The 57,671-nt window shown below is 63.3% G+C and carries 42 protein-coding genes and 7 pseudogenes (1 of these 49 running past the window's edge); 22 read left to right on the forward strand and 27 right to left on the reverse strand.

Annotated elements, in window-relative coordinates:
- From LB543_RS02395 to LB543_RS02450, 8 genes and pseudogenes are all read left to right on the forward strand, one after another.
- Positions 1-999, forward strand: a pseudogene (locus LB543_RS02395) (hypothetical protein); the annotation flags it as partial.
- A 593-nt stretch (positions 1,000-1,592) separates the two neighbouring features.
- The gene (locus LB543_RS02400) at positions 1,593-2,501 is read left to right on the forward strand and encodes a DUF4347 domain-containing protein (RefSeq protein ID WP_224612875.1); all 909 of its coding nucleotides are present in this window, start codon (positions 1,593-1,595) and stop codon (positions 2,499-2,501) included.
- The gene (locus LB543_RS34030) at positions 2,491-11,022 is read left to right on the forward strand and encodes a DUF4347 domain-containing protein (RefSeq protein ID WP_318012946.1); all 8,532 of its coding nucleotides are present in this window, start codon (positions 2,491-2,493) and stop codon (positions 11,020-11,022) included. Before LB543_RS02400 ends, LB543_RS34030 begins: the two co-directional genes overlap by 11 nt.
- Positions 11,023-11,227: 205 nt before the next feature.
- On the forward strand, positions 11,228-13,525 hold the full coding sequence (locus tag LB543_RS02430; RefSeq protein WP_224612877.1) for a peptidase domain-containing ABC transporter: 2,298 nt from the start codon (positions 11,228-11,230) through the stop codon (positions 13,523-13,525).
- A gap of 83 nt (positions 13,526-13,608) precedes the next feature.
- Entirely contained in the window at positions 13,609-14,970 is a 1,362-nt protein-coding gene (locus tag LB543_RS02435; protein WP_181178798.1) for an HlyD family type I secretion periplasmic adaptor subunit, read from the forward strand.
- A 29-nt stretch (positions 14,971-14,999) separates the two neighbouring features.
- Complete coding sequence (locus tag LB543_RS02440) at positions 15,000-16,736, forward strand: tetratricopeptide repeat protein (protein ID WP_224612879.1); 1,737 nt, start codon at positions 15,000-15,002, stop codon at positions 16,734-16,736.
- Between the two features lie 294 nt (positions 16,737-17,030).
- Positions 17,031-17,443 (forward strand): annotated as a pseudogene (locus tag LB543_RS02445) (helix-turn-helix domain-containing protein); the annotation flags it as partial.
- Positions 17,444-17,510: 67 nt separating this feature from the next.
- A pseudogene (locus tag LB543_RS02450) lies at positions 17,511-17,618 on the forward strand (IS481 family transposase); the annotation flags it as partial.
- A gap of 306 nt (positions 17,619-17,924) precedes the next feature.
- On the opposite strand, the gene LB543_RS02455 reads toward LB543_RS02450, so the two are convergent.
- From LB543_RS02455 to iolE, 13 genes are all read right to left on the reverse strand, one after another.
- Complete coding sequence (locus tag LB543_RS02455; RefSeq protein ID WP_411908736.1) at positions 17,925-19,238, reverse strand: ABC transporter substrate-binding protein; 1,314 nt, start codon at positions 19,236-19,238, stop codon at positions 17,925-17,927.
- A gap of 101 nt (positions 19,239-19,339) precedes the next feature.
- Entirely contained in the window at positions 19,340-20,185 is an 846-nt protein-coding gene (locus tag LB543_RS02460; RefSeq protein WP_224596759.1) for a carbohydrate ABC transporter permease, read from the reverse strand.
- Positions 20,182-21,099, reverse strand: a complete 918-nt coding sequence (locus LB543_RS02465) for a carbohydrate ABC transporter permease (RefSeq protein ID WP_224613127.1) — start codon at positions 21,097-21,099, stop codon at positions 20,182-20,184. Before LB543_RS02465 ends, LB543_RS02460 begins: the two co-directional genes overlap by 4 nt.
- A 19-nt stretch (positions 21,100-21,118) precedes the next feature.
- Positions 21,119-22,210, reverse strand: coding sequence for an ABC transporter ATP-binding protein (locus tag LB543_RS02470; RefSeq protein WP_224612883.1), 1,092 nt, complete (start codon positions 22,208-22,210; stop codon positions 21,119-21,121).
- A gap of 48 nt (positions 22,211-22,258) precedes the next feature.
- Positions 22,259-23,770, reverse strand: coding sequence for an alpha-N-arabinofuranosidase (locus LB543_RS02475; RefSeq protein ID WP_224612885.1), 1,512 nt, complete (start codon positions 23,768-23,770; stop codon positions 22,259-22,261).
- A 183-nt stretch (positions 23,771-23,953) separates the two neighbouring features.
- A complete protein-coding gene (locus LB543_RS02480) occupies positions 23,954-24,880 on the reverse strand; it encodes an ArsR/SmtB family transcription factor (RefSeq protein ID WP_224612887.1) in 927 nt (308 codons plus the stop codon).
- Positions 24,881-25,132: 252 nt separating this feature from the next.
- Entirely contained in the window at positions 25,133-26,071 is a 939-nt protein-coding gene (locus tag LB543_RS02485) for a sugar phosphate isomerase/epimerase family protein (protein WP_224612889.1), read from the reverse strand.
- Between the two features lie 25 nt (positions 26,072-26,096).
- Positions 26,097-27,089 (reverse strand): inositol 2-dehydrogenase, encoded by a 993-nt coding sequence (gene iolG, locus LB543_RS02490; RefSeq protein WP_224612891.1) that lies wholly within the window; start codon positions 27,087-27,089, stop codon positions 26,097-26,099.
- Positions 27,090-27,183: 94 nt separating this feature from the next.
- On the reverse strand, positions 27,184-28,002 hold the full coding sequence (locus LB543_RS02495) for a carbohydrate ABC transporter permease (protein ID WP_140812981.1): 819 nt from the start codon (positions 28,000-28,002) through the stop codon (positions 27,184-27,186).
- Positions 27,999-28,907, reverse strand: a complete 909-nt coding sequence (locus LB543_RS02500) for a carbohydrate ABC transporter permease (RefSeq protein WP_224612893.1) — start codon at positions 28,905-28,907, stop codon at positions 27,999-28,001. Before LB543_RS02500 ends, LB543_RS02495 begins: the two co-directional genes overlap by 4 nt.
- Positions 28,907-30,166 (reverse strand): extracellular solute-binding protein, encoded by a 1,260-nt coding sequence (locus tag LB543_RS02505; protein ID WP_224612895.1) that lies wholly within the window; start codon positions 30,164-30,166, stop codon positions 28,907-28,909. The genes LB543_RS02500 and LB543_RS02505 overlap by 1 nt, the downstream gene beginning before the upstream one ends.
- 61 nt (positions 30,167-30,227) lie before the next feature.
- Positions 30,228-31,319: an ABC transporter ATP-binding protein gene (locus tag LB543_RS02510; RefSeq protein ID WP_224612897.1), complete on the reverse strand. Its 1,092-nt coding sequence runs from the start codon at positions 31,317-31,319 to the stop codon at positions 30,228-30,230.
- A gap of 29 nt (positions 31,320-31,348) precedes the next feature.
- Complete coding sequence (gene iolE, locus LB543_RS02515) at positions 31,349-32,257, reverse strand: myo-inosose-2 dehydratase (RefSeq protein WP_140812978.1); 909 nt, start codon at positions 32,255-32,257, stop codon at positions 31,349-31,351.
- A gap of 274 nt (positions 32,258-32,531) precedes the next feature.
- Between iolE and LB543_RS02520 the strand changes: the two genes are divergently transcribed.
- The 6 genes and pseudogenes from LB543_RS02520 (at position 32,532) to LB543_RS33840 (ending at position 35,783) form a co-directional block, all read left to right on the forward strand.
- Positions 32,532-33,974, forward strand: coding sequence for a PLP-dependent aminotransferase family protein (locus tag LB543_RS02520; protein ID WP_224612899.1), 1,443 nt, complete (start codon positions 32,532-32,534; stop codon positions 33,972-33,974).
- Positions 33,971-34,876, forward strand: coding sequence for a C45 family autoproteolytic acyltransferase/hydolase (locus LB543_RS02525; RefSeq protein WP_224612910.1), 906 nt, complete (start codon positions 33,971-33,973; stop codon positions 34,874-34,876). The genes LB543_RS02520 and LB543_RS02525 overlap by 4 nt, the downstream gene beginning before the upstream one ends.
- 162 nt (positions 34,877-35,038) lie before the next feature.
- Positions 35,039-35,098, forward strand: a pseudogene (locus tag LB543_RS34035) (hypothetical protein); the annotation flags it as partial.
- A 99-nt stretch (positions 35,099-35,197) separates the two neighbouring features.
- Complete coding sequence (locus LB543_RS02535; protein ID WP_224612912.1) at positions 35,198-35,467, forward strand: hypothetical protein; 270 nt, start codon at positions 35,198-35,200, stop codon at positions 35,465-35,467.
- A gap of 11 nt (positions 35,468-35,478) precedes the next feature.
- Positions 35,479-35,574 (forward strand): annotated as a pseudogene (locus LB543_RS02540) (RpiR family transcriptional regulator); the annotation flags it as partial.
- An 80-nt stretch (positions 35,575-35,654) separates the two neighbouring features.
- A complete protein-coding gene (locus LB543_RS33840; protein WP_263498589.1) occupies positions 35,655-35,783 on the forward strand; it encodes a hypothetical protein in 129 nt (42 codons plus the stop codon).
- A 271-nt stretch (positions 35,784-36,054) separates the two neighbouring features.
- Here the strand turns inward: LB543_RS33840 and LB543_RS02545 are convergent, their stop codons facing one another.
- On the reverse strand, positions 36,055-37,314 hold the full coding sequence (locus LB543_RS02545) for an NAD(P)/FAD-dependent oxidoreductase (RefSeq protein ID WP_224612915.1): 1,260 nt from the start codon (positions 37,312-37,314) through the stop codon (positions 36,055-36,057).
- A gap of 3 nt (positions 37,315-37,317) precedes the next feature.
- A complete protein-coding gene (locus LB543_RS02550) occupies positions 37,318-38,706 on the reverse strand; it encodes a PLP-dependent aminotransferase family protein (protein WP_140764409.1) in 1,389 nt (462 codons plus the stop codon).
- Positions 38,707-39,004: 298 nt separating this feature from the next.
- Between LB543_RS02550 and LB543_RS02555 the strand changes: the two genes are divergently transcribed.
- The 5 genes and pseudogenes from LB543_RS02555 to LB543_RS02575 form a co-directional block, all read left to right on the forward strand.
- Positions 39,005-40,189 (forward strand): ABC transporter ATP-binding protein, encoded by a 1,185-nt coding sequence (locus LB543_RS02555; RefSeq protein WP_411908734.1) that lies wholly within the window; start codon positions 39,005-39,007, stop codon positions 40,187-40,189.
- Positions 40,186-41,238 carry an ABC transporter substrate-binding protein gene (locus tag LB543_RS02560; protein WP_140812973.1) on the forward strand — a complete coding sequence of 351 codons (1,053 nt, stop codon included), beginning with the start codon at positions 40,186-40,188 and terminating at the stop codon, positions 41,236-41,238. Before LB543_RS02555 ends, LB543_RS02560 begins: the two co-directional genes overlap by 4 nt.
- Before the next feature lie 9 nt (positions 41,239-41,247).
- A complete protein-coding gene (locus LB543_RS02565) occupies positions 41,248-42,528 on the forward strand; it encodes an ABC transporter permease (RefSeq protein WP_224612917.1) in 1,281 nt (426 codons plus the stop codon).
- Positions 42,529-42,530: 2 nt separating this feature from the next.
- Complete coding sequence (locus tag LB543_RS02570; RefSeq protein WP_224612919.1) at positions 42,531-43,352, forward strand: ABC transporter permease; 822 nt, start codon at positions 42,531-42,533, stop codon at positions 43,350-43,352.
- 411 nt (positions 43,353-43,763) lie between these two features.
- A pseudogene (locus LB543_RS02575) lies at positions 43,764-44,705 on the forward strand (IS3 family transposase); the annotation flags it as partial.
- A gap of 187 nt (positions 44,706-44,892) precedes the next feature.
- Here the strand turns inward: LB543_RS02575 and LB543_RS02580 are convergent.
- From LB543_RS02580 to LB543_RS02625, 10 genes are all read right to left on the reverse strand, one after another.
- Positions 44,893-45,648 carry an SDR family NAD(P)-dependent oxidoreductase gene (locus LB543_RS02580; RefSeq protein ID WP_224612921.1) on the reverse strand — a complete coding sequence of 252 codons (756 nt, stop codon included), beginning with the start codon at positions 45,646-45,648 and terminating at the stop codon, positions 44,893-44,895.
- Positions 45,649-45,676: 28 nt separating this feature from the next.
- Positions 45,677-46,444 carry an SDR family NAD(P)-dependent oxidoreductase gene (locus LB543_RS02585; RefSeq protein ID WP_140812969.1) on the reverse strand — a complete coding sequence of 256 codons (768 nt, stop codon included), beginning with the start codon at positions 46,442-46,444 and terminating at the stop codon, positions 45,677-45,679.
- An 11-nt stretch (positions 46,445-46,455) separates the two neighbouring features.
- The gene (locus tag LB543_RS02590; protein ID WP_224612932.1) at positions 46,456-47,508 is read right to left on the reverse strand and encodes a proline racemase family protein; all 1,053 of its coding nucleotides are present in this window, start codon (positions 47,506-47,508) and stop codon (positions 46,456-46,458) included.
- Positions 47,505-48,980 (reverse strand): aldehyde dehydrogenase family protein, encoded by a 1,476-nt coding sequence (locus LB543_RS02595; protein WP_224612935.1) that lies wholly within the window; start codon positions 48,978-48,980, stop codon positions 47,505-47,507. Before LB543_RS02595 ends, LB543_RS02590 begins: the two co-directional genes overlap by 4 nt.
- 48 nt (positions 48,981-49,028) lie before the next feature.
- Positions 49,029-50,282, reverse strand: coding sequence for an NAD(P)/FAD-dependent oxidoreductase (locus LB543_RS02600; protein WP_224612937.1), 1,254 nt, complete (start codon positions 50,280-50,282; stop codon positions 49,029-49,031).
- A 4-nt stretch (positions 50,283-50,286) separates the two neighbouring features.
- Positions 50,287-51,162 (reverse strand): dihydrodipicolinate synthase family protein, encoded by an 876-nt coding sequence (locus tag LB543_RS02605; RefSeq protein ID WP_224612939.1) that lies wholly within the window; start codon positions 51,160-51,162, stop codon positions 50,287-50,289.
- A gap of 37 nt (positions 51,163-51,199) precedes the next feature.
- Positions 51,200-51,865 carry an amino acid ABC transporter permease gene (locus LB543_RS02610; protein WP_140764379.1) on the reverse strand — a complete coding sequence of 222 codons (666 nt, stop codon included), beginning with the start codon at positions 51,863-51,865 and terminating at the stop codon, positions 51,200-51,202.
- Positions 51,866-51,875: 10 nt separating this feature from the next.
- Positions 51,876-52,544 carry an amino acid ABC transporter permease gene (locus LB543_RS02615; protein WP_140764376.1) on the reverse strand — a complete coding sequence of 223 codons (669 nt, stop codon included), beginning with the start codon at positions 52,542-52,544 and terminating at the stop codon, positions 51,876-51,878.
- Positions 52,545-52,553: 9 nt separating this feature from the next.
- Positions 52,554-53,333, reverse strand: coding sequence for an amino acid ABC transporter ATP-binding protein (locus LB543_RS02620; protein WP_140764453.1), 780 nt, complete (start codon positions 53,331-53,333; stop codon positions 52,554-52,556).
- Positions 53,334-53,407: 74 nt separating this feature from the next.
- Complete coding sequence (locus LB543_RS02625) at positions 53,408-54,241, reverse strand: substrate-binding periplasmic protein (protein WP_140764373.1); 834 nt, start codon at positions 54,239-54,241, stop codon at positions 53,408-53,410.
- Between the two features lie 202 nt (positions 54,242-54,443).
- Between LB543_RS02625 and LB543_RS02630 the strand changes: the two genes are divergently transcribed.
- Positions 54,444-55,163: a GntR family transcriptional regulator gene (locus tag LB543_RS02630; RefSeq protein ID WP_181183058.1), complete on the forward strand. Its 720-nt coding sequence runs from the start codon at positions 54,444-54,446 to the stop codon at positions 55,161-55,163.
- Positions 55,164-55,226: 63 nt separating this feature from the next.
- On the opposite strand, the pseudogene LB543_RS34135 reads toward LB543_RS02630, so the two are convergent.
- Both LB543_RS34135 and LB543_RS02640 read right to left on the reverse strand, forming a co-directional pair.
- Positions 55,227-55,304 (reverse strand): annotated as a pseudogene (locus LB543_RS34135) (VOC family protein); the annotation flags it as partial.
- A gap of 279 nt (positions 55,305-55,583) precedes the next feature.
- Positions 55,584-56,024 (reverse strand): Lrp/AsnC family transcriptional regulator, encoded by a 441-nt coding sequence (locus LB543_RS02640; protein WP_140765945.1) that lies wholly within the window; start codon positions 56,022-56,024, stop codon positions 55,584-55,586.
- 132 nt (positions 56,025-56,156) lie between these two features.
- Between LB543_RS02640 and rocF the strand changes: the two genes are divergently transcribed.
- Both rocF and LB543_RS02650 read left to right on the forward strand, forming a co-directional pair.
- On the forward strand, positions 56,157-57,089 hold the full coding sequence (gene rocF / locus LB543_RS02645; RefSeq protein ID WP_140765943.1) for an arginase: 933 nt from the start codon (positions 56,157-56,159) through the stop codon (positions 57,087-57,089).
- Between the two features lie 2 nt (positions 57,090-57,091).
- A protein-coding gene (locus LB543_RS02650; RefSeq protein WP_224612941.1) for an ornithine cyclodeaminase crosses the window boundary here: on the forward strand, positions 57,092-57,671 show its 5' portion. It continues 479 nt past the right edge of the window; the window shows 580 of its 1,059 coding nt (coding positions 1-580); it begins with the start codon at positions 57,092-57,094; its stop codon lies beyond the right edge, outside the window.

Raw genomic sequence — 57,671 nt, forward strand, 5'->3', positions numbered from 1 at the left:
ACGGGTGATACCGGAGCGACTGGCTCTACCGGTGCCACAGGCTCGACCGGCGCAACCGGAGCGACTGGCGACACCGGGGCGACCGGAGCGACTGGTTCGACCGGTGCAACCGGCGCAACCGGCGCGACCGGCGCAACCGGAGCGACTGGCGACACCGGGGCGACCGGAGCGACTGGTGCCACTGGCGATACCGGCGCAACCGGAGCGACTGGCTCTACCGGAGCAACCGGCTCTACCGGAGCAACCGGCGCGACCGGAGCAACCGGCGCGACCGGAGCAACTGGTTCGACCGGCGCGACCGGAGCGACTGGCTCGACTGGTGCCACCGGTGCCACAGGCTCGACCGGAGCGACTGGCTCTACCGGAGCGACCGGCGCGACCGGAGCAACTGGTTCGACCGGCGCGACCGGAGCGACTGGCTCGACTGGTGCCACCGGTGCCACAGGCTCGACCGGAGCGACTGGCTCTACCGGAGCGACCGGCTCGACTGGTGCGACTGGTGCAACAGGCTCGCAAGGTCCGACAGGGCCGACCGGAGGAACCGGTTCGGGTGGTGGTGAGACTGGTCATGCCAATAACGGCCACGGTAACGGAGAACAGCCCGCGCCTGGTAATTCCGGCGACCATAACAATGCCGACAACGGCTCGCACCAGGGACAGGGCAACTCCGGCAACGGAAATGGCGGCCACAACGCCAACGTCACGGCCAGCACGCTGGGGCTGAAGGACTCGCCGCAATTCCTGCAGTCGAGTTCGACCGGCAGTGACCCCGGCGGTCATGCGTCGTTCCGCAACCTGATCGGGCTTGCGGCCACGACGGTGACGACAGACCTGCTCAATGTCCTCAAGACGATCGGCGGATCTGGCAACGACCATAACAAACCGTCTGGGGCGAGCACGGATCTCACCTCGGACCAGACCAAGCCTGGCGCCGGCTACGCCAGCAACGACCACACCGTCAAGACATCCCTGAAGGATCTCTTGAAGCCGCATGAGTGAGCGGCGAATGGACCCGGCTGGTCCAGGTCGAGAACGAGCGCGCGGGCTTCGCTGGAAGCCCGCGCGCTGATTATTCTTCCTTGTCGGCTCCGGCAGTCGCCCTGCGGCGCCTGGATCGCCGATCATGGTCAGCGCCAGCTGGCACTTCAGCAAGCTCCGCGGCCGGCCATGGCGGTAATTCGCAGCATTCGCAGCAACTGAAAGGAAGCCGGCAAGTCTTCGATTTTCAGGAACAATTTGCGCGAGTCCGACCCTCAAATATTGACCGAGGTCTGCTGCCTCGTTTTGGGCAATTTACCAATTCCCTACTTAATAGTTTACAAATCCCTAATTTTCGAATTTACTAATGTATGGGTATGGGCGGATGCCCGCGGATCGCACGGCCGGTGGCCGCAAGATCTGTGCAGGCGGGTTGGGCAGGGATCTGGGTAGCAAGGCAATTTCGCGCATGAAGAAGGTGCGTCTACAAGGCGCATCGTGACATGTCGCGTCTATGTCTGTCCTCGGCGGAAGGCAGACAGTTTCCCATTCCGGAGTTCACTCGCGAGTTGCCGTCGAAACATCGGCGGCACGGGTGATGGGAGTGGGTGGCTGTGAGTCAAGCGTCGTCGCGTGTGCCCCGTGGGGGCATTGGTGCATTCCCGCGGTTCGACGGGCCCCGGCCGCTGCCGGACGCTGCGACTGATCGCCCGAAGGCGCGGACCGATGCGCCCTCCGAACTCCTTTTTGTCGATCCCTCCGTACCCGATCTCGGCACGATCCTCGCCAACCTGAGGCCACGGGTTGAGGCGATCGTGCTCGACGCCCGGCGCCCGGCAGCGCGCCAGATAGCGCTGGCGCTCGAAGGCCGCGACGAGCTCGACGCCATGCACATCATCGCGCACGGCGCGCCGGGGCGAGTGAGCTTCGCGGCCGGCGAGTGGTCGGCGCAGACGCTGGAGGGAGACGCCGAGGATTTGGCGGCGATCGGGCGGGCGCTGGGCGAGGACAACGTACTTATGGTGTGGAGCTGTTATGCGGGCCAGGGCCAGGCCGGCCGGACCTTCGTCGGAGCGCTCGCCCGCGCTGTGGGCGTGGACGTCCGGGCCGCCACGAAGCCCGTCGGCTCTGCGGCCCTTGGCGGAAGCTGGGAGCTCGCTATTCGGGCGCGAATGCCGCCGCAACCGCCGCTGACTGGCCGAGGCTTGGAGGCTTATGCCGGGCTGTTGGCCGGCGTTCATCGGATCGTTTCTGGTGATGTGCCTTACGATGCGGCAGAAAACGTCACCTATGTCGTCGTTAGTTCAACAGACAAGCGCGTCGTAGCTAGCTTCTCGTTGCCTGGCCACGCCAACATTCCGAGGTTTTCGATCACGGTCACCGTACCCAGCGCAAACGAAACTTATGTGGCCGGCAGAGTGGACGAGAGCGGCAAATTCATACCTGCCAACTTCACGATCTCAGAAAAATCTCAGTTCAGCGTCGGCGGTAAGGACACCCGGGAGGCTCGTCATGATGCCTAAGTCGGAAGTCCTTTTCATTGATCCTGCTGTAAGCGACATCGAGACTATCACCGCCGGCCTGAGGCCCGACGTCGATCCGGTATTGCTTGAGACCGGCCGCCCGGCGGCGCTGCAGATGGCCGAGGCCCTCGCCTACCGAAGCGGTCTGGCGGCAGTGCACGTCATCGCCCACGGCGCGCCCGGGCACGTGGGTTTCAGCGACGGACCCTGGTCCGCTGCCACGCTCGCGCACGACAGCGGCTACCTTGCCGCTATTGGCCACGCCCTTTCTGCGGACGGCGAGGTGCGCCTGTGGTGCTGCGACACCGCTCAGGGAGATGCTGGCGAGGCCTTTCTCGACGCGCTTTCTGACGCTGTTGGCGTCGACATCCGCGGGGCTACAGGGCGCGTCGGCGCGGCCGCGCTCGGCGGCACTTGGGAGCTGGCGCTGCGAGTAAGCGGACCCACCCCTGAGCCGCCGCTGACGCCGACGGGAGTAGAGGCGTACGCGGGGGTGTTGGCTCTTGTTCTCACCGGCGAGACAAATGTCTCGCTCACTGGGAGCCTTGACGTCTCTAATACTGCCGCAAACCAGATATATTACATTGTAACGAAAGATAGCTCGGGTAACTTAGTTATTATTGGCGAGACACAGAGTTGGAACGTTTCTACTGGGCCAAGCTTCAACGTCTCCGTAACGTTGCCATCTGGCACATACAACTTAAATACGACCGCAACTCCTCTTTCTGGCCAGTTTGATATTTATGTTGTCGATTCTTCTGGCATCAACGGCGGTGGCAACAGTGGTCCGGGTGGCCAGGGTTCCTCGAACATTGTGCTGGTAGCCACTCCGGCGTCTGGCGGAGTCGGTCCCACCGGCCCCACGGGCGCGACCGGCGATACGGGTGCGGCCGGCGCGACTGGCTCAACCGGAGCCACAGGTTCAACGGGCGCCACGGGTGCGACCGGCGCCACAGGCTCAACCGGCGCCACGGGTTCAACTGGCGCGACTGGTTCGACCGGCGCCACAGGTTCAACGGGCGCCACAGGTTCGACCGGGGCCACGGGTTCGACCGGGGCCACAGGCTCAACCGGCGCCACGGGTTCAACGGGCGCCACAGGTTCGACCGGCGCGACTGGCTCAACCGGAGCTACGGGTTCGACCGGAGCAACAGGTGCGACCGGCGCTACCGGAGCGACTGGCTCGACTGGAGCAACCGGCGCGACCGGCGACACGGGCTCAACTGGGGCAACCGGAGCCACAGGTGCGACTGGCGATACGGGCGCCACGGGTTCGACTGGTGCGACCGGCGACACTGGTGCCACAGGCTCGACTGGGGCAACCGGAGCAACAGGCGCGACCGGCGATACGGGTGCGACGGGCTCGACCGGAGCAACCGGAGCAACCGGAGCAACCGGAGCCACAGGCGCGACCGGCGACACGGGCGCAACTGGCGATACGGGTGCCACGGGTTCGACTGGTGCCACAGGCGCCACAGGCGCGATCGGCGATACCGGCGCCACAGGTTCGACTGGAGCAACCGGCGCCACAGGTTCGACCGGCGACACGGGCGCCACGGGTTCGACCGGAGCAACTGGAGCCACAGGTTCGACCGGCGACACGGGCGCCACGGGTTCGACCGGAGCAACTGGAGCCACCGGTGCAACCGGCGATACCGGTGCCACAGGCTCGACTGGAGCCACAGGCGCGACTGGCGATACGGGTGCCACGGGTTCGACCGGAGCGACCGGAGATACAGGTGCAACGGGTTCGACCGGAACTACAGGCGCAACTGGCGATACGGGCGCTACGGGTTCTACCGGAGCCACAGGCGCGACCGGCGACACGGGCGCCACAGGTTCGACTGGCGCAACCGGAGCCACAGGTGCGACCGGTAATACGGGCGCCACGGGTTCGACCGGAGCAACAGGTGCCACAGGCGATACCGGTGCCACGGGTTCGACCGGAGCGACCGGAGCCACAGGTGCGACCGGCGACACCGGCGCGACGGGTTCGACTGGAGCAACCGGCGCCACAGGTGCGACTGGCGACACCGGCGCGACGGGTTCGACCGGAGCAACCGGCGCCACAGGCGAAACAGGCTCTACGGGCTCAACTGGGGCAACGGGTTCGACTGGAGCAACCGGCGCCACAGGTGCGACCGGCGATACGGGTGCAACTGGCTCGACCGGAGCAACCGGCGATACCGGCGCCACGGGTTCGACTGGGGCAACCGGAGCCACAGGCGCAACCGGTGATACCGGCGCTACGGGTTCGACTGGAGCCACAGGTGCGACCGGCGATACGGGCGCAACCGGATCAACCGGCGCTACAGGATCTACTGGTGCAACTGGCGACACTGGCGCCACTGGCTCGACCGGCGCTACCGGCGACACAGGTTCAACCGGAGCCACCGGTGCGACGGGAGCCACAGGCGCAACTGGCGATACAGGCGCCACAGGTTCGACCGGAGCAACCGGAGCCACGGGCTCGACCGGTGATACCGGAGCCACTGGCGCCACAGGCGCGACCGGCGACACGGGCGCAACTGGCGATACGGGTGCCACAGGCTCGACCGGTGATACTGGCGCTACGGGTTCGACCGGAGCAACCGGCGACACTGGTGCCACGGGGTCGACTGGAGCGACAGGTGCCACAGGCGCGACTGGCGATACAGGCGCCACGGGCTCGACCGGAGCAACTGGCGATACGGGTGCCACAGGCTCGACCGGTGCAACCGGAGCCACAGGTGCGACCGGCGATACCGGCGCCACAGGTTCGACTGGAGCAACCGGGGCCACCGGCGATACCGGAGCGACGGGCTCGACTGGAGCAACTGGAGCCACAGGTGCGACTGGCGATACCGGAGCCACGGGTTCGACCGGGGCAACAGGTGCCACAGGTGCAACTGGCGACACCGGTGCCACGGGCTCGACTGGAGCAACCGGAGCCACAGGTGCGACCGGCGATACGGGTGCCACGGGTTCGACTGGAGCAACCGGTGCCACAGGCGCGACCGGCGATACCGGCGCCACGGGTTCGACTGGGGCAACCGGAGCCACAGGCGCAACCGGTGATACCGGCGCTACGGGTTCGACTGGAGCCACAGGTGCGACCGGCGATACGGGCGCCACAGGTTCGACTGGCGCAACCGGAGCGACTGGCTCGACTGGAGCTACGGGCTCGACCGGAGCAACCGGAGCCACAGGAGCAACTGGCGAAACAGGCTCCACGGGCTCAACTGGGGCAACCGGAGCCACGGGTGCGACCGGCGATACGGGCGCAACCGGATCGACGGGAGCAACCGGCGCCACTGGCAATACCGGCGCGACAGGCTCGACTGGAGCAACTGGCGATACGGGTGCCACGGGTTCGACTGGAGCCACAGGTGCAACCGGCGACACCGGCGCCACGGGTTCGACTGGGGCAACCGGAGCCACAGGCGCGACCGGTGATACTGGCGCTACGGGTTCGACTGGAGCAACCGGAGCCACAGGCGCGACTGGCGATACCGGCGCCACGGGTTCGACTGGCGCAACTGGAGCCACAGGCGCGACCGGTGATACGGGCGCGACGGGTTCGACCGGTGCGACCGGCGACACGGGCGCCACAGGCTCGACTGGAGCGACCGGAGCCACAGGCGCGACTGGCGATACGGGTGCCAGGGGTTCGACTGGAGCAACCGGCGCCACCGGCGCGACCGGCGACACGGGTGCCACGGGTTCGACCGGAGCAACCGGAGCCACAGGTGCGACCGGCGATACAGGCGCCACGGGTTCGACCGGAGCCACAGGTGCAACTGGCGAAACAGGCTCCACGGGCTCAACTGGGGCAACCGGAGCCACAGGTGCGACCGGCGACACGGGCGCGACGGGTTCGACCGGAGCAACCGGCGCCACTGGCGATACCGGCGCGACAGGCTCGACTGGAGCAACTGGCGATACGGGCGCCACGGGTTCGACTGGAGCCACAGGTGCCACCGGCGATACGGGTGCCACCGGAGCCACAGGTGCGACCGGCGATACCGGCGCCACGGGTTCGACTGGAGCCACAGGTGCCACCGGCGATACGGGTGCAACTGGCTCGACCGGAGCAACCGGCGATACCGGCGCCACGGGTTCGACTGGGGCAACCGGAGCCACAGGCGCAACCGGTGATACCGGCGCTGCGGGTTCGACTGGAGCCACAGGTGCGACCGGCGATACCGGCGCCACAGGCTCGACTGGAGCCACAGGCGCGACCGGTGATACTGGCGCTACGGGTTCGACTGGAGCAACCGGAGCCACAGGCGCGACCGGTGATACGGGTGCAACTGGGTCGACCGGAGCAACCGGCGATACCGGCGCCACGGGTGCGACCGGAGCAACGGGCGCCACAGGCGCGACCGGTGATACGGGTGCAACTGGCGCGACCGGAGCAACCGGCGATACCGGCGCCACGGGTTCGACTGGAGCAACCGGAGCCACAGGTGCAACCGGCGATACCGGAGCGACTGGCGCAACAGGCGCAACCGGCGATACAGGCGCAACCGGCTCGACGGGAGCCACTGGCGATACCGGCGCCACGGGTGCGACCGGCGACACGGGTGCCACAGGTGCGACCGGAGCAACAGGTGCCACAGGCGCGACCGGCGATACCGGAGCCACAGGTGCGACCGGCGATACCGGCGCCACAGGTTCGACTGGAGCAACCGGCGCGACCGGCGATACCGGTTCGACCGGATCAACGGGCGCCACAGGTGCCACCGGCGATACCGGTGCCACGGGTTCGACCGGAGCTACCGGAGCCACAGGCGCGACCGGAGCCACAGGTTCGACTGGGGCCACAGGCGCGACCGGTGATACTGGCGCTACGGGTTCGACCGGAGCAACCGGCGACACTGGCGCTACAGGCTCGACTGGAGCGACCGGAGCCACAGGTTCGACTGGGGCAACGGGCGATACCGGAGCGGCTGGCTCGACTGGGGCAACGGGTTCGACTGGAGCAACCGGCGCCACAGGCGCCACAGGTGCGACCGGCGATACGGGTGCAACTGGCTCGACCGGAGCAACCGGTGCCACCGGCGATACGGGTGCCACGGGTTCGACTGGTGCGACCGGCGATACAGGCGCAACCGGATCGACTGGTGCGACTGGCGATACGGGTGCAACTGGGTCGACCGGTGCAACCGGCGCCACAGGTTCGACTGGAGCCACAGGCGCGACCGGTGATACTGGCGCAACCGGCTCGACCGGAGCAACCGGCGATACCGGCGCCACAGGTTCGACTGGAGCCACAGGTGCGACCGGCGATACCGGAGCGACTGGCTCGACTGGAGCCACAGGTGCCACCGGCGCGACCGGTGATACTGGCGCTACGGGTTCGACTGGAGCAACCGGGGCCACAGGCGCAACCGGCGATACCGGTGCCACGGGTTCGACCGGTGCAACCGGGGCCACTGGCGCAACCGGCGATACCGGCGCCACGGGCTCGACTGGCGCAACCGGAGCCACAGGAGCAACCGGCGACACTGGTGCCACGGGCTCAACTGGAGCAACCGGGGCCACAGGTGCGACCGGCGATACGGGTGCGACCGGGGCTACAGGATCTACTGGTGCAACTGGCGACACGGGTGCAACTGGCTCGACCGGAGCAACCGGTGCCACCGGCGATACGGGTGCCACGGGTTCGACTGGTGCGAACGGCGACACTGGTGCCACAGGCTCGACTGGGGCAACGGGCGATACCGGAGCCACTGGCTCGACCGGTGATACGGGCGCCACGGGTTCAACCGGCGCCACAGGATCTACTGGTGCAACTGGCGACACTGGCGCTACTGGCTCGACCGGCGCCACCGGCGACACAGGTTCAACCGGAGCCACCGGTGCGACGGGAGCCACAGGAGCAACTGGCGATACAGGCGCCACGGGTTCGACCGGCGATACGGGTGCAACTGGCTCGACCGGAGCAACCGGGGCCACAGGCGCGACCGGCGATACCGGCGCAACCGGATCGACTGGAGCAACTGGCGATACGGGTGCCACGGGTTCGACTGGTGCCACAGGCGCGACCGGTGATACCGGCGCCACCGGATCGACGGGAGCAACTGGAGCCACAGGCGCGACCGGCGATACGGGTGCAACTGGCGCGACCGGTGATACCGGCGCCACGGGTTCGACCGGAGCAACCGGCGCCACTGGCGATACTGGAGCGACAGGTTCGACTGGCGCAACTGGAGCAACCGGCGATACCGGCGCGACAGGCTCGACTGGAGCAACTGGCGATACTGGAGCCACGGGTTCGACTGGAGCCACGGGGGCGACCGGTGAGACGGGCGCCACAGGTTCGACCGGAGCAACCGGAGCCACAGGTGCGACCGGCGATACCGGCGCCACAGGTTCGACTGGAGCCACAGGTGCCACCGGCGATACGGGTGCCACCGGCTCGACTGGCGCAACCGGAGCCACGGGTGCGACCGGCGATACGGGCGCCACAGGTTCGACTGGAGCAACCGGCGCCACTGGCGATACCGGAGCGACAGGTTCGACTGGAGCAACTGGCGATACGGGCGCCACGGGTTCGACAGGCGCGACCGGCGACACGGGTGCCACAGGCGCAACCGGCGATACCGGTGCGACCGGCGCAACTGGCGATACGGGAGCCACCGGCTCGACTGGAGCCACCGGAGCCACAGGTGCGACCGGGGCTACTGGAGCCACAGGTTCGACTGGAGCAACCGGCGCCACAGGTGCGACCGGAGCAACAGGTGCCACGGGTTCGACCGGAGCAACCGGCGATACGGGTGCAACTGGCTCGACCGGAGCAACCGGGGCAACAGGCGCGACCGGCAATACTGGTGCCACAGGCGCGACTGGGGCAACTGGCGATACGGGAGCGACTGGGTCGACCGGAGCAACCGGCGCCACTGGCGATACCGGGGCCACTGGTTCGACTGGCGCGACTGGCGATACCGGGGCGACAGGCTCAACCGGTGCCACAGGCTCGACTGGTGCAACCGGCGATACGGGCGCTACGGGTTCGCCTGGGGCCACGGGCGATACCGGAGCGACGGGCTCGACTGGAGCCACAGGTGCAACCGGCGCGACTGGCAGCACCGGCGCAACAGGCTCTACCGGAGCCACAGGCGCGGCGGGAGCCACTGGCTCGACCGGTGCGACCGGCTCGACCGGCGGTACCGGAGCAACGGGCTCCACTGGTGCCACAGGCTCGACCGGCGCAACTGGACCGAAGGGCGATACCGGACCCAAGGGCGATACTGGACCCAAGGGCGATACTGGACCCAAGGGCGCAACCGGTTCGACCGGAGCGACCGGGCCAAAGGGCGACACCGGGCCGAAGGGTGCAACCGGTTCGACCGGAGCGACCGGGCCAAAGGGCGACACCGGACCGAAGGGTGCAACCGGAGCGACCGGACCGAGGGGCGACACCGGGCCGAAGGGCGCAACCGGCTCGACAGGTGCCACTGGCTCGACAGGCGCCACTGGCTCTACCGGAGCGACCGGCTCGACTGGAGCAACAGGCTCGACCGGCGCCACGGGTTCGACCGGAGCGACTGGCTCTACCGGAGCAACTGGCTCGACAGGTGCAACGGGTTCGACCGGAGCGACTGGCTCTACCGGAGCAACTGGCTCGACAGGTGCAACGGGAGCGACTGGTTCCACGGGCTCGACCGGAGCAACAGGCTCCACAGGAGCAACCGGCTCGACCGGAGCAACGGGTTCGACAGGTGCAACGGGTTCGACTGGTGCCACTGGCTCGACCGGTGCGACCGGCTCGACCGGCTCGACCGGAGCGACTGGCTCGACCGGAGCAACCGGCTCGACCGGAGCAACAGGCTCTACTGGAGCAACCGGCTCGACAGGTGCCACGGGCTCTACCGGGGCAACAGGCTCGACAGGTGCAACTGGCTCGACCGGAGCGACTGGTTCGACCGGGGCAACTGGTTCGAGGGGCTCGACCGGAGCGACCGGCTCGACCGGGGCAACTGGTTCGACAGGAGCGACCGGCTCGACTGGAGGCACCGGAGCGACCGGCTCAACCGGTCCAACAGGCTCGCCTGGTCCGACAGGGCCGACCGGAGGAACCGGTTCGGGTGGTGGTGAGACTGGTCATGCCAACAACGGCCACGGTAACGGAGAACAGCCCGCGCCTGGTAATTCCGGCGACCATAACAATGCCGACAACAGCTCACACCAGGGACAGGGCAATTCCGGCAACGGAAATGGCGGTAATAACGCCAAGGTCACAGCCAGCACGCTGGGGCTCAAGGACTCGCCGCAATTCCTGCAGTCGAGTTCGACGGGCAGTGACCCCGGCGGTCATACGTCGTTCCGCAGCCTGATCGGCCTTGCGGCCACGACGGTGACGACAGACCTGCTCAATGTCCTCAAGACGATCGGCGGATCTGGCAATGACCACAACAAGCCGTCTGGGGCGAGCACCGATCTCACCTCGGACCAGACCAAGCATGGCGCCGGCTATGCCAGCAACGACCACACCGTCAAGACGACGCTGAAGGATCTTCTGAAGCCGCATGAGTGAGCGGGAATGTTGACAACGGAGACGGTCCAAATTTGAGGACTGACGCGCGGGCGGCGCCAATGCGAAATCCGCGCGCGAAAAGGATTGGCATGAGAGTCGCGCTGTGGATCAATTCGGAGTACAAAAGGGGGATGAACGGTGACCTCGGCGGAGGCAAATTGCTCAGGGCATCGGTGAGTTCGCCCGCGTACCGGAAGGCAAGTCCATGGTGAACATCACCGTGAACCCGGAAATCCAGCCGGTCTCGATCCGCGCCGGCACCGAAGGCGCGGCCGACCAGGCGAGCGGTCCCGATCCGGCGGCGCAAACTCCTGGCGGTCCCGCCGAATGCGACATGATCGGGCCACGCCTCAAGGCGATGCTGCGGGCCGCCCGCTATCATGGCGTCGAACTTGACCCCAACGAATTCAAGGCCGTGAGCGCGGTTCCGGCCGCCGCCGATCTGTCGCAGTGGGCGCAGGACGCCGGCATGTGGTCACGCGCCGTGCGCATACGCTGGTCCCACCTTCTGCGCTTCCAGGACGCCGGACCAGTCGTCTTGTTGTTCAACGATGGCGGCGCGGCTTTGCTTATCGGCGCGAGCGCCGAGCGAAACGTCGTCTTCCTGAAAAGTGCGGATGCACCCGACGATGGTGAAGCCGTCGCCATTGACGAGTTGCGGCTGTCGCAGGTTTGGACGGGCGAGGCACTGCTGCTGCGCGCCACACGGTCCTATGTCGCGGCGGACGCCCCCTTCACCCTTCGCTGGCTCGCTGAACTGGTGCGTCTCGAAAGCCATGCCTTGCGCGATATCACCATCGCCTCGTTCACGCTGAGCGTCCTTACCATCCTGCCGCCGCTCATTGTCATGACGGTGGTCAACAAGGTGCTGCAGTTCAACAGCATCTCGACGCTGGTGCTGTTGTCCGCGGTGATCGCCGTGGTTTTCGTCTACGAGACACTCCTTGGCCATGCGCGGCGACTGATCATCAATGTCGTCGGCGCGCGTCTGGACACCAAGCTGCAGCTGCACGTCTTCAGCCGGCTCTTGCGCCTGCCGCTCGATTATTTCGAGCGCCATCCGGCTGGCGAGACGATGTATCACTTGGCTCAAGTCTATCGTATCCGCGAATTCCTGACCGGAAAGCTCCTCAGCACGTTCCTGGATATGATCACGCTCTGCGTGCTGGTGCCGGTCATGTTCTATATCAACGCTAGCCTCGCCTGGATCGTGCTGACCTGCGCGGTCGTGATCATGCTGATCATCCTTGCGTTTCTCAGACCGCTGCGCCGGAGATACCAGAGGGTGGTCGAAGCAGAGACCTGGAAGGCGGCGGCGCTCGGCGAAACTGTCGTCGGCATCAAGACGGTGAAGGCGCTCGGCCTCGAGCCGCAGCGCAAGGCGCTCTGGGACGAGCGGGTGGCGGAAGCGGGAAAGGCGCGTCTCGCCTTTGGACAGCTGGCAAGCTGGCCACAGACCATGGTCACGCCTATCGAACGTTTGATGGTGCTCGGCACCATGCTGATCGGCGCCTATCTCGCGATGAACGACCGCTCGGGCTATATGGTCGGCGGCCTGTTCGCCTTCATGATGATCTCCCAGCGTGTAGCGCAGCCGCTGGTCGGCTTGGCGCGACTGGTCGAAGACTACGAGGAGGTCGGTGCGGCGATCGGCGAGGCAGCGTCGGTTCTCAACCGGCCGCTGGAGAGCAGTTCGAATTCCACCGGCCTCAGGCCCAGGCTCGTCGGCGAGGTCACGTTCAGCGACCTGACCTTCAGCTATATCGCGACAAAGACACCGGCGCTCGACCGGGTCAGCTTCCACATTCCCGCCGGCAGCATGTTTGGCATTGTCGGGCGCAGCGGTTCGGGAAAGTCGACCATCGCGCGCCTCCTGCAAGGAATCAACCGCGACTACAGCGGGTTCCTCAAGCTCGATGGCGTCGACCTCAAGGAGATCAACCTTCGCCATCTTCGCCAAGGGCTCGGCGTGGTCCTCCAAGACAACTTTCTGTTCCGCGGATCGATCCGCGACAACATCATCGCCGGGCGCGCAGGCCTGACGCTTTCCGATGCCATGCGTGCGGCGCACCTCGCCGGAGCCCAGGAATTCATCGAACGCATGCCCAATGGCTACGACACCTACATCGAGGAAGGTTCGCCCAATTTGTCAGGCGGTCAAAAGCAGCGGCTGGCAATCGCGCGCGCCCTCATCCACGATCCGACCATCCTCATCCTCGACGAAGCGACCAGCGCACTCGACCCGGAGAGCGAAGCGGTGGTCAGCGCCAACCTCATGCGCATCGCCAGCGGGCGCACGATGATCATCGTTTCGCACCGGCTCTCCTCGCTTACCGAGTGCGATAACATACTGGTCATGGATCAGGGCAAGGTTCTCGACGTCGCGCCGCACGCGACCCTGCTGGAACGATGCGCGCTCTATCGCCAGTTGTGGTCGCAGCAGAACCGGCACCTCGACGGCCGCCACGGCCGCCCGGTCGCCGTTCCGCCGCGGTTGGTTTGACCATGTCGCGCGGCTCACTCGCATCAGGTCTGGCAATCATGAGTAGCACCTCTCTCACCGCCCTCCCCGCTCGGCGGCATCGGATGGAAACGAGGGATCCGACGACGCCGGCCATACTCGAGTTCCAATGGCCGTCGACGGCTGTCGCCAACGCGCCTGTTCCACGGGCTGCGCGCGGCATCGTCTGGATCGTTTCCAGCCTGGTCATCGCGCTGATCGCCCTGGCTGGGCTGATGCCGGTCGATCAGGTCGTAACGACCAGAGGGCTGGTGGTATCGCAATCCCCCAACATAGTCGTGCAACCGCTGGATACAGCGATTGTTCGCTCGATCGAGGTGCGGGAGGGACAGCGCGTCCAGGCCGGCCAGTTGCTTGCCCGCCTCGACGCGACCTTTGCCTCAGCCGACCTGGCGGCGCTGGCGATGCAGGTTTCGACGCTTGAAGCCGAGGTGGCGCGGTTGAAGGCGGAGGCCAGCGGGCAGGCATTCACCTATAACGGCCTCGATCCGAGCTGGACCCTGCAGATGTCGATATTCGAACACCGCAAGGCGGTTTACGACGCCAAGGTGGAGAGTTTCGAACGCCAACGTGACGAACTCAGTTCGGTGATTTCGCGATCGCAATCGGATGCCGACGGCTATCGCCAGCGACTCACGGTCGCCGACTCGATCGAACAGATGCGCAAGCAGCTCGAGGCAAGGCAGGTGGGAAGCCGCCTCAACACGCTCCTGGCCGAGGACAACCGGGCGGAAATGTCCCGGGCGCTCGGCAATGCCGAGCAGACCGCCGAGGCCGCCAAGCGCCAGCAAGCAGGCGTGGCCGCCGAGCGCGACGGCTACATTCAGGGCTGGCGGGGTGAAGTCTCGCAAAGCCTGTCGGAAGCGAGCTCGCGGATCTCCGACGCCCGCGAACTCCTCAACAAGGCAAAGCTTCGAAACCAGTTGGTCGAGTTGAGGAGCCAATCAGATGCCATCGTTCAATCGGTGGCAAAGGTCTCCGTCGGCTCGGTCATGCAGTCAGGCGAGCGCTTCATCACGCTGGTGCCAGAAGATGCGCCGCTCGAGATCGAGACGAACATCGTTGGCAGGAGCAGCGGTTTTGTGCATGTCGGCGACCCGGTGGTCATCAAGTTCGACACCTTCCCCTATTCGCAATACGGCCTCGCCCATGGCACTGTGCGGGCACTCAGCCCCGACTCCTTCTCGGCGCAAGAGCAAGCGCGCGATCCGAACAGCTCCCTGGCCATGCTGCCTTCCGACGCCGAGCCGTTCTATCGGACGCGGATTTCCATCGACCAGGTCGCCCTCCACGGTGTGCCCGCCGGGTTCACCGTCAGCCCCGGCATGCCGGTGACCGCCGACGTCAAGGTCGGCCGGCGCACGATACTCAAGTACATTCTCGGTGTGATGCTGCCGATCGGCCAGGAGGCGATGCGGGAGCCATAGAGTACCGGAGGAATCAAAGGCTCGGATCGATGACAATCCTGGATCGGCTGACTGGTTTCGCCAGCCCGGCGGCATCGTTACGCCGGGCGATCCATCTGTCTGACAGCGGCAAGGTCGCTGAAGCCTTTCCGCTGATGGCGGTAGCGGCGCGCGCGGGGATTGTCGACGCCGAGTACCGGGTCGCGCGGTGCTATCTGGAAGGCTCGGGTGTGCCGCCGAGCCGCATGGAAGGCGCGCGATGGCTGCTTCGGGCAGCCAACCATGGGAGTGCCGATGCGCAGGCGCTCCTCGCCGCTCTCCACGTCACCGGGCTGGTGACGGCGGAAGCTGACGGCAGCGGCTCCGAATCCGGGCATTTGTTCAAACCTGATTCCTCGGGGAAACCAGACTTCACGGCCGCTTTCGACTTTGCCACCAAGGCGGCCGAGGCAGGCTCGGCCACGGGACAGGCGATCCTCGGCTATATCCTTACCAGCGGCCCCACATCGATGCGCGATGTCGATGCGGCACACCGCTGGTACGAGAAGTCGGCTTCCGCCGGCTGCCCCGAAGGGTGCCTGGGCTTTGCCTTGTCGCTGGCTCGCCTCGGCAAGCGCGAGAACAGGGCCAGGATTGCGGACGAGGTGAGACGCGCGGCCGACGCCGGCCTGCCGACCGCAATCTATCTTCTCGCAGTCCTTAGCGAGCACGGGCTCGGCGTGGAACGCGACATGGCTGCAGCTGCGCAACTCTATCAGGCTGCAGCGGAAAAGGGCCTTCCTTCAGCCCAGTTTCGGTTGGGATTAGCGTTGATCGATGGTGGCCTCATCGACCATGATGTCGCTGCCGGAGAGGCGTGGATGCGGCGTGCCGCCTTGGCAGGCAATATCGAGGCAGCCTATCTCCTGGGCGATCGCTATGCGAAGACGCAGCGACCGGATTTTGCGGAAGCCGCGAACTGGTATCGGCGGGCGGCCGAAGCGGGCCACCAGGCCGCCGCCCGCGCTTTGGCCTCGCTCTATTTGACGGGAAACGGTGTGGCCGAGGACGTCGAGGAAGGGGCACGCTGGCTGCGCACTTCTGCAAATGGCGGCAATCAGGAGGCACAGACCGACCTCGCCAATCTTGTCCTCAAAGGAGCCGGCGAGCCCGACGACGGTGCAAGCGTTGCCGGATGGTTCGAGGCGGCCGCATCATCAGGCGACCTCATCGCGGCATTCAACCTTGGACTCTGTTTCGCCAAGGGCGTCGGCGTTCGCCAGAACGAGGGGCAAGCGGCGCACTGGCTGCGACGCGCGGCCGAGGGCGTCGCAGAGGCGCAATATATGTATGCCCGCCTCCTCCAGGATGGACGCGGCGTGGCGGCCGACCCAACTCAGGCCCGCGTGTGGTTTGCGCGGGCCGCCGACGCCGGCGTGCTCGACGCCCGGGTGGCGCTCGCCGAGATGCTACTCAATGGGCGCGGAGGCGCGCCCGAGCCCGAGGCTGCAATGCAGCTGTTTGAGCGGGCCGCCGTCGACGGTCACGCCGGGGCGATGTTTGCGCTTGGCGCGCTGTACGGAGCCGGCCACGGCCTGCCGGTCGACCAGACAGCAGCGCAGAAATGGTACGCTGCCGCCGCCGGACGTGGGCACAGCCAAGCCCAACTCATGCTCGGACGTTATCTCTTGAAAGGTCTCGCCGGGGAGCGCGACCCGGTTGCCGCTCGCCTTTGGCTCGAGCGCGCGGCCGCGCACGGTATCGGTGAAGCGGCAGACGAACTCGCCGAGTTCGCCTCTCCACGCTAAAATGGCCATTTCGCCGAAATGTTTGTCCTCTGACTTTGCTGTGTCTGGTTGATCTTTAAATCAGCGAGAAGGCTTTGAAGGTGCTTGCCCGTTGATGGGGGACGAGGCCGTCCCTCCCCTTTTTGCTTCAAGCGTGGCTTTCGGGTCCCCAAGGCGAAGGCTTACATCCCGATGGGGCAGAGATCATAAGAGCTGGCGAGCGCGCTAGAGCGGGATGAGATTTATAAGAGTCGTGGGATTCCCAAATCATCGCAGTTCTGATTCAACATGCATGCTGGGAGGAGGCCAGCATGGATGGCAGCCTATTCGATGGACCTTCGCGAGCGGGTTGTAGCCGCGGTCAAGACGGAAGGGCTCCCGCGACGCGCGGCGGCGGCTCGATTTGGCGTCAGCTACAGCGCGGCCATCGCGTGGCTTAAGCGCGTCGAAGAGACTGGCAGTGCTGCGCCTCGCCAGGTCGGCGGCTACAAACCGAAGAAGCTCTCGGGAGCGTGGCGCGACTGGCTGATCGAACGCTGTCACGACAGGGACTTCACCTTGCGCGGCCTTGTGGCCGAACTTGGCGAGCGTGGCCTGAGGGTCGACTACCGTTCGGTGTGGGAGTTCGTGCATGCCGAGAAGCTCAGTCACAAAAAAAGACGCTGATCGCCGTCGAGCAGGATCGTCCCGATATCGCGCGACGGCGCATGCAGTGGACGAAGTATCGGGACCGCAAGCCTGTTTGATCCCAGGCTTTGATGGGGCACTCTTGTCTCCCGAATCAAAGGAGGCAGCCTGGCTCAGGTTCTCCATGGGAGCGGCACGACGACAGAGGCGGTCCGTCGAGCGATACAACATAGTCAAGAGAGCTTGAGGGCGCTGGCCAAGTGCTACGCATACAACTTCGCCCGGAGGCTCAAAACCCTCAAGGGCCTCACGCCTATGAATTCATCTGCAGGGCGTGGACTACATGACCCGAACGTTTCGGACTCAATCCGCTCCAGCAAATGCCGGGACTGAACATCCAGGGTACTCCGCGTCATTTCCATTCGGATCCGACAGGCTCAACGTCATCCGTGGTTGCGTCAAAGCGCGATATCCCATGTACCTTACAGGGTCGACGGTCTCACTTCGTCATCTGACAGAAAAAGCCCCCGCGACTGTTTCTAGCCGCGGGGGCGTCGGGACAACTCCCCGGGAAACCAGTGGTCAGATGTTGGCAAGCAATTCGTTGACGCGGCTTTCCATGTCCGCAAGCGCGGCGTCGACGTCTTTCTGGCCGGTGATTGCAGCGCTCATCTCTTCGCCGACAATGTCCTGGATCGCAAACTGACGCTGCACCGCTGACGGCAACGGCCTGCCGAGACCGGAGATGGCGGCAATCGTGTTGCGATGCGGCAGTGCCTTGAAGGCGTCCGAGGTGATGATGGCCTTGTATGCTGGCAGGTGCCCGGTGCGCGACCATTCGAAGTCGTTGTCGGCGAAGAACTTCAGGAACTTGCCGATGGCCGCGGTCTGTTCAGGCGTGCGGTCCTTCTGCGAGACTGCCCAGGTGTGGCCATCGGCATATTGCGCATGGGCGCCGCCAAACAGCTGCGGGTACGGGTAGACCGCGTAGCCGCCCTTGTTGAGCGCCGTGCCCTTGGTTTCGGACTGGGCATTGTTGTCGCCGACGACCCACGTGCCGTTGAGCTGAACGCCACCGTCACCGGCAAGGAAGGCGTTGATAGCGCCGCCGTAGTCGAGGTCCTTGGTAGTGTAGCCCTTGTCGAAGATCGCCTTGTACATCTCTACGACCTTCTTGGCTTCCGGCGTATTGAGCTTCACATGCTTCGGATCGGCAAAAAAGTCGGAATCCTGCTGGAAGAGATAGGTGTAGAGATTGCGCGTGTAGAGTGCCGTCTCATTGGCCAGGTTTTGAACGAAGTAGGGCTTGCCGGTTTTCTGTTTGAACTGTTCGGCCTGGGCGAGCAGTTCCTCAGGCGATGTCGGAAGCATCGGAGTGCCGTCGGCATTGACGAGACCAGCCTGTTTGAAGAGATCCATATTGATGTGATAGAGCATCGTCCAGCTGTCGATCGGCAAGCCGTAGATCTTGCCGTCTTTGGTGGCGCCGTTGCGCGCTGCGTCCGTGAAGGCTTCAGGTGTGACGCCGATGGACTTCAAGAGATCGTCGAGCGGCATCAACAGGCCCTTGGACTGATAGTCCGACAGCGCGGATTCGTGGATCGTGACGATGTCTGGAGCATCGCCCGAAGCGAACTGTGCGGTCAGCTGGTCATAGCCCGGCCATTCCACGGTGGTGACATTGACGTGCACATCGGGATTGTCGGCGTTGAACTTGTTGATCAGCGACGTGATGATGCCGCATTCGCCAACGGCCTTGCCGACATCGGTGTTGGTGCCGAAATTGGCATCGCAGGCACCGAAGAAGCGCTGCACGGTCAGTTCCGTCGCTGCAAGGCTCGGGCTGGCGAGCAGCATTACCCCCGCGGAGACCGCGGCAAACAGTATTTTCTGCATTTTCATATCAGTTCCTCCTACTGAGTTTGCGCCTCTCCACCCTGGATTGGCTTCATGCTTTCCGTCGCCGCAGCGCACTCCCCTGCCGTCGGGCAATTTCGTTATCGGACCGCGGCGCCTGAGACGGCCGTAACGATGTATTTCTGGAAAAAGAGGTAGACGATGAGGATCGGCGCGCCGGCGAACACCGCCTGCGCCATCAGGAAGCCGATGCCTTCAGACTGGGCGAAATTGGTCTGTGTCGAAGCCATGCCGACGGTCAGCGTGTACATGTCCTTCTTGGTTGCCGAGATCAGCGGCCACAAATAGTCGTTCCATGCGCCAAGGAAGGTGAAGATGCCGAGGGTTGCCTGTGCAGGCACCGTGAGTGGCAAAAGCACCTTCCAGAAAATCCTGAACCGGCTGGCATTGTCCAACATGGCGGCTTCGTCCAGCTCCTTCGGGATGGCCTTGAAATATTGGGTCATCAGGAAGACGCCGAACGAAGCCGACAGGCCGGGGAGAATGAGCCCGTGATAGGTGTTGTGGAACTTCAGTATGCTGAAGATCTGATGGCGGGCGACAAGCACGGCCTGTTCCGGAACCGCCAGACCGAAGAGCACGATCACGAACAGGATGTTTCGGCCGGGGAAGTTCAGCCGTGCAAAACCATAGCCGGCGAGCGATGACAAAACCAGCGTGCCGAGTGTCAATCCGCCCGAGACGATGATGCTGTTGCCCACCCAGAGGAATACCGACGAGGTACCAATGGTGTTGAGGTAGTTCTTGAGGGTGTAGGGCGCGTGAAACACCGAATTCGGATCGGCCATCAGCTCGGCATTTTCCTTGAGCGACAGGCCGATGACCCACAGAACCGGGGCGATCATGACGATCGAAAGCAGGATGACGAGGGCCAACAACACGCGGTCGCCAAATGCCCGTCCCTTGATGGAGGCTGGAGCACTCATGCCTGGTGTGTCTTGTTGCGTGTGACGAGGTACTGGGCCATGGCTGCGATCAGGATGAGGATGAACAGGATTTCCGATGCCGCGGCACCCATGCCCAGGTCCCAGCGGCGGAATGCGGTGTCATAGATGTAGAGCACGATCGGCTTGGTCAGGTTGTTGGGACCGCCGCGCGTCATCAGCCAGGCCTGGCCGAACAGCTGGAATTGCAGCACGATCTGGATGATGATCACCAGGACGAAAGTGCGTTTGATCGACGGCAGCGTGATCGAGCGTAAGGTCTGCCAGCGATTGGCATTGTCGAGGGCCGCCGCTTCGTAGATATCCTGCGGTATCTGCTGCAAGGCCGAGAGAAAGAGCATCATCGGCAGACCGATGCACCACCAGACGGTGGCAACGGCGATACCGATCATCGCAAGGCTTGGATCGGAAATGAAAGCTGGGGCGGTGGCACCAAACCATCCGTAGATCGTCGACAGCAGGCCGACATTCGGAATGAACACGATGCGCCAGATCAGTGTGACGATGGTGACCGACAGCACCGAGGAGGAAAAGAACAGGGTCCGCAGCACAGCGGCAGTGCGCGTGCGGCGGTTGAGGCAAAGCGCGAGGAAAAGGCCGATCAGCGCCAGCGTCGGCACCGTCAGGAGCACGAAGTAGAAGGTGTTCCAGACCGATTGCAGGAACACCTTGTCGTGAAACAGCCTGATATAGTTGCCAAGACCGACAAAATTTCCGGACGAGAAAGTGTCGGCCTTGTGGAAGCTCAGCCACATCCCCCAGAGGAGCGGGAAGATGAGCAGCGTCGTGAAGAAGAACAGGAATGGCGCGACGAAAATGAAATTTCGCCATTGCGGCGCGTAGATATCGACGCTCGGGGCCCTGACGCTGGCAGCCGGCGTTGCGGTCCGCGGCATCGTCCACCCATCGGCCACGTCAGGCCTCCCTCGTGTGCCAGGCGCGCCCTGTCTCATTGAACAGATGCGATTTCTGGCCATCGAAGGCTAGCCCGACCTTGTGGCCGACAGCGACACGACTGTTGCCGACATCGGAGCCGATGATCTGCTGGCCATCGCCCAGCCGTGCGTAGATCAAGGTGCGTTCGCCGAGCCGCTCGAGCACATCGACCACCCCGTCGGTATTGCCCTGCCCTGCAGGAACGATGCGGACATCTTCCGAACGGATGCCGAAGCTGTGCTTGCGATCGGTCAACTGGCTGGACGCGATCTCGGTCTGAACCGACGTCCCGTCCGCCAACCTGACTGAGGCGTTCGCACCCGATCTGTCGAGCGTCGCCTCGACAAAATTCATCGCCGGCGCGCCGACGAAGCCTGCAACGAATTTGGTCGCGGGGCGCTCGTAGATCTCCATGGGAGAGCCGATTTGCTCGATCCTGCGATTGTTCATGACGACGATGCGGTCGGCGAGCGTCATCGCCTCGACCTGGTCGTGGGTGACGAAGATCATTGTTGATTGCAAGCGCTGGTGAAGCTGGGCAAGTTCGATGCGCGTGCGGGTCCGCAAAGCCGCATCGAGATTGGAGAGCGGCTCGTCGAACAGGAACGCCTTCGGCTCCTTTACGATCGCACGGCCGATGGCGACGCGCTGGCGCTGGCCGCCCGAGAGCTGACCCGGTTTGCGCTCGAGCAAGTGCGCCATTTCGAGGATGCGGGTGGCTTCGTTGATCCGCGCGTCAATGACTTCGCGCGACATGCCGATATTCTCAAGCCCGAAGGCCATGTTGTCGCGCACGCTCATATGCGGATAAAGCGCATAGGACTGGAACACCATGGCAATACCGCGCTTGCCCGGCGGCAGATGATCGATACGCTCGTTGTTGATGGCGATCTCCCCGCCATCAACAGTTTCGAGGCCTGCGATCATTCGCAGAAGCGTCGATTTCCCGCATCCGGACGGCCCGAGAAACACGATGAATTCGCGTGCCTTGATGGAGAGCGACAGATCCTCCAGCACCGTCATGGCACCGAAATGCTTGCTCACATTCCTGATTTCGATCTCGGCCGTCACGTCGACGCTCCTCCTCAGCGCATGCACTTTTCGATGGTTCGCCCGAGGTCAGAGTTTCAGGCGGATCATCTGGTAGGAATAGGCCGGCAGCGATAGGCTCAGACTGCCGCCAGCCACTGAGGCGCCCTCCCCCTTCCTGGGGCCGACGTTGCCGGGATTCCCGGCCGAATTGACGGCTTTCAAATCCACGTGCGTTATCACCTGGTGATCAACGATGTCTGCCGCGCCGAAACCGGTGATGTCGATCACGGTTTCGATCGCCTCGCTCGAATGCCGGTTGACGGCGAAGAAGGTGACATGGCCGGTTTTGGTGTCATGCACGCCGGCCACGTCGACGCAGGAAACCTCGCCCGCGACGGTGGACTTGTAGGTCGGGCTGTCCAGCTTAAGATCCAGCGCATTGCCACGTCCGTAGATCGAGGCATAGAGATAGGGATAGAATATCGTCTGGCGCCATGCTGGGCCATCCGGAACGGTCATGATCGGCGCGATCACGTTCACCAGCTGCGCCAGGCAGGCGATCTTGACCACATCGGAACGACGGATGAAGGTGTTGAGGATCAGGCCAACCTGCAGCACGTCCTCGAAATTGTAGATGTCTTCGAGCAATGGTGGAGCGAAGGGCCAACCGTCATTGCCGCTGAGGATCTTCTTGTCCTGCTCTTTGGAGTGGTACCAGACGTTCCATTCGTCGAACGAGATGTAGACCTGCTTGCTGGAGCGCTTCTTGGCCTTGATATAGTCGATGACGCCGGCGACCGAGACGATGTAGGCGTCGAGCTTCTCGCTCATCGCGAGATAATTCGGTGCGTCATTGGCTTCGTTGTCGAAATACATGTGCAGCGAGATGTAGTCGACCTCGTTATAGGTATGGTCGAGAACGGTGGCCTCCCATTCAGGATAGGTTGGCATCTTGGCATTCGAAGAGCCGCAGACCACCAGTTCGAGCGACTTGGAAAAAGCGCGCATGGCTTTGGCGGTCTCATGGGCTAGGCGGCCATACTCATCGGCGGTCTTGTGGCCGATCTGCCAGGGGCCGTCCATTTCGTTGCCGAGGCACCACAGCTTGACGTCGAAGGGCTCCTTGCGGCCGTTGGCGATACGCTTGTCGCTCCACTCACTTCCGCCTGGATGATTGGTGTATTCAAGCAAGTTGCGTGCTTCATCGAGGCCACGCGAGCCGAGATTGACGGCAAGCATCATCTCGGTGTTGGCGGACGCGCACCAGTTCGCAAATTCATGCAGGCCGACTTCGTTGCTTTCCGACGTGTGCCAGGCGAGGTCGAGGCGCACCGGGCGTTCTTCCTTGGGGCCGACACCATCCTCCCAATTGTAAGCGGACACGAAATTGCCGCCGGGATAACGGACGATCGGAACGCTGAGTTCCCTGACAAGATCGATGACGTCTTGACGCATGCCATTGGTATCTGCCGTTGGATGGCCGGGCTCATAGATGCCGGTGTAGACCGCCCGCCCCAGATGCTCGATAAAGGATCCGTAGAGCCTCGGATCGATTTCCGAGACAACATAGTGCGGATGCGCCGTAATGGCTGCCTTCATGCATTCCTCCCTCAATATCACAAATAATGATTTACATCACCTTATCCGATATCAAAGGGAAGCAGGACCCATTCGTCAAGCGAAAAACCACCAAAAGTCTGACAATTGACTGACAATCTCGGTCGTAAATGGAATCAATATATTGAAATCACTGCGCTATTTTTGAGACCCGATTTGATGATATCAACCGGTTTTGATCCTGAGCAGGATGTCCTGATCGTAATTTCCAAATCCCTTGCCGAAAATATTGATGCCGCCGGGACGCTTGGCATCGTCCTTGACGCCAATACGGACCCGGATTGAATGATGACCCTTGAGGTCGAGGACGGCGAGGCTGGTTTCTGAAATCCTGACACCGTCGACATAGGTGCCGTCGGTGGAAATTCGCCAGTTCTTCAGCTTGCCATATTGCGAGCCCTTGAGCTTCCACCAAGAGGGCGTGAAGACGCCGCGCTTGTCGCCGAAATCGCCAGGTGACGTCCACGTTCCGACGTCGACGCCATTGATCGTCAGCGTAATGTCGGAGGGCCAATCGGCGCTGGTGCCAGGCACTTCCGAGGACAGCTCCGTCACCAGTTCGAGTTCGGTAATCTCGGCATTGGCGAGTTTGGCATTGTTGGGAAACTGGTATTCGACAAAGCCGCGCGTGAACCACACCAGACCAGCCTTCATACGGTCTGGGTCGAGGAAAGTGTTGGGCACATCGAGGAGACCAATAATCCCATCCGCCGAGCAGAGACCGCAGGGCGCGGTGACCTCGAATCCAGTGTATAGCCCAATCGGCATCGACACTTCGATCGCGTCGTTCTTGAGCGAACGATACTCGCTCTTGAAGACCACTAGCACTTCCTCAGCGGTCGGATAGCAGATCTTTTGGCTGCCCTTCTTCGCCTTCTGGTTCTCGGTGCGGATCAGGCCAGCATCCTCGAGCACCTGTATATTGGTCGAGACCGTCGACTGCGGCAGCGACAGCAGGGCGGCGATGTCATTGACATTCATCGGCCCTTTCTCATGCAGCAGTTTCAGCATCGAGATGCGCGCCGAAGAGGCCAGCCCCTTGAGGACGGCCATGCCTTCCTCAGGTTCGATCACCAGAAAATTGCGACTCATCGATTGGCCAGTCTAAATGAAATCTATATCCGAAATTGTCGTGTATATCTTGGAATCTGATTTAATCAATGCGCTGACCGACTCCAAGTCACTTTAATTGATCGCAACCGCGCAGTGTTGGGCGCGCGGGCCACGCCGGAGGATCAGGTTCGGCACGGGCACTTCGGACGCCGTCAAAGCTCAGCTCGTCGGAGATCGCAAGTTCATCGTCGGGCGATGCTCTCTCAGCCCGAACCTCGGCAAGTCCCCGCTTTATTTAAGGTTGATTGCGACGTTGCGCAGGAGCGCAACGGATTTTCGCATACCTTCCATCGGGGTCAGCATCACGTCCTCGTGCTCGATGGACAAGACATCGTCGTAGCCAACCTGCTTGAGCGCGGTACAGAACTGCCGCCACCAGGTCTCACCGTGACCGTATCCGAGCGTGATGTAATTCCAGGCTCGTTCGGCATAGAGGTTCGGTGGGCGCGAATCGAGCGTGCCGTCGATGGCCGCGGTGATTGGCTCAATCCGGGTATCCTTGGCGTGGACATAGTAGATGGCCGAGCCGAGCGTGCGAATGGCGGCAATAGGGTCCGCCCCCATCCACAGCGGATGACTAGGGTCATAGTTGGCGCCAACCGTTTCTCCGACAGCGTCCCGGAGCTTGAACAATGTCTGGACATTGTACACGGCCTGATGGCCATGCAGTTCCAGGCATAGTTTATGAATGCCGAGGTTGTTTGAAAACGCCACGAGGTCGCGCCAGTAGGGAATTATCCGCTCTTCCCACTGATAGCGCTGGATCTTGAGGCATTCCGGCGGCCAATCGGTGATGATCCAGTTCGGGTTTGCATCACCTGGTCCGCCCGGCAGGCCCGACATCATGACTACACGATCGATCTCCATCAGGCCGGCCAGCCGAATGGTGTCCTGTGTCACGTTATGGTGGACCTTCCCCTCCGGCCCCGGGTGCAGTGGATTGCCCGAGCAATTGAGCGCTGCAATGGTCAGTCCGTGATCCCGGATCTTGGCAACGAATTCCTTGCGCGTGGCGGCGCTCGCCAGCATGGCCTGCAGGTCGATATGGGGCGCCGACGACCAGTTGCCGCAGGCGAACTCCAATGTCTGAAGTCCAAGCTCGGCCGAGGCGCGCAGCATCTCGTCGAATGAGAGGTCGCCGAGGCTGTCCGTAATCATCCCGATCTTCATCTGGAAGCTCCTCGTTTCGATTGCACTAAAACCTGACGGTCTCGAACCTGCCCGACTTGGCGGAGGCAAGCGCTGCCTCGCACAGGATCATCGCTTTGCGGCCGTCGCTTGCTGTGACGTCGGGCCGTCGCCCTGTTTCGACGCAGCTAATGAAATGATCGATCTCGGCGGCGTAGGACTCGGCATAGCGTTCGACGAAGAAGTAATAGGGTTTGTCGCTCGATATCGCCTTTGCGCCTGATATTTCGACCGATGTCGGCATCCTGTTGCCGGCCCGCAGCATCCCATCCGCGCCATGCACCTCGATGCGCTGGTCGTAGCCGTAGGCGGCCCTGACGCTGTTGTTGATATGACATTGCCGGCCGGACGCCGTGCGCAGCACGAACATCGCGGTATCGTAGTCCCCCAGCTTGGCATATTGCGGCGCGACAAGTGACGACCCGGTCGCGAAGAGCTCCACCGGCTCCTCGCCCAATAGGTTTCGTGCCATGTCGAAGTCGTGGATGGTCATCTCCCGGAAGACGCCCCCTCCTCCGGCCAGCGCTTCCTCGGTTTCCGGTTCCGGATCCCGGCTGGTGATGATGACCTGTTCAACGGCGCCGATCTCACCTCGCCCAAGGCGCGTCTTCAGCGCCCGAAAACTCGGGTCGAACCGACGGTTGAATCCGATCTGAAAGGGCACACCTGCCTTCTCGACAGCCGCCAGACATTGATCCGTGCGCTTGAGATCAAGATCGATCGGCTTTTCACAGAAGATCGCCTTGCCTCTGGCGGCCGCGGCCATGGCCAGGTCGGCATGCGTTCTCGTTGCCGAAGCAATGAACACCATGCGGATCGATCGATCATTCATCACGGTCTGGGTGTCGGCGATCTCGGCCCCTGTCAGGGCAGAGACCTTCGAGGCCGCCTCGGTGTTCGGATCGACGATGTAGCGCAGGCGCACGCGGGGATGGCGCGCCAGATTGCCTGCGTGCACCTGGCCGATGAGGCCCGCTCCAAATAGACAGACATCGATCATGCGTTTGATTTCCCTGAAAGGCCGCGCGGTGCCGGACTGCCATGTGCGTGGCCGAGGCGGCTTGATTGAGGTGGGTGGCTGCCGGGCCGCGTCGTCATTTCACGGCTCCCATGGTCAGCCCGCGAACCAGATGGCGCTGCACCAGCAGCGCGAAGAAGACGATCGGCAACGCGCCGATGACGCCGGCCGCCGACATCGAGGCCCAGTCGGTGTCGATGCGGCCGATCAGCGTGGCGGTGCCGCGCGGCATCGTCATCGCCCGGGGCGTGGCCGTCAGCGCCAGCGCGAACAGGAATTCGTTGAAGGTGACCAGCACGGCAAAGATGGCGGTCGCCGCGAGGCCGGGTGCCGCCAGCGGCAAGGTGATGCGCCGGAACGCACCGAAACGGGAATCGCCATCGACCATGGCGGCTTCCTCCAGATCCACGGGGATCTCCCGAAAGAAGCTCTCCATCATCCAGACGCAGAAGGTGATGTTGAAGGCGGTGTAGGTGGCGATCAGACCCAGCCAGCTGTCGAGCAGGCCGAGTTTGAGCATCAGCAGGTAGACCGGAATAAGGATGACGACCGGCGGCACGATGCGCAGCGTCAGCAGGAACAATCCGACCTTGCGCTCCATCGCGAAAGGCAGACGAAAGCGCGCGATCGCATAGGCGCCCATCGCGCCGGCCACCAGGGCGATCGCAACGGAGAAGAACGTCACCACCAGCGAGTTGGTCAGATAGGCGCCAAACTGCTTCTCCGTGAACAGCCTGATGTAATTGTCCAGTGTCGGGACATGCGGATAGAGCGTGCCCTCCTGGGTGATCTCGCGATTGGACTTCAGCGATGTCGAGACAAGCCAGTAGATAGGCAAGAGCACGATGGCCAGCACCGCGCTCATCACCCCGATCCGGGCCAGACGACTGTTCATGACGCGTCGACCCTGCGCAAAAGCCGCACAGCGCTGAAGGCCAGCGCAAGCACGACGAGACCGATGGTGACGAAAAGTGCTGCCGCATAGCCCGTCTGTTGGAACTTGAAGGCAGTGTCGTAGCCATAGATCGAGACCAGCCGCGTCGCCTCGCCCGGTCCGCCCCGGGTGAGCACGAACACCTGGTCGAACGTGCCGAAGGCGTCGATCGTTCGAAGCACGATGGCGATCGCCAGCACGGGCCGCATCATCGGAAAGGTCAGGTCGGCAAACACCCGCCAGTTGCCGGCGCCGTCGACGCGGGCGGCCTCGAAGGGTTCGTGCGGCAGCGACTGCAGGCCGGCCAGCAGGATCAGGAACATCAGCGGCGTCCATTCCCAGACATCGAGAACGACAAGGCCGAAGAAGGCCTTGACGGGGCTGCCGAGGATCTGCACCTGGCCGCCGCCCATCCACTCGGAAATCGCCGTCAGCATACCGGCGTCGCTGGCATAGATCAGCCGGAAGACGATGGCGACGACGACGGGCGTTATCACCATCGGGATGATCAGGATCGTCCTGAGCAAGCGGATGCCGCGAAACTCCCGCAGGCAGAACAATGCCAGCGCAAAGCCCAGGATTGCCTCGAAGGTGACCGACAGGGCGACGAATTCGACCGTCACCCGGAGCGAGTTCAGAAACTGCGGATCGCTCCACAGCTTGATGTAGTTCTGCATGCCGACATCGGCGACGACCGAGCCGTAGCGATAGACCTTGGTGCTGGCGCGCAGACCGTCCCACAAGGGATAGACGAGCACGCCAAGCACGATCAGCAGGCCTGGCGCCAGCATGAGATAAGGGAGGGCGAGGTCGAGCCCCGCCCCCTGCAGACGGCATTTGCGGCTCTGCGTCCCGCCATTTGCCATCAGTAGTAGCCGACCGAAGACAGATAGTCCTTGACCTGCTTGGCGGCATTGTCCAACGCGGCGCCGCCGCCCGAGCCGGCCTGCAGCGCCTTGTTGAGTTCGATGCCGAGTAGTTCCTCGACCTTAGCCCAGTCGGGCGTGCGCGGCCGCGGCAGCGCGCCGGCGTCGAGCTGCTGCAGAGCGACCGGGATCAGCCGGTTGCCGGGCTTGGCGATGCCAAAGGCGCTGCGCTTGACCGGAATGGAACCTGCTTCCGACAGCTTGGCCTGGATGTCGGCGCTGACATACCACTTCAGGAATTCGACCGAATTGGCCTTGTTGGGCGCTGATTTCGGAATGCCGGCGATGAAGATGCCCATTTGGGCGATCGCCGCAGTCTGCTTCGGCACGACGCCGAAATCGAGCTTGCCCGCGACTTTGGTCTGCGTTGGATCATCGGCCTTCAGCGCATTGCCGGAATACTGGATGATCGCGCCGGCCTCGCCGCCCAGGATCGCCGCACCTTCCTGATCGGAGTCGAATTCGACGACGCCGCTCGGCGCGTTCTGCTTCATGGTGCCGACGAAGAATTCGGCGGAGGCCTTGCCTTCGGCGGAATTGAAAACCGGGTTCCACTTGTCGTCGAAGAAGGAGCCGCCAAACGACAGGAAGACCGGGTACCAACTGGTCACGATCGGATTTCCGGAAACACCGCGGAACACGACCGGATATTTGATCTTGCCGGCCGCAACGCCTTCCTTGCCCTTGGCGATGACCTCTTCCCAGGTCTTCGGCGCGCCGCTCGTGTAGACATCGTTGCGGTAGGTCAGGGTCTGCAGATCGCCGACGAACGGCACGCAGATCAGCGTCGGCGTGGCGGTCTCGAAGCCTTTCACGCGCGCCCCCTTCTGCGGCGGCCAGTAGCCCATGTCGATCATCGAGCCGATCCAGTCCTTGTCGCCGCCGTCGATACCGGCCGCGCCGAGATCCTCGAGCACGTTGGCGGCGCCGAACTGCGGCACCCACGGATCGTCGAGAAGGTAGAGGTCGTACTGGCCGGCGCTGTTCTTGGCGTCGGCGAACCACTTCTCGAGCGTTACGCCATATTCATCCTCGAGGAATTCGATGTCGAAGCCGGCATCCTTGGCCAGTGGGATGATCTTCTGCTTGAACGGCGTCAGGCCGCCATCGGCGAAGGCCCCAATGATCACCTTCTTGCCGGCCGCCCTGGCCGGGACAGGCAGGCCGATTGCGGTAAGGGCGGTGGTGGCAAGCGCCAAGCCAAGTCCTCCCTTGAGTACGGAGCGGCGAGTAAGTCTGCTTCTGCGGGACTGCGTCATTTCACTCTCCATCACTGTTGACCCTGTGGACGGCCGTCAGGCCGGCCGAATTGAAGAAGCATGCGTTCGACACATGAAAAGTGACCGCGATATTGGCGCCTACCGCGCCCCTGAAGTCGCGGCCCGCGCGGACCGAGACATTGCCGCCGCCAAGGCGCATGTTGACCAGCGTCTCGTTGCCCATCGGTTCGACGACATAGATCTCGCCGGGCAGTGCGTTGGGGGCGCCCGGTTCCGCAACGCTCATGTCTTCCGGCCGCAGGCCGATCTCGACTACTTGCGCCGCGCGGCACGCCGCCAGCCGGGCGGCGGGAATCGCAACCGGCGTTCCACCGATCGCGATGCCTTGGTCGGCCAGTGTGACTGGAAGGATGTTCATCGGCGGATTGCCGACGAAGGTGGCGACGAAACGGTTGGCCGGGCGGTCGTAGATGTCGGCCGGCGGAGCCATCTGCTGCAGCTCCCCGCCGTGCATCACCGCGACGAAGTCCGCCATGGTCAAGGCCTCGACCTGGTCGTGGGTGACATAGAGGGTGGTTGCGCCGAGCCGCTGGCAAAGCCGCTTGATCTCGCCGCGCATGGTCAGGCGCAACCTTGCGTCCAGGTTCGACAGCGGCTCGTCCATGAGGAAGGCCGCCGGATCGCGAACAATGGCGCGTGCAAGCGCCACGCGCTGCCTCTGGCCACCGGAGAGCTGGCGCGGTCGGCGATCAAGCAGGTGGCCGATCTCGAGAACCGCTGCGACCTCGTCGATCTTGGCGCGACGCTCGGCATCCGGCATGCCGCGGATCCACAAGGGATAGCCGATGTTCTCGCCGACCGTCATCTGCGGATAGAGCGCGTAACTCTGGAAGACCATGGCGATGTCGCGGTCGCGCGGCTGCAGCCGGGTGACCTCACGCTCGCCGATGAAGAGCTTGCCGGCGCTTGGCATGTCGAGGCCGGCCAGGATGCGCAGCGCCGTCGTCTTGCCGCAACCCGAAGGACCGAGCAGGGCCAGGAACATGTGGTCGGGGACGGCAAGGTCAAGCGACCGCAAGACGTTCAGCGCGCCGTAGTTCTTGACCACACTTTGGTACAGGACAGAACTCATTGCCGCTCCCCGGCGCACCCCGAAGGGTATCAGTTCTTCCGTTCCTTGACCTCGAAACCGGCTTTGAGAGCCAGATCGCGCAGGTTGCGATAGCCCATCGTCGCATAGGTGAGCGGGTGGGCCTTGGCCGGATCCTGTTCGGCCTCGACCACCAGCCAGCCAGCATAGCCATTGTCGGCCAGCACCCGCAAAAGCGTCAAATAGTCAATCGACCCATCTCCCGGCACGGTGAAGATGCCTTCCATCACCGCGCCCATGAAGCTCATATCCAGGGCGCGAGCGCGCTTCAGCACATCCGGTCGCACATCCTTGCAATGCACGTGGACGACGCGGCCGACATGCCGCCGCAGCAGCGCCTCGGGATCGCCGCCGGAAAACAGGCAATGGCCGGTGTCATAGAGGAGGCCAACGGCTTGCCCTGAACCGGCCATCAGCCTGCCGATCTCGTGATCCGTCTCGACGATGGTTCCCATGTGATGGTGAAAGGCCATGCCGACGCCGAAATCGGCGAACCGTTCGGCCAGTCGCGTTATCTTGTTGCCGTAGGACTTCCACTCGCCGTCGGCAAGCTTGGGACGCTGCGAGATCGGATCGTGAATGGCGCCATGGCGGCCGCGCGACGTATCGGCGTAGACGACGTGCTTGGCGCCGAGGTCGCGCAGCAGCGTCAGATGCGGCAGGATGGCCTCGAATTCCTCCTCGACCTCCTTTTCGCAGATCCGGCCATCGTACCAGCCGGAGACCAGTTTAAGGCCATGGGTCGCGAGAACCGCAGCCAGCACCTTGCTGGCACGTGGAAACTTGCCGCCGAGCTCCGTTCCCGCATAGCCGGCTTCAGCAGTTTCGGAAAGGCAGACTTCGAGTGGCGTATCCCCGCCCAGCTCGGGCACGTCGTCGTTGCTCCATGTGATCGGATTTATGCCTATGCGGACAGCCATCATCGCTCCTCATCGGACAGGCCGTGCCATTGCTGGCGGCGCCTCATCCGAACCAATCAGGTCGGTGAAGGCGTTCCGCTTGTGGTCTGTCTGGCCCGTCGTTCCCTCTTTTCTTTTCATCTAAGCGCCGATCTGTCTCCATCGCGAGAGCCAGTTTGATGGGAAGTGAAGGTGCCAGTTTCAATCGGCGCGGCGCTCGCCTAAGCTCGATCCGCTCTCATGCCGCGAGGCTTTTCCGATGCAGATATCAAGGCGAAGGCGCCAAGCCTTTCCGATGGACGCGCTGATCATCGATCGAACAATCGATGAACCGATTCATCGCCAGCTCTATCGGCAGATTGCCGCGATGATCCGTGGGCGTCGTCTGGCACCGGGATCGGAATTGCCGTCGACGCGCGCGCTGGCCGAGGATCTGGGCCTCGCCCGTAACACTATCGTCGGTGCATATGACCAGTTGGCGACGGAAGGCTATCTTGCAAGCCGGCAGGGCGCGCGCCCTGTGGTCATCGACCTGCCCGTGAACTCGACCGATCAAGGCAGAAAACCCGTGGCCACGGCAATCTATCGCCCGCTTTCCAGGCGCGGCGAGAGCCTGATGCAGCAACCCTTTCATCACGGATCGCCGGGACGCTTTGCCTTTCATCCGGGCATGCCGGACCCGCAAAACTTCCCGTTTGGCGTCTGGGGCAGGCTGCTCGCACACCGGGCAACGTATGGCGCCGACATGTTGTTCGGCACCTATCATGTGACCGGCCTGCCGGCGCTCAAGGAGGCAATTGCCGGCTACCTGATCTCGGCCAGGGGGGTGCGGTGTTCTCCCGAACAGATCGTCGTGACGACGGGAGCGCAGGCGGCGTTCGATCTGCTGGCGCGTTTGCTGCTCGATCCGGGCGACACGGTCTGGCTGGAGGAACCGGGCTATTACGCGGCCAAGGCGACTTTCACTGTCGCTGGCGCCAATATTCTGCCGCTTGTCGTCGACCGCGATGGCTGGCAGATGAGCCAGCCCGAGGTTTCACCGCGCCTGATCTATGTGACGCCCGCCTGCCAGCATCCCTTGGGGATCACAATGCGCATGGACCAGCGGCTGCGGCTGTTCGAAATCGCCGAGCGCAACAATTCCTGGATCATCGAGGATGATTTCGACGGCGAGTACAGATTTCAGGGAAGGCCGGTCCCCGCCATACAGAGCATGGATTACGCTGACCGGGTCATCTATGTCGGCACTTTTGCCAAGTTGCTGTTTCCGGCGCTCCGGCTGGGGTTCATGGTCTTGCCCGTCGCCTTGTGCGAGGGCATTCCGCATGCCCTGAGCACCACCGGGCAGTTCGCACCCCTGGTGCTTCAGGCGGCGTTGGCCGATTTCATCGATGAAGGCCACATGAGCCGCCACCTCAAGCGCATGCGTCGCATTTACGCCGAGCGACGCAAGTTTTTCTACGAATTGTGCGAGACCGAACTGGCCGATCACATGACCCTTTCGGCGGCGGAAGCCGGAATCCAGGTCGTTGCCTCGCTTCACGCAAGTTGCGACGATCGGGCGGTCGTGCATTGCGCAGACAAACTCGGTGTCAACACATCGCCGCTGTCGAAATATTACTGGTCATCCTCCGGCAATGGCCTGGTGCTTGGCTATGCCGCCTGCAACAAGGCCGAGAGCGAGGCGGGAATCCGACGTCTGCGCCAGGCCATCGAGCACGTGCGGAATTTGTCATGAGCTCGCCTGCCCGCGATGAACCAGTGGTTGGCCCTCGATTTGAACAGTTTCCGCGATACTGGGCCGAACTGCAGGGCGGGCTCGAATTGAGGTTCGATGATGTCTTCCTGTGGAACTGCCGCGGCGACATATGGGCGATGGCTCCGGATGGCTGCACGACCGTGCAATTGCCCGGTTCACCGCATGTCATCGGCCACAATGAAGATGGCGACCCGGATTTTGCCGGCCATTGCGCACTGGCCCATGTCGCTTCCGAAGGCGGCAATGCATTCACCGCCTTCGTCTATCCCGGCTCGCTGCCCGGCCATACATTCGCGGTCACGTCGAGAGGGCTTGTGCAGACGGTCAACAACATCCGGCCGCTAGCCGGCGGCGCGGGAACGCCGCGCATGGTGCTCGCCCGAGCTATGCTCGACGCACCCGGTCTCGACGCGGCGCTGGCGCTGCTCAGATCGGCACCGCGCGCTGGCGCCTTTCATCTCACCTTGGCGCAAGCTGGAGACGAGCGGCTTCTCAGCGTCGAGTTCACCGCTCAAGCCCTGTCGGCCGATCGTGTCGAAGCGGCGCGTGTCCATTCGAACCATCTGATCCATGCCGACACCGGACGCATGTCGCAGATCGTCACCGGTTCGTCGGGCGTGCGCCAGCGGCGGGGCGAAGCGCTGCTGGATCAGGCGCCTCAGTCTGAGCCGCAAAGCCGCGCGCTCGGCATATTGTGGGACGCGGCGGACCAAGAGCTGCCGATCTATCGCACCGATCCGGCCGACAGTGATGTCGAGAATACACTCGCAAGCGCCGTCTTCCGCGTCGGGGCTGACAAGGTCGAGTGGGCTGTCTACGATGCAACACACGAAGCAGCGCGCTTCGAAATGCGGGATAGGCTGGTGCCTGTCGCGACGTGAACAGGAACGGGGCAATGCCAGACGAAGTCGTCGCTGAGTCGCCGCGCACCATCGAGGATCTGAGAGCGCTGGCGCTCTCGGTCGGCCGCGACGAAGCAGTCCAAGGCGCATGATGTCTTCGCCAAGCTGGTCGAGGCGCCCGAACAGTCCGCTGTCCGCTCGATCTCGGAACTTGCCAGTCAGTTCGGCATCAATCCGTCGACGCTGACCAAGCTGGCCAAGCGTCTCGGCTTCGAAGGCTTCAGCGATTTCCAGGCCGTCTTCCGCAAGGCCATCGCCAACGACCAGCAATATTTCTACAGCCGCCAGGCAGGAAGGCTGATGACCACGCCGTCGGCAGGCGGCGCCGAAGTCGAGGTCTTCGAGCGGCTGGCGCGGGAAACGGCGGCGAATGTCGACGGCTTCCTCGGCCAGTTGGACGGTGCCTCGCTGAAGGGCGCGACCGCGCGGCTGGCCAGCGCGCGGCGCGTGCGCGTGCACGGTGTCCGCCAGTTCCATTCGCTGGCGAGCTTCCTCACCTATTGCCTTGGGATGGTACGCTCCGACGTGGCGCGCCGCGGTTGGGCGTCGCCGAAGCGCTGTCACAGCTAGAGCCGGGCGATGTGGTCATCGTCGCAAGCTGCGCGCCCTATACATGCAGCGTCGCCGAGGTCGGCCGGGTTGCAACTGCGAACGGCCAGAGCGTGATCGCGATCACGGATTCCCGATCCTCGCCGCTCGTTCCTCCGGCCGAGCATGCCTTCTTCATCCCGCACGCCAGCAGTTTTACTCGAGCAGCATGGGCGCATATATTGTCTTTTGCGAAGCGCTGCTCAACCTCGTCGCCCGCGAACTGGGCGATAAGGCGCTAAACTCACTGGCCGGGCGCGAGCGGCTCATTGCGGAGATGAACATAGAGGTTGGCTGATCGCGGCAGCCGCTCTGCTTTCAGCAAAGCCAAGTTCGGTCTGGATGATCGCGTCGACATCCTCGGCTTCTGACCGCGATGCCAGCTTTCCGGTGCGTTCAAAGCAAAGGCTGGCCGGCCGAGATGCAAGGCTACATTCGCCCCGTGGAACATGTCGTCTTAGTCGGTGGGCGATCCATGCTGAGTTGTGGCCCGTTACAACGACGCACCCTGTACTGTTCGAGGCTCGCGGTGATCGCCAACTCCAAAAGCGTTAGGGTTGGAGGCGCAGTCAAAACCGATCCGAAGCAAATGCCGCCAAGCGCGCCGTATCTCCCCGCCCAGCGATCACGTCGGCGACCAGGCAGGCAGTGATTGGCGCCAAGGTGAGCCCGAGATGACCGTGGCCGAAGGCGTGGATGACGCCGGGAGTATTGCGCGACGGCCCGATGACCGGACGCGAATCGGGCAGCGACGGACGGAAACCCAGCCATTCGGATGACGGCCGGCCGAGTTCGGGAAAAATTTGCCGCACACCCCGATCGAGCAGCGTCAGCCGTCGCGGATTTAGAGGCGCCGCAAGCCCGCCGAGTTCGACTGTGCCAGCAACTCGCAGCCTCCCCTCCATCGGCGTCATGTAGAAGCCGAGATCAACCGGGCATACCGGCCGGTTGAGCAAAGGCGCGGCGGTCGGAAATTCCAGATGATAGCCGCGCTCGGTGTCCAGCGGGATTCTATCGCCCGCCTGCGTGGCGAGTGCCCGCGACCAGGCGCCGGCCGCGATCACTGCAGTCCGCGCGACGGTGGCAAGGCCCGGGCCGCTCAGCCGGACGCCGCCGGCCTCCGACATCAGACCGGTGACCTTCGCCCGCAGCAATTGGACCCCGAGGTCCGCAGCAGCCGCCGCCAGCCGCTGCATGACCGTCTTGGGATCGCAGACATTGATCGAGTCCGGGAAAAAGAGGCCCTGCGCCTGAAACTCAGCCAGTCGCGGTTCCAGCGCGGCCACCTGCTCGGCGGTCAGAACCTCCTGGTGGACGCCAAGCTTGGCGCGCATGGCCCGTCCGCCAGCTGCGGCAGCGAAATCGCTCTCGCTACGGTAGATGTAAAGGCAGCCGTTGCGGCGCAGCAGGTCGGCGACGCCAGCCTCGGCCGCCATCTCCTCCCAGGCCGGCAAGGACTCGGCAAGCAGTCCGGCGAGCGCCAGCGCATTGGCGTGGGTGGCCGCCGGAAGCGACTGCCGGACGAAGCGGAGCAGCCACGGTGCGAGCTGGAAAAGTGCCGCCCAGCGCAACGCGAAGGGGCTGTCGCGATCGAAAAGCAGCTTCGGCAGCGCGCGCAGCACTCCCGGGTTGCCGACCGGCATGCAGGCGTACTCGGCGACCGTTCCGGCATTGCCGAACGAAGCGCCCGAGCCCGGCTCGTTGGGATCGATAAGCAGCACCTCGCGGCCTTCGCCGGCAAGCCGCAATGCTGTCGCTAGACCGACGACGCCGGCGCCGACAATGGCGATCTCGACGGTTTTCGGTGCCGCGGCGGGTATGGAGATCATGATCTAGACGAAGCCAGGCAGTTGCAGATGGCCGGCCGCGAGCAGCTCGGCCATTGTGGTGAGTGCTGAACGCAAATCATCCTGGGAACGCGCGGCGCCGACATTGATGCGCACGCCATGCTGCACCGGCTCGCGCCCGACCGCGAAGGCATCGCCCGGTAGCACGGCCACGCCGCGTTCCAGGCAGGTGCGAGCAAAGCCGGCGCCGCGCCAGGGCTCGGGCAGGCGCAACCAGGCATGGGTCGATGTCGGATGCGCCTGGATGTCGAAGCGGCCGAGGATCTCGCTCAGGATCGTCTGGCGCTGGCGCAGCTCCTGTTTCTGGATCTCGATGATGCGGGCCGCCGCCCCCTCCTCGATCAGCCTCGCGCCGATCAGCGCCGTCAATGGGCTGATGCTCCAGCAGTTGATGCGCAGCGCCGCCGCGATCTGACCGGCGATCGGGCGCGGGGCGATGACGAAGCCGAGCCGCAGGCCCGGCGCCAGGCATTTCGACAGCGCGCCGAGATGGATCGTCAATTCGGGCTCAAGACTGGCGAATGACGGCGGCGGATCATCGGCCAGCGGCCGGTAGACGTCGTCCTCGATGATCAGCACGTTGTGGCGCCGGGCGACCGCGGCAAGCTGGTGCCGGCGCTCCTCGCTCAGCGTGATCGTCGTCGGATTGTGCAACGTCGGCACCAGGAACACCGCGCGCGGACGCAATTGCACGCAGGCGGCGTCGAAGGCATCGGGGCGCATGCCGCCGCGATCCATGGCGACGCCCCGCAAGTCGAGCCCGTGCACGCGGCAGAGCGCGTTGATACCCTGGTAAGTCACCTCGTCGGCGAGCACGACCTCCCCTTGCCTGGTGACGGCACCGAGAACGCAGTCCAGGCCGTGCTGGGCGCCGGCGGCCAGAACGACGCGGCCCGGGTCGCCATCGCCGGCGACGGATTTCAGCCAGTCGGCTATGGGCGCGCGTCCCCAGAGCGGTCCTTCCGGCGGATGGTAATCCTGCAGTGCGGCATAGTGCCGGTCCTTGGAAAGGCGCGGCAGCAACGCTGCGACCGCATCGAGATAGGCGGAAGTGGGCGGCCGGTTCACGGAAAGGTCTATGATGCCGGTCTGGTCGCTCGGCGCCGATACGAAGCCGGGCCGCTCGACGACGTCACGGGCGGCGACGGTCGTGCCGCGTCCAGGGCGCGCCTCGAGCAGGCCCTGCTCCTGCAGGGTCGAGAGCGCACGCGTTACCGTGGTGACGTTGATGCCCAGCGCCCGCGCGATCTCGCGCTGCGGCGGCAGCCGGTCGCCGACCGCGAGCGTGCCGGCGGCGATGCGTTCCGCGATCGCGTCGGCAAGACGGCGGTAGACCGGACTTTCATCCTCCGCGAGGCGAAGATCTTGAAGCATGCGGGATTCGAACCAAGGCTGACGGACGTGTCACGGTGGGCATCTAACATAAGACATCGGCCCGTACAATAGAGCTTGTCTGACATATATTCGCAAGATAGCCGATCAAAATAATCATACAACTTTGCAAAAACTCCCTTGACGGACAAAGTTGTCCGCATCTATGGTCGATTTCAGCTTAATTGTGTGACCATACAAGTCGGACGACCTGCCTAGTGGCAGGCTGGTTCCCGGGAGGACGAGGCATGGATCGCAAACCGCATCTCGAATCGATCGGCCGCGTCCAGGATTGCAGACAATGAGCACCGGCCAGGCCGCTATGCCGGCCACCCCGGCCATGGTCTCGCTTGCCGCTCCGGCCACCAGTGCCGCCGGCCGGGGATTTGTCGAGTTCACCGACGTCGAGAAATCCTATGACGGCCGCACCTTCGCGGTGACGCGGATGAACCTCACCGTAGCACGCGGCGAATTCCTGACGCTGCTAGGCCCTTCCGGCTCTGGCAAGACGACGACGCTCAACATGCTCGCTGGCTTCGAGCGGCCGACGCGTGGCACGATCACGCTGGAAGGCCGGCCTGTCGACCGCCTGCCTCCTTATCAGCGCAACATCGGCATGGTGTTCCAGAACTATGCTCTGTTCCCGCACATGACGGTCGAGGAGAATGTCGCCTTCCCCCTCTCCGTCCGCCAGGTGAGCAAGGCTGATATCGCAGCCCGCGTGGCGCGCGCGCTCGACATGGTGCGGCTCAGGCAGTTCGGCGATCGCCGGCCGTCGCAGCTTTCCGGCGGCCAGCAGCAGCGCGTGGCGCTTGCCCGCGCGCTGGTTTTCCAGCCGAGCCTGGTGCTGATGGACGAGCCGCTGGGCGCGCTCGACAAGAAATTGCGCGAGCACATGCAGCTCGAGATCAAGCAGTTGCACACCATGCTCGGCGTCACCGTCGTCTATGTCACGCACGACCAGAGCGAGGCGCTGACGATGTCAGACCGCGTCGCCGTCTTCAACCAGGGCGGCATCGCTCAGCTCGGCTCACCCGACGACCTATACAACACACCGCAAACCTCGTTCGTGGCGAGCTTCATCGGCGAGAACAACACGCTGGAAGGAGTCATCGACCGCGTTTCAGGCAAAGAGTGCCGCGTCAGGCTGAATGGCGGCGGAGAACTCACCGCTTTGGCTGTCGGGGTGACGCAAGGCGCTGCCTGTCACGTCGCCATCCGGCCGGAGCGGCTCACCCTCGCGGCGGCACCCGCCGTCGGCAACGCGCTCTCAGCAACCGTCGACGGGCGCATCTATCTTGGCGACCACCTGCGCCTCCTGGCCAGACTCGCCAACGACCAGGTGCTGACCGTGAAGGTCGGTCCCGAAGCGACGATGGCAAACGGCGAGGCCGTGACGGTCTCCTGCGCGCCCTATGATTGCCGTGCCTTTCCGGTCGATGCCGAAAGGGGGGGCGCCATTCCAAAACAGGGGAAGACGACATGAAATATGTGAGGAAATATCTCATCGCGCTCGCGACCGCCACGGCGGTCATGACGATCGGCCACGCCGCCCTCGCCGAGGAGCTCTCCATCATGGCGAGCGGCGGCGCCTGGCAGGACGCGCAGCGCAAGGCCTGGTTCGAGCCGTTCAGCAAGGAGACCGGCGCCAAGATCCTCGAGCAGGAATATCTCGGCGATCTCGGCAAGGTCAAAGCCATGGTCGAGACCGGCAACGTGCCCATCGATCTTGTGACGGTGGAGACCGCGACCGTGCTCCAGGGTTGTGACGCCGGCATCCTTGAGCGGCTCGATTATTCCAAGATCGCGCCGCGCGACAAATTCATCCAAGGCTCGGCGCTCGATTGTGGTGTCGGGCTCGACGCTTACGGCGACATCCTCGCCTATGATCCGACGGTGCTCAAGGAGGCGCCGACCTCGGTCCTCGACCTCTTCGACATCAAAAAATTCCCAGGCAAGCGGGCCATGCGCAAATTCCCGGCGCAGAACCTCGAATGGGCGCTGATGGCCGACGGCGTGGCGCCTGCCGATGTCTACAAGGTGCTGGCAACGCCAGAAGGCGTCGACCGCGCCTTCAAGAAGCTCGACACCATCAAGAAGGACATCGTCTGGTGGGATGCCGGCGCGCAGCCGGCGCAGCTTCTCGCCTCCAAGGAAGTAGTGATGACCACGGCCTGGAACGGCCGCATCCAGAACGCCATCGACACCGATAAGAAGCCGTTCAAGATCGTCTGGAACGACCAGATCCTCGAATACGACATGATCAGCATTCCGAAGGGCGCGCGCAATCCGGAGCTTGCCTACAAGTACCTCGCCTATATTAGCAAGCCCGAGAACAACGCCAAGCTCGCCAGCTACATCACCTACGGACCGGTGCGCACCGACGCCGCGTCCTTCGTGGCGGCGGACGCGCTGCCGAAACTGCCCAACGCTCCGGACCATCTCAAGGGCGCCTATCTTGTCGCCGACACCGAGTTCTGGGGCGACTATGGTGAGGATCTCGTCAAGCGCTTCAACGCCTGGCTTGCCCAGTAGGGGGCAAGGATGTCGGCGCTCCAGCCCAGCGAACTCGACCGGCCGACGCTGGCCCGCGACCGGTCTGCCGCCGACGCGGATCTCAAATCCGTGTCGGCGGCGCTCCGCCGCGTCGAATTCGGCGACCGGCTGCGCTCGCTGGCGCTGGCGGCGCCGCTGCTTGTGCTTCTGGCACTGAGCTTCGGCATCCCGATCGTGCTGCTATTGTCGCGCGCGGTCTACGATCCGACCATTGCAGATGCTTTGCCCAAGACGACCACGGCCCTGGCCGGCTGGAACGGCCAGGGCCTGCCGGGCGACGATACCTTTGCAGCGCTCGCGACGGACCTCAAGGACACCAAGGCCAAGGGCACGGCCTACGAACTGGCCAAGAGCCTGAACGCCCGCCTGCCGGGCGCGCGCAGCCAGGTGCTGAAGACGGTGCGCAAGCTCGAAAGCGCCGACGGCCAGGCCGCGCTCGATGCCCTGAAGTCGGTGCCGTTTTGGTCGGCGCCGGCGACCTGGCCGGCGATCCAGAGCGGCACGCACTGCTTGACCTCCTTCTACCTGCTCAGCGCGCTGGATTTGCGCTGGAACGCCGATGGCGGCATCGAACGCGTACCACCGGAGCAGGCGATCTTTATCCAGGTGTTCCTGCGCACCTTCTTCGTCGCGGCATCTGTGACGCTGGCAACGTTGATCCTCGGATTCCCGCTCGCTTATCTCATAGCCAACGTGCCGAAGGGCTTGGCGGCGATCCTGATCGTCGCGGTGCTGCTGCCGTTCTGGACCTCTATCCTGGTGCGCACCGCCGCCTGGACGGTGCTGCTGCAGAAGTTCGGGCTGGTCAACGACTTCCTGTTGTTTATCGGCATCGTCAGCGACCGGCTCGACCTGATGTACAGCCGCATAGGGCTCATCATCGCCATGACGCATATCCAGCTCCCGTTCACATTGCTGCCGATCTACAGCGTCATGCGCACCATTCCGCCCTCGCAGATGAAAGCCGCCTATTCGCTCGGCGCCAGGCCGTTCACCGCTTTCCGCCGCATTTACATTCCGCAGGTCTTCCCGGGCGTGATGGCCGGCTGCCTGCTGACCTTTATCCTCTGCCTCGGCTACTACATCACGCCGGCATTGATCGGCGGCGCGAGCGACCAGCTGATCAGCAACTTCATCGCCAACTATGTCAACGTCGAGTTGAACTGGGAGATGGCGGCGGCGCTGAGCTTCATATTGCTGGTGTTCACGCTGGCGCTGTTCGGCATCTTCGCCCGCATCCTCGGCCTTGATCGCCTGAAGCTGGTATAGCCATGCTGCTCTCCCCCTACCCCACCACCGGCGAACGCATCCGCGTCACCCTGCTCTGGCTGTGGTGCGGGCTGGTGATGCTGTTCCTTCTGGTGCCGATCCTCATCCCGGTGCCGCTCTCGTTCAACAGCGGCGCTTTCTTCATCTTCCCGCTCGAAGGCTTCTCGACGCGCTGGTACGAGGTGGTGCTCGGCACGCAGCGCTGGCAGTCGGCGATCGGCAACAGCCTGATCGTCGCATTCGGCACGACGCTGATCGCAACGACGCTCGGCACGCTGATTGCGACCGCGCTTTCCGACGAGAAATTCCCGGGGCGCCGCATCATCATGCCGCTGCTTTTGTCGCCGCTGATCGTGCCGGTGGTGATCACCGCCGTCGGCTCGTATCTGTTTTACGCCCGCGTCGGTCTGGCCAGCACCTATGCCGGCATCATCCTGGCGCATACCGCGCTTGCCAGCCCATTCGTGGTGGTGACGGTGGGCGCGAGCCTCACCGGCTTCGACCGCAACCTGATGCGTGCCGCCGCGATTTCCGGGGCCAGACCGCTGACATCGTTCTTCCGGGTGATGCTGCCGCTGATCCTGCCCGGCGTGCTTTCGGGGGCGGCCTTTGCCTTCGTCACGTCCTTCGATGAGGTGGTCGTCGTGCAGTTCCTGGCCAGCGCCAGCCAGCGCACCATGCCGCTCGAAATGTTCATTGGGCTGCGCGAAAAGCTGAGCCCCGCGATCACCGCCGCCGCGACGCTGATGATGGCGCTGTCGATCATACTTTTGGTGGTCGCCAACCTGTTGGCGCGGCGCGGCAGAAAGGCATCTAACCGCTGAACGGGATTCGCTGCCGTTGGTGCGTCGAGGCGTCAAAGGATCTAGCTAAAGTCATATTCGAAACGGCCAACCACCACCTTCATCGCAGGCAACGTCCACTTTCGGAGAGCGGAAAAGCGGATCACTATGGCCGACATTGACGCAAAGCTTCCGTCGCGTCGTGGAAAACCTAGCGTTTCCAGATGTAGGAAACACGGTAACGCTTTAGCGATTCGACCCCTCGGACAACCTAATATCGGCTCGGGCGGCTCTGAGATCGCGAGGAAAATCGCTGGGGGGTTAGTTTTGGTCGGAGGGAGGGGTTCGAGTCCACATTGTGGGGCCCTCTCAAAAGAATGCAGCAAATCAATGTGACGTGCTCCCCTGAATTGTCCTTGCTTTGAGCCTGTTCCGCGGATGAGGAGACAGGCAATGAAACGATCGAGATTTTCTGACGAACAGATCATCGGCATTTTGAAGGAGCACCAGGCCGGGCTCTCGGCGACGGAGCTTTGCCGCAAATACGGCGTGAGCGACGCGACCTTCTACAAGTGGCGCTCAAAGTATGGCGGCATGGATGTGTCGGAGGTGAAGCGGCTGATGGCTCTTGAGGAGGAGAACGGCAAGCTGAAGCGTCTGCTGGCCTATGCGATGCTCGACATCTCGACCTTGCGCGAGATGCTCGGAAAAAACTTCTGACGCCTGGGTCGAGGAGGACCGCCGTGACCTGGGCGATTGAGAACAAGGGCTATTCGCAGCGCCGGGCTTGTGGGCTCGTCGGTATGGAGCCGCGGGTTTACCGCTACCGTTCGAGCCGGCCGCACGATGCAGGCCTGCGCGAGCGGCTGCGGGAATTGGCCGCTGAACGCCGGCGCTTTGGCTACCGTCGGCTGCACCTGCTCCTGAAGCGCGAAGGCGTGGCGGTGAACTGGAAGAAGCTCTATCGCCTCTATCGCGAGGAGCGGCTGACGGTGCGCAAGCGAGGTGGCCGCAAGCGGGCATTGGGCACCAGGGCGCCGATGGCAATCCCGCAGGGCGCCAACCAGCGCTGGAGCCTCGACTTCGTCTCCGACACGCTGACCGATGGCCGCCGCTTCCGGATCTTGTGCGTCATCGACGACTTCAGCCGGGAGTGTCTGGCGACGGTCATCGACAACTCGATCTCAGGCGAGCGTATCGGCCGCGAACTCGACATCATCGCCGAGCATCGCGGCTATCCCCTGCATGATCGTGTCGGACAACGGCACCGAGTTGACCTCGAACGCCATCCTGGCGTGGCAGGAAGATCGGCGTGTCGAATGGCACTACATCGCGCCCGGCAAGCCGATGCAGAATGGCTTCGTGGAAAGCTTCAACGGGAGGCTACAACCCGATCCGTCAAGGATCACAACGTGAACAGGGCTAACTTATAGACGCGGACAAAACGGGGAGCACGTCATGTCGATAGAGGCTGATCGAAAAGTCAAAGTTGCGGATGTTGCGCGTGACATGCACGGCGTAAATCCAGGAGCGGAATGCTGGCAATCTTTTTATGCTGGTCGCCATCCACCAGCATCAGGGTTCAAGCCACGGCCTGTGCACCAGTAATCTCGACAAGCGATCCGCACATGAACTGGGCTTCGTCCGACGCGAGGAAGGCAACGAGTGCTGCGACTTCCTCTGGCTTTCCAATCCGGCCGAATGGGACAAGCCTGTCGAGGTCGGCAATCGTTCTGCCGGAGCGCTTCACGCCAGCCTCCAGCATCGGCGTGTGGATCTCGCCCGGACACACGGCGTTGACGCGGATCTTGTGCGGCGCGTAATCGCGGGCGAGGTTCTGCGTGAAGGACGCAACCGCGGCTTTCGTCACATTGTATGCGATATGGTTGGGCGCGGGATGCAGCCCCCATTGTGATGCGGTGTTGACGATCGCACCACCGCCACGCTCGATCATGTGCGGCAGCACGGCCCGGCAGAGGTAGAACATCGAGTGCAGATTGACGTCAAAGCAGGCGTGCCAGTCGCCTTCGGTTAGAGTGAGTAGGTTGCCGCGCCGGTTGATGCCGGCGTTGTTAGCAAGAATATCGATGCGTCCGTTGATGCGCAGGACATCCGCAACCAGATCGGCGCAGGCAACCGCGTTGGAAATATCGGCACAGATTGCGCGCGCCTTGCCGCCTTTCGCGGAGATGTCGGAGGCCACGGAACCAGCCGAGCCCAGGTCCATGTCGATAACCGCGACAAAGGCGCCTTCATCGGCGAGGCGATGTGAAATCGCCGATCCGATCCCGCCACCGCCACCCGTGACGATGGCGACCTTTTGTTCGAACCGCTTCATTTCAAACCTCTTGGATCCTGAAGGCATTTCATCTGATGTAGCTGGCGCCGTTGACGTCGAGCGTTGCGCCGCTGAGCGAGCGTTGCGAGGGGCGCAGCGCAAAGCTCACCAGCTCGGCGATTTCGGATGGCTCCGCCATCCTACCGATTGGAATGTCGGCGACCGCCGCCGCTTCGCCAAAGCGCGACACGAATTCCCTAGCCATTTGCGTCCGCACCCAGCCTGGCGCGATCGCTATCGCCACAATGCCGTCGGCGCCGAAACTGCGGGCGATCGATCTGGTGAGATTGATGAGCGCCGCCTTGGCCGCGCCATAGGGCATCGCTTCGGCACTGTAGCCGCGCTGGCCGGCGCGGCTCGCCATGTTGATGATGCGGCCGCCGCCATGCGCTCGAAAGTGAAGGATCGCAGCCTTGCAAAGGTCGGTAACGGCGAAAAAGTCGAGCTGAAACTCCCGGCGCCAGGCCGCTTGCCAGTCGTCGAGATCAGCCTCGACGGAAATCTCGGTGCGCACGCCCGCATTGTTCACAATGGCGTCGACACGGCCGGCAAGCCCGACGGCCTGGTTCCACAACCCTATTGGCCCCTCAGCGGAGGCCAAGTCTGCCTGAACCGTCCATCCGGCCCCGCCAATCTGGTTGAGGAGGATGTCCGCGCCGTGCTGGTCCCGGCCATAGTGGATGATCGGGCGGGCACCTTCCTGCACGAGCTCTTGGACAATCGCGCTGCCGATGGCGCCGGAAGCACCAGTCACAAGAACGGTCTGGCCGCTCAGAGGTTTGCTGTGGGACGACATTGAATCTCCAATCAACCGAGTTCGCCGACCTGCGGTCCCCAGCTATCGGAGAGCGCAAATCCAAAGGCGAACGGGTCATCGTCGTCCAGGCGCAATTGTTCCCGGCCATAGATCCATGCCTGACCGGTGATCCTGGGTAGCACCGCAGCCCTGTCACCGACCATGGTCAGGCCGATCGCCTCTGCGAGAAACTCGCCACCGATGATGGATCGCGACTTGCGCACATCGCCGATCTGGAGCTCGCCCCTTGCGTGCAGCACCGCCAGATTGGCAGAGCTGCCGGTGCCGCATGGCGAGCGGTCGACACGGCCGGGTTTCAGCGTGGTGCAGGTGCGCACCGCGCCGTCGTCGTCGCGTCCGCGAAACATCACATAGGCGATCTCGTCGATGTCGGGCAATTCGGGATGCTGCACCGAGATTTGCTCCGCCAGCAACGCCTTCAATTCGATGCCGGCTTCGGCAAGGGCGCGAGCGTGGCGTGGCGCGATTTCAAGCCCGACCTGTTCGACATCGACGATGGCATAGTAGACGCCGCCGTAGGCGATATCGGCCTTGAGACACCCCCAGCGCGGCGTTTCGATTGTCTGGTCGAGGGCCTCGACGAAGGCCGGCACATTGTCGAGGCTGACGGAAAGACAGCGGCCGTTCGAACAGCGAGCGTGGGCGACGATCAAGCCGGCTGGTGTGTCCAGCCGGACGACGGTTTCCGGCTCCTGAATAGTCACGCGGCCGGATTCCAGCAGCGCGGTCACGACGCAGATGCAGTTACTTCCCGACATCGGATGCGCCCGGTCGGCCTGCAGCACGATGAAGCCGGCGTCCGTGTCCGGCCGGCAGGGGGCGACAAGCAGGTTCACCGACATGGCGACGCTGGCCCTGGGCTCAAAGGTCACGAAGCGGCGCAGGCTGTCGTCGACGCTGTTGATGTAGTTCATCTTGTTGAGCATCGTCGCGCCGGGAATCTCTGGCGCGCCGCCGACGATCACCTTGCCGATCTCGCCCTGGCAGTGCACCTGCAGCAGTTCGATGGACCGTTGCCAATTGGGGGCCGAAAGAGAATTCATTTGATGTACCAGCCCCATGGGTCCTTGCCAGTCATCCGGGTGATCTGCTTGGTCTCAAGATAGTTTTCCAGGCCCCACCGCCCCAGTTCGCGGCCGATGCCCGATTGCTTGTAGCCACCCCAGGGCGCTTCTGTGAAAGTCGGCTGCGAACAGTTTATCCAGACGATGCCGGCGCGAAGCGCCGCCGCCACGCGCTCGGTGCGCTCGTCGTCGGCCGACATGACAGCGGCGGCCAGCCCAAAGCGGCTGTCATTGGCCAGCGCGACGGCTTCGGCTTCGGTCGAGAAGGAGCGTACGCAGACGACCGGACCAAAAATCTCTTGGCGCCAGGCGTCGCTGTCGAGCGGTGCGTTGATGATGATCGTCGGCTCGAAAAAGTAGCCCTTGTTGAACCCCGGCGCCCGTTGGCCGCCGGCCGCTATCGTGGCGCCGGCGCTACGCGCTTTGTCGATCGCGCTGAGCACCTGATCGTGTTGACGCTTGGACACAAGCGGTCCGAGCAACGTTCCAGTCGCCAGCCCGTCGCCGATCTTGATCTTCCGGGTTTCCTCGACGAGCCGCCGCAGAAGCCTGTCATATATGCCGTCCTGGACGAGCACGCGCGAGGTCGCGGAGCAGACCTGGCCCTGGTTCCAGAAGATGCCGAACAGAATCCATTCAACGGCCTTTTCGACATCGGAATCGTCGAAGATCAGGAACGGCGATTTGCCGCCAAGTTCGAGACTGACTTTCTTGATGTCACGCGCTGCCGCCGCAATGACCCTCGAGCCGGTCGGCACCGAGCCGGTAAAGGCCAGCTTGTCGACATCCTTGTGGTCGATCAGGGGCTGGCCGGCATCCATTCCAAAGCCGGTCACAATGTTGAGCACGCCAGCGGGCAGCCCAACATCATCGGCGATGGCGCCGACCTCAAGCGCCGTCAGCGGCGTCAGTTCGGACGGCTTGAGCACCATGGTGCAGCCGGCTGCCAGAGCCGGTGCGACCTTCCAGGAGGCCATAAGCAACGGGTAGTTCCACGGGATAATGGCGCCGGCAACGCCGATCGGCTCCTTCACCGCCCTGGACGCGAAGCGGGCATCCGCAAGCGCGATCGGCTCGGCGCCGTTAGCATCCAGCCCCTCGGCCAAACCGGCATAGAAATCGAAGCAGCCGGCGGCGTCCGCCACATCCCAGTCGGCCTCGGGCAAGGGCTTGCCATTGTCAATGACTTCGAGCTGCGCCAGTTCGGCCTGGCAAGTCCGAATTCCATCGGCGATGGCACGAAGATACCTGGCGCGTTCGCCGCCCGACAGCCGCGGCCAAGGGCCTTCATCAAAGGCCCTGCGGGCGGCCGTCACTGCCGCGTCGATGTCTTCGGCCGTGCCGGCGGGCGCATGATGGATGATCTCCTCGGTGGCAGGATTGATGACCGCGAAGGTGCCGCCCTTGATGGGCTTGCACCATTGTCCGTCGATATAGAGGTCAGTCCGCATCTGATTGTCTCTTGATGGTTGGGCGTAGCGTACTCATGCTTGGCTCCGCTAGAACCGGTCGACGCGATAGGGGCGAAGGTCGATCGGCGGGTTTTTGCCCGTGGCGAGATCGGCTATGAGGCGGGCCGTGGTGGCGGCATAGGTCAGACCGAGATGGCCATGGCCGGTGGCGTAGTAGACCCCGCCTGTCTTCGCTGATGGGCCGATGATCGGCACCGTATCGGGCAGCGCCGGCCGGTGGCCCATCCACTCGGTCGTTGTGTTTGCCTGCAGGTCGGGCAGCGCTTCCAATGCGCGCTTCACCAGCACCTTGGCGCGCCTGTAGTCGGGCGGCGCATCGAGACCGGCCATCTCCACCGTGCCGCCGACCCGGATGCCGCCGGCCGTTGGCGTCACCATGAAGGCGCGCGCGGGCCAGATGATGGAGTGCCGCATGGAGATCCCGGGTGCCATGATCTGCGTGTGGTAGCCGCGTTCGGTTTCGAGCGGAATATGTTCGGCCAGAAGCCTGGACAGACGTCCGGTATGGGCACCGGCGCACAGCACAGCCGACGGGATCGCAATGCGGCGCCCGTCTTTGAGGCGGATGGCTTCCAGCTTGTCACCCGAACGGTCGAAGCCGGCAACCTCGCCGGTTTCCATTCGGCCGCCGAGTGCAAGAAAACGCTCAGCCAGCGACACGACAAGTCTGTAGGGGTCGAGCACCGAGCGGTTTTGCGGAAACAGCACCGCGCGGCCGATCTTCGTCGTGATCGCCGGCTCAAGAGCGCGGAGCGCATTAGCGCCGAGCACCTCGTGCGGAAAGCCGAAACGTTCGAGGACCTCAATGTGTTCACGGTCGGCCTTGAACTCGGCCTCGTCGGTATAGAGGCTGAGGCAGCCTTCGTCCGTCAGCATATCGGAAAGCCCTGCCGCATCGAGCATCGGCAGGAGGTCGTCGTATGCCCGCTTGCACAGCGCGGCACCCGCCGCCTCGAGTTCGCGGACGCGCGATGGACGGCTGGCTTCGAGAAAGCGCAGGAACCATGGCGTGAGCCTCGGCAGATAGGAGGGCCGCACTCGCACCGGCCCCTCGAGGTCGAGAAGCCATTTGGGCATCTGAGCCCACACCGAAGGCCGCGACGCCGGCATGAATTCGGTGACGGCGATGCTCGCCATGTTGCCGAAGGATGCGCCGAGGCCGGGCTTGTCGCGGTCGATCAGCGTCACGCTCTTGCCGCGGCGCTGCAACTCGTAGGCAATAGCCACGCCGATGATGCCGGCGCCGACAACCGCGATTTGCTCTGTGCCCGCGCCAGACATCGTTTTACCCGATCACAGGTTCCATGGCCTTGCGGAAAGCGGATTTTTCCTCGTCCGTCAGCGCCAGCAGCGGCTTGCGGCCCAGGCCGACAGGCGTGCCGGCCAGTTCGCAGCCATATTTGACCTTCTGGACGAACTTCCCCGTTTCGAGACTGGACATCGCGCCGTAGATGACCTGCATCATGTCGCGCGCGCCTAGCCAGTCGCCGCCTTCGATCGTGTTCACCAGATCGACGCAGGCCTTGGCCATGCAATTGGCTGGGCCGCAGATCCACGACGTCGCGCCCCAGAGATAGAAGTCGAGCGTCTGGTCGTCGGAGCCATTGGTCACCTGGTAGCGGCTGCCATAGCGCGAGCGGATGTCTATGGCGCGCAGCAGGTTGCCACTGGACTCCTTGATGCCGAGAATGCGCGGCTCGTCAACGAAGGCATCGAGCACGTCGAGCCCGACCTCGACTCCGACTTTCGGCGGGTAGTTGTAGACGACGATGTCAACGTCGACGGCGTCGAGGACGGAACGATAATGGCCGATCAGTTCGTTCGGAGCAGGCGTAGCATAGAACGGCGCCGACAGTAGGACCGTGTCGTAGCCGAGGTCTCGGGCGCGCCTGGTGTGCTCGATGACCTCCCAGGTCGATCCTGCATTTGTGCCGGCGATCAGCAGTTCGTCCTTGTTGGCGAAATCAGCCACGAATTTCAGTACGGACGCCCGTTCATCCGAAGTCATGGCGTTGTATTCGCCGGTCGAGCCGCACGGCACCCAACCCTTGACGCCATCATTGCGAAGCTTGTTCAGCAGCTTCTCGTACTGCTTGAAGTCGATCTTGCCGTCGTCGCCAAACGGGGTGACGAGTGCTGGCATTACACCTCTAAGTTTCATCATTGTCTCCTGATAGGAAGCGCCTTTTCCGGACGCGTCAGATGGCGAGTTTGGTCAGAATGCGGCGCTCGATGAGCGTCACGGCGCGGGTCAGCGGGAAGGCGATGACGAAGTAGATCAGGGCGACTACAGTCAAAACCTCGACGGGATGCGCGGTATTGTTCGAAATGTTCTGGCCGACGAACATCAGGTCGGCCATGCCTACCGCCGAGACCAGCGCGCTTTCCTTGAAGAGGCTGATGCAGTTTGACAACAGGGTTGGGATGGCCCGCAGCACCGCTTGGGGCAGAACAACGCTGGTGATCTGGGTCCAGCGCGGCAGCCCCAGTGCCACGCAGGCGTCGATCTGCTCCTTGCCGACCGATTTCAGGGACGCGCGAAACGTCTCGCTCGTGATCGCGCCCATATAGAGCGAGAGCGCGATGACTCCTGAAACAAAGTTGGAGAGCTCAATGCCTAGCAGCAGCGGCAGGCAGAAGAAAATCCAGAACAGCTGGATGAGAACCGGCGTGCCACGAAAAAACTCGACATAGACGCTGGATACCGCGCGCAGCAGGCGGCTGGGGGATGTCCTGGACAGGCCGAGCAGAAAGCCCAGTGCACAGCCCAGAGCGACGCAAACCAGCGTCAGCTTGAGCGTCGTCCACAGGCCAAGCAAGAGCGCATATTCGAACCGCACCAGAACGTGAAAATCGAGGTTCATGGCCCGGCCCTCAGCTTGCCATCGCTTCGCGTCGACGCTCGAGATAGCCGACGATCTGCGTGACCGGAAACGAGACGGCGAAATAGATCAGCGCCACGACGGTAAAAGTCTCGATCGGCCGATATGTTTCGGTCGCGAGCGTCTTGCCCTGATACATGAGGTCTTGAACCGCGACGATCGCCACCAGCGCGCTTTGCTGGAAAATGACGATGCCGTTGGTCAGCAGTACGGGCACCGATGCCCGGAATGCAGTTGGCAGCACGATGTAGAGGATGCGCTGCCAGGGATTGAGACCGAGCGCAATGCCGGCGTCAATCTGCTCGCGAGGAACTGCCTGGATCGAGGCTCTGTAAGCCTCGGCGTTGAACGCGGTCAGGTTAAAACCGAGGGCCAAAATTCCCATGGTCATCGAGCCGAGAAACACGTTGAACAGCATCGGCACGCAATAGAAAAACCAGACTATCTGAACGATTGCCGGCGTGCAGCGGAAGAATTCGACAAACAGTGTCGCTGGGAGTCGGATCACTGCCCAGCGGCTCATAATCAGCAAGGCAACCACGAAGCCGAGCGTCAGCCCGATGAGATTTGCAGCTATCGTCAGCTGGAGCGTCACAACCAACCCGTCGAAAAGGGGGGGCAGGTTGCGTGTGACAGCCTGCAGATCGAAGGAATAATTCACGGCCCCCTCCTACTGCCTGATGTGGAAAACGCGGTCGATGAAGTCCTTGGTGCGCTCTTCCTTGGGAGAGCCGAGTACTTGTTCGGGTGGACCGTCCTCGACGATGACGCCGCCGGCGCAGAAGAGCACGCGCGAAGCGATGTTCTTGGCGAACCACATGTCGTGGGTCACGATCATCATCGGCATGTTCTGCCTGGCGAGCTGCAGGATCACTTGTTCTACCTCGCCGACCAGTTCCGGGTCGAGCGCCGATGTCACTTCGTCAAACAGCATCAGCTTGGGGTCAAGCATCAGGGCTCGGGCGATGGCCACGCGCTGTTTCTGGCCACCGGAAAGCTGCGCTGGGTAGGCCGCGATCTTCGGCTCCAGGCCAAAACGCGTCAAAAGTGCGGTCGCTCGCTCCGTGGCCACAGCCTTGGTCTCACCGCGGACCTTGCAGGGTGCAAGAATGAGGTTTTGCAGAACGTTGAGGTGGGGAAACAGCGTATAGTGCTGAAATACCATACCGATCGATCGACGAACCTTGTGGTCGATTGCTGTCTTGTGCGCCGGCGCCGACGAGGTGATGTAAGACTTGCCGCCGAAGGTGATCGAGCCGCTGTCGATACGTTCCAATCCCATCAGCACGCGCAGTAATGTACTTTTTCCACCACCGCTCGGACCGATGACGACAAGGCGCTCGCCCGCCTTCATTTCGATATTCAGGCCTTTGAGGACCTGCAGATTCGGGCCATAGCCCTTGTGCAGGTCACTGACCCTCACGAGAGCCGCATTCTCGGTTGCAGGCATGGCAATATCCCATCGAGGTCGGACAAACCGGGGATCGTGGGGCTGCTCGTATTGCAAAGCAGCCCCGCGCATTGTCAGTTCCCGGCCTTCAGGACCTCATCGACGGCCTTGTGGATGAGCGCATCGACCTCACCCGTGGCGACTTTCTCCTCCAGGAAGATGTTGACGACTTCGACGTCGGAGAACGACAGATCGTGCGGCAAGCCGAACGCCACGCCTTGCTTGGCAAGCGCCGGCGTGGGGTTGTAGGCCACGGCCCAACTCGGATTGGACTGGGTGAACAGCTGGTTGGTATCGGAAGCGTCGACCAGGATGTCCGCGCGCTTCGAGGTAACAGCAAGACGGGTTTCATCATTGCCCGGCAGGCGCAGGATCTGCGCCTTCTTCACCGCGGCAGAAATGGCCTTGTCCTGAGCAGTTCCCGACATCACGGCTAGCGTGACATCTGGCTTGTCGATATCGGCGATCGAAGCGGGATTTGCAGGGATCTTGCTGTTGTCTTTGTTGTAGGCCAGCGAGATCTGGTACTCCATCGCCGGAATCGAGAAGTTCACCGCCATTGCCCTGGCCGGCGTGCGGTTTAGGGCCAGCGACATATCCCATTTGCCTGCCTGCAGCCCGGCGACGATGTTGTCCCAGGTGGTGTCGACGAATTCTGGCTTGACCTTCAGCGCGTCGGCGAATTCACGGCACAGGTCGGCAAAAAATCCGGAATATTCCCCGCTCGCCGGATCGCGCATGATGTAGGGAGGGGCGACCGCAGCGCCACATCGCAAGACGCCGGCCTGCTGCACCTTTTGCCAATAGCCTTCGGTAGCCTGGGCATGCGCGGCGCCTGTCGAAATACCAGTCATGAGTGCCAAGGCAGGCAGCGCCCGCAGTGCGGACGAGAGCATTTTCATGAGCATCGTTGTTCCCTTTGCGTAGAGCGCACGCGGTGCGCGGTTCCGGATGTCGGCTCGGGCCGATCTTGACTTTGCCTGTTGTCGTCATAGTGTCGACAGGGTCAGATATGTCGACAGACAGTCGACAAAGTCAAGTGGAAAAAACAACGTGTCGACAACGCATGATCTTGCGAGTAGCGTCCCGGTTGCGAAAAAGGAGATTCCGTTGACCGCAGAAGTCGAAACGAAGCGTGCCAAGGGCGCCGGCTGGAAAGAGGTCTACGACACGCTGCGGACCGAAATCCTGTCGCTGACCATGGCCCCGGGTCACCTGCTCGATGAAACGACGCTGTCGGAGCGATTTGGTCTATCGCGCTCACCAGTGCGCGAAGCGCTGATCAGGCTCTCAGGCGAGGAATTGGTGGTCACGCTGCCCAACCGCAGCACGATAGTCGCGCCGATCGAGATCGCCACGTTCCCCAAATATGTCGAGGCCCTCGATATCGCTCAACGCATGAATACGCGGCTGGCCGCCGAACTGCGGACAGAGGCCGATCTGAAGGCAATTGCGCGGCGCCAGCGGGAATTCGAGGCCGCCGTGAAATCCGGCGATCATCTCGTCATGTCGGAAACCAACAAGCAATTCCACATGGCAATCGCTCGTGCCGGCCGCAATCCCTATTTGGCCTCGTTCTATGAGCGGCTTCTGGATCAGGGTCGGCGGATGCTCCACATGCATTTTGAGTTTCTGGAGAGAACCCATGAAGGCTATCTCCTCACCGATGAGCACCATCTGATGCTGGCGTCGATCAAAGCCAGGGATGTCGATCGCGCCGACAGCCTCGCGCATGCGCACACGCGCCAGTTCAGGGACAACTTCATCAACTTCATGAAGGAGAACTACACGACCGAAGTGTCTCTGGGGCACTACCGGGAAACGGCATAAAATCTCGCGGCGCCGCCACTGCGGATGACATGCGCCTCCGAACACCACATGGCGAATGCCGAGTACGCGCTGGTAGAAATCGATGGTCTCCGTCATATCCCTGACGGTGAGTACCACATGATCCAGGCCGGTTATCTTCATTAGTGCCACCTTTTGCTCCTAAAGCCGCGCACCTGCTTAGATGTCATGCATGCGCATTGCTTGAAACTGCCTTGCTTCCCTACGGCAGCGAGAAACCATTATGCAATCCGACTTTGCGAAAATGGAAAGTCATGGCATTTTCTCCTCCATAAGGCACGGAACCTGTCGAACGTCATTTGCGCCGATGCCCGTGCATGGCTGGAGGAGCCAGTGCGGTGTGCAGCCAATTTGGTGGGTGAAATGTCACTGGATAAGACCAAATCCGAATAGACGCCGCAGCTAAGTGAGTCGCGCCCTCGTCGTCCTGGGCGTGGCCAGGAGAAGGCTGGTTTCGCTGCCGGTAATGCCGGGGATCAGCCTGATGCGGCGCAGCACCGCATCGAAATCGGTCAGCGAGGCGGTGCCGAGTTCGACCACAAGGTCCCAGCGGCCGTTGGTGGTGTGAACGGTGGAGACCTCGGGAAAGCCGCCGAGCGCCCTGATGACGCGATCCGCAGCATGGCCCTCGATCTCGATCATCATGACGCCGCGCATCCGCTGGTCAACCGCATCGGCGCGCAGCACTACCGTATAGCCGATGATCTCGCCCGATCTTTCGAGCCGCTCCATGCGCGCCCGCACTGTCGCGCGCGAGACGCCCAGATCGACCGCGAGATCGGAAATGCTGCGCCGCGCATCATGCCGCAGCAGCGTCACCAGCCGTTCGTCCAACGCATCCATGATTGTCCATTTCGATCAAGTCATATGCGCAATATGGTAGATTGCTCTTGCCGAAATGCCAATTCTTCCTGTTCAAACCGCCAGGCAGCGGTGGTTCAATTGTCCAATCAATCGCGAGGGCGGAAAGAAATCATGCGCTGCAGGATCGTTGGCGCGCCGGTACAGGACGGTGCGGGCAGGATGGGATGCGAGATGGGGCCGAGCGCGCTGCGCACGGCGGGGCTGGTCTCAGTGCTGGCCGATCTTGGCCATGAGGTCGAGGACTGGGGCGCGGTCGAGAAGGCCGTGGCCCGCCCGGTGGCCCATGGTAACCTCGCGCTGAAGGCGCTGCCCGAGATTTCCGCCTGGACGGCGGCGATCGCCGAGACCGCCTATGCGGCTTCGCGCGACGCCATGCCGATCTTCCTTGGCGGCGACCACTCGATCTCCGCCGGCACCGTCTCCGGCGTGGCGCGCCGCGCCGCCGAGCGCCGCCGGCCGCTCTTCGTGCTGTGGCTCGACGCCCATCCCGATTTCCACACGCTCGACACCACCACCAGCGGCAATCTGCATGGCGTGCCACTCGCCTATGCGAGCGGGCAGGCGGGCTTCAAGGGCTATTTCCCGGATCTGCCTGAAGTCGTCGACCCGGCCCGCATCTGCGCCATCGGCCTGCGCAGCGTCGATCCGGCCGAGCGCCGCGCGATCACTGAAGCCGGCGTCACCGTGCACGACATGCGCGCCATCGACGAGTACGGCATCGCGCCGCTGCTGCGCGCCTTCCTGGCCCGCGTCGAGAATGAGAACGGCCTCCTGCATCTCAGCCTCGATGTCGATTTCCTCGACCCTTCGATCGCGCCGGCCGTCGGCACCACCGTTCCCGGCGGCGCCACTTTCCGCGAGGCGCATCTGGTGATGGAGATGCTGTCCGACAGCGGCCTGGTCTCCAGCCTCGACCTGGTCGAATTGAACCCGTTCCTCGACGAGCGCGGCCGCACCGCGACCCTGATGGTCGACCTCACCGCCAGCCTGATGGGCCGCCGCATTATGGACCGCCCGACCCGCAGCCATTCCGGGAGCCTCTGACCATGAGCCAGCCTTCGCGCCTTGCTATCGTCCCTTTCGTCAGCGTCGACCGCATGATGAAGCTGGTGCACGCCATCGGCGTCGAGCGCTTCCTCACCGAGCTCGCCGCCTATATCGAGGAGGATTTCCGCCGCTGGGAGCTGTTCGACAAGACGCCGCGCATCGCCTCGCACAGCCATGACGGCGTCATCGAGCTGATGCCGACCAGCGACGGCCGGCTCTACGGCTTCAAATATGTCAACGGCCATCCGAAGAACATGCGCGAGGGCCGCCAGACGGTCACCGCCTTCGGCGTGCTCGCCGATGTCGGCTCCGGATATCCGATGCTGCTCACTGAAATGACGATCCTGACGGCGCTGCGCACCGCGGCCACCTCTGCCCTCGCGGCCAAATATCTGGCGCCTAAGGGATCGCGCGTCATGGCCATCATCGGCAACGGTGCCCAGTCCGAATTCCAAGCCATCGCCTTCAAGGCGCTCACCGGCATCGACCGGCTGCGGCTTTACGACATCGACCGCCAGGCTTCGGAAAAATGCGCCCGCAACCTGGCCGGCAAGGGTTTCGACATCATCATCTGTTCGA

The organism is Mesorhizobium sp. ESP7-2, from assembly GCF_020164715.1.
GTDB lineage: Bacteria > Pseudomonadota > Alphaproteobacteria > Rhizobiales > Rhizobiaceae > Mesorhizobium.

Bases quoted from the DNA above. Each gene is read 5' to 3' on its own strand.
- LB543_RS02510 (WP_224612897.1), bottom strand. From the start codon at position 31,319: ATGAGTTCTGTCCTGTACCAAAGTGTGGTCAAGAACTACGGCGCGCTG.
- LB543_RS02565 (WP_224612917.1), top strand. From the start codon at position 41,248: ATGTCGGCGCTCCAGCCCAGCGAACTCGACCGGCCGACGCTGGCCCGC.
- LB543_RS02430 (WP_224612877.1), top strand. From the start codon at position 11,228: ATGGTGAACATCACCGTGAACCCGGAAATCCAGCCGGTCTCGATCCGC.
- LB543_RS02435 (WP_181178798.1), top strand. From the start codon at position 13,609: ATGGAAACGAGGGATCCGACGACGCCGGCCATACTCGAGTTCCAATGG.
- rocF (WP_140765943.1), top strand. From the start codon at position 56,157: ATGCGCTGCAGGATCGTTGGCGCGCCGGTACAGGACGGTGCGGGCAGG.
- LB543_RS02455 (WP_411908736.1), bottom strand. From the start codon at position 19,238: ATGCAGAAAATACTGTTTGCCGCGGTCTCCGCGGGGGTAATGCTGCTC.
- LB543_RS02570 (WP_224612919.1), top strand. From the start codon at position 42,531: ATGCTGCTCTCCCCCTACCCCACCACCGGCGAACGCATCCGCGTCACC.
- LB543_RS02600 (WP_224612937.1), bottom strand. From the start codon at position 50,282: ATGTCTGGCGCGGGCACAGAGCAAATCGCGGTTGTCGGCGCCGGCATC.
- LB543_RS33840 (WP_263498589.1), top strand. From the start codon at position 35,655: ATGGGCGCATATATTGTCTTTTGCGAAGCGCTGCTCAACCTCGTCGCC.
- iolE (WP_140812978.1), bottom strand. From the start codon at position 32,257: ATGGCTGTCCGCATAGGCATAAATCCGATCACATGGAGCAACGACGAC.
- LB543_RS02605 (WP_224612939.1), bottom strand. From the start codon at position 51,162: ATGAAACTTAGAGGTGTAATGCCAGCACTCGTCACCCCGTTTGGCGAC.
- LB543_RS02585 (WP_140812969.1), bottom strand. From the start codon at position 46,444: ATGTCGTCCCACAGCAAACCTCTGAGCGGCCAGACCGTTCTTGTGACT.
- LB543_RS02520 (WP_224612899.1), top strand. From the start codon at position 32,532: ATGGACGCGCTGATCATCGATCGAACAATCGATGAACCGATTCATCGC.
- LB543_RS02465 (WP_224613127.1), bottom strand. From the start codon at position 21,099: ATGCCGCGGACCGCAACGCCGGCTGCCAGCGTCAGGGCCCCGAGCGTC.
- LB543_RS02475 (WP_224612885.1), bottom strand. From the start codon at position 23,770: ATGAAGGCAGCCATTACGGCGCATCCGCACTATGTTGTCTCGGAAATC.
- LB543_RS02495 (WP_140812981.1), bottom strand. From the start codon at position 28,002: ATGAACAGTCGTCTGGCCCGGATCGGGGTGATGAGCGCGGTGCTGGCC.
- LB543_RS02525 (WP_224612910.1), top strand. From the start codon at position 33,971: ATGAGCTCGCCTGCCCGCGATGAACCAGTGGTTGGCCCTCGATTTGAA.
- LB543_RS02500 (WP_224612893.1), bottom strand. From the start codon at position 28,907: ATGGCAAATGGCGGGACGCAGAGCCGCAAATGCCGTCTGCAGGGGGCG.
- LB543_RS34030 (WP_318012946.1), top strand. From the start codon at position 2,491: ATGATGCCTAAGTCGGAAGTCCTTTTCATTGATCCTGCTGTAAGCGAC.
- iolG (WP_224612891.1), bottom strand. From the start codon at position 27,089: ATGATCGATGTCTGTCTATTTGGAGCGGGCCTCATCGGCCAGGTGCAC.
- LB543_RS02555 (WP_411908734.1), top strand. From the start codon at position 39,005: ATGAGCACCGGCCAGGCCGCTATGCCGGCCACCCCGGCCATGGTCTCG.
- LB543_RS02595 (WP_224612935.1), bottom strand. From the start codon at position 48,980: ATGCGGACTGACCTCTATATCGACGGACAATGGTGCAAGCCCATCAAG.
- LB543_RS02610 (WP_140764379.1), bottom strand. From the start codon at position 51,865: ATGAACCTCGATTTTCACGTTCTGGTGCGGTTCGAATATGCGCTCTTG.
- LB543_RS02625 (WP_140764373.1), bottom strand. From the start codon at position 54,241: ATGCTCATGAAAATGCTCTCGTCCGCACTGCGGGCGCTGCCTGCCTTG.
- LB543_RS02590 (WP_224612932.1), bottom strand. From the start codon at position 47,508: ATGAATTCTCTTTCGGCCCCCAATTGGCAACGGTCCATCGAACTGCTG.
- LB543_RS02460 (WP_224596759.1), bottom strand. From the start codon at position 20,185: ATGAGTGCTCCAGCCTCCATCAAGGGACGGGCATTTGGCGACCGCGTG.
- LB543_RS02550 (WP_140764409.1), bottom strand. From the start codon at position 38,706: ATGCTTCAAGATCTTCGCCTCGCGGAGGATGAAAGTCCGGTCTACCGC.
- LB543_RS02580 (WP_224612921.1), bottom strand. From the start codon at position 45,648: ATGAAGCGGTTCGAACAAAAGGTCGCCATCGTCACGGGTGGCGGTGGC.
- LB543_RS02485 (WP_224612889.1), bottom strand. From the start codon at position 26,071: ATGAAGATCGGGATGATTACGGACAGCCTCGGCGACCTCTCATTCGAC.
- LB543_RS02480 (WP_224612887.1), bottom strand. From the start codon at position 24,880: ATGAGTCGCAATTTTCTGGTGATCGAACCTGAGGAAGGCATGGCCGTC.
- LB543_RS02535 (WP_224612912.1), top strand. From the start codon at position 35,198: ATGACCACGCCGTCGGCAGGCGGCGCCGAAGTCGAGGTCTTCGAGCGG.
- LB543_RS02620 (WP_140764453.1), bottom strand. From the start codon at position 53,333: ATGCCTGCAACCGAGAATGCGGCTCTCGTGAGGGTCAGTGACCTGCAC.
- LB543_RS02640 (WP_140765945.1), bottom strand. From the start codon at position 56,024: ATGGATGCGTTGGACGAACGGCTGGTGACGCTGCTGCGGCATGATGCG.
- LB543_RS02560 (WP_140812973.1), top strand. From the start codon at position 40,186: ATGAAATATGTGAGGAAATATCTCATCGCGCTCGCGACCGCCACGGCG.
- LB543_RS02545 (WP_224612915.1), bottom strand. From the start codon at position 37,314: ATGATCTCCATACCCGCCGCGGCACCGAAAACCGTCGAGATCGCCATT.
- LB543_RS02440 (WP_224612879.1), top strand. From the start codon at position 15,000: ATGACAATCCTGGATCGGCTGACTGGTTTCGCCAGCCCGGCGGCATCG.